The organism is Sulfurimonas sp. NW15 (assembly GCF_051132285.1).
GTDB classification, from domain to species: Bacteria; Campylobacterota; Campylobacteria; order Campylobacterales; family Sulfurimonadaceae; genus Sulfurimonas; species Sulfurimonas hydrogeniphila.
This window is the reverse complement of the sequence record NZ_CP093237.1, coordinates 1148097-1204329: the sequence shown is the minus strand read 5'-3', so window position 1 is coordinate 1204329 and position 56233 is coordinate 1148097. Positions and strand designations below refer to the sequence as shown.

General features: G+C 37.9%; 68 protein-coding genes (2 of these 68 only partly in view). 29 read left to right on the top strand and 39 right to left on the bottom strand.

Going from position 1 to position 56233, the window contains the following annotated elements; translation table 11 throughout:
• Positions 1 to 1572 carry the 3' portion of an AAA family ATPase gene (locus tag MLC52_RS06130; RefSeq protein ID WP_346388751.1) on the top strand. 1143 nt of this gene lie to the left of the window's left edge, so only the last 1572 of its 2715 coding nucleotides appear in the window; its start codon lies beyond the left edge, outside the window; its stop codon occupies positions 1570 to 1572.
• A gap of 2 nt (positions 1573 to 1574) precedes the next feature.
• On the opposite strand, the gene MLC52_RS06125 is transcribed toward MLC52_RS06130, so the two are convergent.
• Positions 1575 to 1976 (bottom strand): bacteriohemerythrin, encoded by a 402-nt coding sequence (locus MLC52_RS06125; protein WP_151900342.1) that lies wholly within the window; start codon positions 1974 to 1976, stop codon positions 1575 to 1577.
• A 5-nt stretch (positions 1977 to 1981) separates the two neighbouring features.
• Positions 1982 to 2356 (bottom strand): hypothetical protein, encoded by a 375-nt coding sequence (locus MLC52_RS06120; protein ID WP_151900343.1) that lies wholly within the window; start codon positions 2354 to 2356, stop codon positions 1982 to 1984.
• A 229-nt stretch (positions 2357 to 2585) separates the two neighbouring features.
• Here MLC52_RS06120 and MLC52_RS06115 point away from each other — a divergent pair, with 229 nt between their 5' ends.
• Positions 2586 to 2852: a hypothetical protein gene (locus MLC52_RS06115; protein WP_434581626.1), complete on the top strand. Its 267-nt coding sequence runs from the start codon at positions 2586 to 2588 to the stop codon at positions 2850 to 2852.
• Positions 2853 to 2855: 3 nt separating this feature from the next.
• Here MLC52_RS06115 and MLC52_RS06110 read toward each other — a convergent pair whose 3' ends face one another.
• Entirely contained in the window at positions 2856 to 3197 is a 342-nt protein-coding gene (locus MLC52_RS06110; RefSeq protein ID WP_151900344.1) for a group III truncated hemoglobin, read from the bottom strand.
• Between the two features lie 105 nt (positions 3198 to 3302).
• Positions 3303 to 4367, bottom strand: coding sequence for an ADP-ribosylglycohydrolase family protein (locus MLC52_RS06105; protein ID WP_434579622.1), 1065 nt, complete (start codon positions 4365 to 4367; stop codon positions 3303 to 3305).
• A 180-nt stretch (positions 4368 to 4547) separates the two neighbouring features.
• Here MLC52_RS06105 and amrS point away from each other — a divergent pair, with 180 nt between their 5' ends.
• Both amrS and amrB read left to right on the top strand, forming a co-directional pair.
• Positions 4548 to 5540, top strand: a complete 993-nt coding sequence (gene amrS / locus MLC52_RS06100; RefSeq protein ID WP_151900346.1) for an AmmeMemoRadiSam system radical SAM enzyme — start codon at positions 4548 to 4550, stop codon at positions 5538 to 5540.
• On the top strand, positions 5537 to 6337 hold the full coding sequence (gene amrB, locus MLC52_RS06095) for an AmmeMemoRadiSam system protein B (protein ID WP_151900347.1): 801 nt from the start codon (positions 5537 to 5539) through the stop codon (positions 6335 to 6337). The genes amrS and amrB overlap by 4 nt, the downstream gene beginning before the upstream one ends.
• A gap of 1 nt (position 6338) precedes the next feature.
• On the opposite strand, the gene MLC52_RS06090 is transcribed toward amrB, so the two are convergent.
• On the bottom strand, positions 6339 to 7379 hold the full coding sequence (locus tag MLC52_RS06090; protein WP_434579620.1) for a polysaccharide deacetylase family protein: 1041 nt from the start codon (positions 7377 to 7379) through the stop codon (positions 6339 to 6341).
• A 66-nt stretch (positions 7380 to 7445) separates the two neighbouring features.
• On the opposite strand from MLC52_RS06090, the gene MLC52_RS06085 reads away from it, so the two are divergent.
• Complete coding sequence (locus MLC52_RS06085) at positions 7446 to 8036, top strand: hypothetical protein (RefSeq protein WP_434579618.1); 591 nt, start codon at positions 7446 to 7448, stop codon at positions 8034 to 8036.
• Here MLC52_RS06085 and MLC52_RS06080 read toward each other — a convergent pair.
• Positions 8033 to 8887, bottom strand: a complete 855-nt coding sequence (locus tag MLC52_RS06080) for an NAD(+)/NADH kinase (RefSeq protein WP_346388747.1) — start codon at positions 8885 to 8887, stop codon at positions 8033 to 8035. The two genes, MLC52_RS06085 and MLC52_RS06080, sit on opposite strands and share 4 nt — an antisense overlap.
• Before the next feature lie 83 nt (positions 8888 to 8970).
• Here MLC52_RS06080 and aspS point away from each other — a divergent pair, with 83 nt between their 5' ends.
• The 3 genes from aspS to thiI are packed head-to-tail and all read left to right on the top strand — an operon-like array spanning position 8971 to position 12768.
• Positions 8971 to 10728 (top strand): aspartate--tRNA ligase, encoded by a 1758-nt coding sequence (gene aspS / locus MLC52_RS06075; protein ID WP_346388746.1) that lies wholly within the window; start codon positions 8971 to 8973, stop codon positions 10726 to 10728.
• 4 nt (positions 10729 to 10732) lie between these two features.
• Positions 10733 to 11311, top strand: a complete 579-nt coding sequence (locus MLC52_RS06070; protein ID WP_346388745.1) for an adenylate kinase — start codon at positions 10733 to 10735, stop codon at positions 11309 to 11311.
• Between the two features lie 11 nt (positions 11312 to 11322).
• Positions 11323 to 12768: a tRNA uracil 4-sulfurtransferase ThiI gene (thiI, locus tag MLC52_RS06065; RefSeq protein WP_434579615.1), complete on the top strand. Its 1446-nt coding sequence runs from the start codon at positions 11323 to 11325 to the stop codon at positions 12766 to 12768.
• 7 nt (positions 12769 to 12775) lie between these two features.
• Here the strand turns inward: thiI and adk are convergent, their stop codons facing one another.
• Complete coding sequence (adk, locus tag MLC52_RS06060; protein ID WP_151900354.1) at positions 12776 to 13426, bottom strand: adenylate kinase; 651 nt, start codon at positions 13424 to 13426, stop codon at positions 12776 to 12778.
• Entirely contained in the window at positions 13423 to 13722 is a 300-nt protein-coding gene (locus tag MLC52_RS06055; RefSeq protein ID WP_151900355.1) for a hypothetical protein, read from the bottom strand. The genes adk and MLC52_RS06055 overlap by 4 nt, the downstream gene beginning before the upstream one ends.
• A 59-nt stretch (positions 13723 to 13781) precedes the next feature.
• Here MLC52_RS06055 and MLC52_RS06050 point away from each other — a divergent pair, with 59 nt between their 5' ends.
• From MLC52_RS06050 to MLC52_RS06040, 3 genes are all read left to right on the top strand, one after another.
• Positions 13782 to 14513: a competence/damage-inducible protein A gene (locus tag MLC52_RS06050; RefSeq protein ID WP_434579613.1), complete on the top strand. Its 732-nt coding sequence runs from the start codon at positions 13782 to 13784 to the stop codon at positions 14511 to 14513.
• A 151-nt stretch (positions 14514 to 14664) separates the two neighbouring features.
• Positions 14665 to 15276, top strand: coding sequence for a DUF6166 domain-containing protein (locus MLC52_RS06045; RefSeq protein WP_434579611.1), 612 nt, complete (start codon positions 14665 to 14667; stop codon positions 15274 to 15276).
• An 11-nt stretch (positions 15277 to 15287) separates the two neighbouring features.
• Complete coding sequence (locus MLC52_RS06040) at positions 15288 to 15479, top strand: hypothetical protein (RefSeq protein WP_151900358.1); 192 nt, start codon at positions 15288 to 15290, stop codon at positions 15477 to 15479.
• Between the two features lies 1 nt (position 15480).
• Here MLC52_RS06040 and MLC52_RS06035 read toward each other — a convergent pair whose 3' ends face one another.
• Complete coding sequence (locus MLC52_RS06035) at positions 15481 to 15984, bottom strand: ankyrin repeat domain-containing protein (protein ID WP_434579609.1); 504 nt, start codon at positions 15982 to 15984, stop codon at positions 15481 to 15483.
• Between the two features lie 97 nt (positions 15985 to 16081).
• Here MLC52_RS06035 and MLC52_RS06030 point away from each other — a divergent pair, with 97 nt between their 5' ends.
• From MLC52_RS06030 to MLC52_RS06020, 3 genes are all read left to right on the top strand, one after another.
• Positions 16082 to 17281 (top strand): tetrahydrodipicolinate N-succinyltransferase N-terminal domain-containing protein, encoded by a 1200-nt coding sequence (locus tag MLC52_RS06030; RefSeq protein WP_434579607.1) that lies wholly within the window; start codon positions 16082 to 16084, stop codon positions 17279 to 17281.
• Positions 17282 to 17400: 119 nt separating this feature from the next.
• On the top strand, positions 17401 to 18063 hold the full coding sequence (locus MLC52_RS06025) for a hypothetical protein (RefSeq protein WP_434579606.1): 663 nt from the start codon (positions 17401 to 17403) through the stop codon (positions 18061 to 18063).
• Positions 18064 to 18101: 38 nt separating this feature from the next.
• On the top strand, positions 18102 to 18407 hold the full coding sequence (locus tag MLC52_RS06020; protein WP_346388738.1) for a flagellar basal body protein: 306 nt from the start codon (positions 18102 to 18104) through the stop codon (positions 18405 to 18407).
• Here the strand turns inward: MLC52_RS06020 and MLC52_RS06015 are convergent, their stop codons facing one another.
• From MLC52_RS06015 to MLC52_RS05965, 11 genes are all read right to left on the bottom strand, one after another.
• Positions 18408 to 19730 carry an SH3 domain-containing protein gene (locus MLC52_RS06015; RefSeq protein WP_434579604.1) on the bottom strand — a complete coding sequence of 441 codons (1323 nt, stop codon included), beginning with the start codon at positions 19728 to 19730 and terminating at the stop codon, positions 18408 to 18410.
• A gap of 9 nt (positions 19731 to 19739) precedes the next feature.
• Complete coding sequence (locus MLC52_RS06010; RefSeq protein WP_151900364.1) at positions 19740 to 20399, bottom strand: LexA family transcriptional regulator; 660 nt, start codon at positions 20397 to 20399, stop codon at positions 19740 to 19742.
• Positions 20400 to 20620: 221 nt separating this feature from the next.
• The gene (locus MLC52_RS06005; protein ID WP_269138909.1) at positions 20621 to 20743 is read right to left on the bottom strand and encodes a hypothetical protein; all 123 of its coding nucleotides are present in this window, start codon (positions 20741 to 20743) and stop codon (positions 20621 to 20623) included.
• Between the two features lie 3 nt (positions 20744 to 20746).
• A complete protein-coding gene (locus MLC52_RS06000) occupies positions 20747 to 21217 on the bottom strand; it encodes a tRNA (cytidine(34)-2'-O)-methyltransferase (protein WP_151900365.1) in 471 nt (156 codons plus the stop codon).
• Positions 21217 to 22053, bottom strand: a complete 837-nt coding sequence (purU, locus tag MLC52_RS05995) for a formyltetrahydrofolate deformylase (RefSeq protein ID WP_346388736.1) — start codon at positions 22051 to 22053, stop codon at positions 21217 to 21219. The genes MLC52_RS06000 and purU overlap by 1 nt, the downstream gene beginning before the upstream one ends.
• On the bottom strand, positions 22054 to 22380 hold the full coding sequence (locus tag MLC52_RS05990) for a CiaD-like domain-containing protein (protein WP_151900367.1): 327 nt from the start codon (positions 22378 to 22380) through the stop codon (positions 22054 to 22056).
• Positions 22371 to 22619, bottom strand: a complete 249-nt coding sequence (locus tag MLC52_RS05985) for a tetratricopeptide repeat protein (protein ID WP_151900368.1) — start codon at positions 22617 to 22619, stop codon at positions 22371 to 22373. The genes MLC52_RS05990 and MLC52_RS05985 overlap by 10 nt, the downstream gene beginning before the upstream one ends.
• Positions 22620 to 22630: 11 nt before the next feature.
• Positions 22631 to 23698: a 3-isopropylmalate dehydrogenase gene (gene leuB / locus MLC52_RS05980; protein ID WP_151900369.1), complete on the bottom strand. Its 1068-nt coding sequence runs from the start codon at positions 23696 to 23698 to the stop codon at positions 22631 to 22633.
• On the bottom strand, positions 23699 to 24205 hold the full coding sequence (locus tag MLC52_RS05975; protein WP_151900370.1) for a 3-isopropylmalate dehydratase small subunit: 507 nt from the start codon (positions 24203 to 24205) through the stop codon (positions 23699 to 23701). It lies immediately after the preceding gene.
• Positions 24206 to 24336: 131 nt separating this feature from the next.
• Positions 24337 to 25125, bottom strand: a complete 789-nt coding sequence (gene flgG, locus MLC52_RS05970) for a flagellar basal-body rod protein FlgG (protein WP_151900371.1) — start codon at positions 25123 to 25125, stop codon at positions 24337 to 24339.
• A 149-nt stretch (positions 25126 to 25274) separates the two neighbouring features.
• The gene (locus MLC52_RS05965) at positions 25275 to 26096 is read right to left on the bottom strand and encodes a flagellar hook-basal body protein (RefSeq protein ID WP_418641386.1); all 822 of its coding nucleotides are present in this window, start codon (positions 26094 to 26096) and stop codon (positions 25275 to 25277) included.
• 139 nt (positions 26097 to 26235) lie between these two features.
• On the opposite strand from MLC52_RS05965, the gene rpoD reads away from it, so the two are divergent.
• A complete protein-coding gene (rpoD, locus tag MLC52_RS05960; RefSeq protein WP_434581610.1) occupies positions 26236 to 28077 on the top strand; it encodes an RNA polymerase sigma factor RpoD in 1842 nt (613 codons plus the stop codon).
• Positions 28078 to 28085: 8 nt separating this feature from the next.
• Entirely contained in the window at positions 28086 to 28772 is a 687-nt protein-coding gene (locus MLC52_RS05955; RefSeq protein ID WP_151900374.1) for a hypothetical protein, read from the top strand.
• Positions 28773 to 28781: 9 nt separating this feature from the next.
• Here MLC52_RS05955 and MLC52_RS05950 read toward each other — a convergent pair whose 3' ends face one another.
• From MLC52_RS05950 to hemL, 3 genes are read right to left on the bottom strand one after another with little or no spacing between them, the layout of a single operon-like run.
• Positions 28782 to 29288, bottom strand: a complete 507-nt coding sequence (locus MLC52_RS05950) for a hypothetical protein (RefSeq protein WP_188109948.1) — start codon at positions 29286 to 29288, stop codon at positions 28782 to 28784.
• Positions 29272 to 29631: an AtpZ/AtpI family protein gene (locus MLC52_RS05945; protein ID WP_346388732.1), complete on the bottom strand. Its 360-nt coding sequence runs from the start codon at positions 29629 to 29631 to the stop codon at positions 29272 to 29274. The genes MLC52_RS05950 and MLC52_RS05945 overlap by 17 nt, the downstream gene beginning before the upstream one ends.
• The gene (gene hemL, locus MLC52_RS05940) at positions 29624 to 30916 is read right to left on the bottom strand and encodes a glutamate-1-semialdehyde 2,1-aminomutase (RefSeq protein ID WP_434581609.1); all 1293 of its coding nucleotides are present in this window, start codon (positions 30914 to 30916) and stop codon (positions 29624 to 29626) included. The genes MLC52_RS05945 and hemL overlap by 8 nt, the downstream gene beginning before the upstream one ends.
• Before the next feature lie 112 nt (positions 30917 to 31028).
• On the opposite strand from hemL, the gene MLC52_RS05935 reads away from it, so the two are divergent.
• Complete coding sequence (locus MLC52_RS05935) at positions 31029 to 31913, top strand: hypothetical protein (RefSeq protein ID WP_346388730.1); 885 nt, start codon at positions 31029 to 31031, stop codon at positions 31911 to 31913.
• Positions 31914 to 31922: 9 nt separating this feature from the next.
• On the opposite strand, the gene MLC52_RS05930 is transcribed toward MLC52_RS05935, so the two are convergent.
• Both MLC52_RS05930 and MLC52_RS05925 read right to left on the bottom strand, forming a co-directional pair.
• Positions 31923 to 32849 (bottom strand): HpcH/HpaI aldolase/citrate lyase family protein, encoded by a 927-nt coding sequence (locus MLC52_RS05930; RefSeq protein ID WP_434581608.1) that lies wholly within the window; start codon positions 32847 to 32849, stop codon positions 31923 to 31925.
• Entirely contained in the window at positions 32839 to 33186 is a 348-nt protein-coding gene (locus MLC52_RS05925) for a c-type cytochrome (protein ID WP_151900378.1), read from the bottom strand. Before MLC52_RS05925 ends, MLC52_RS05930 begins: the two co-directional genes overlap by 11 nt.
• A 60-nt stretch (positions 33187 to 33246) precedes the next feature.
• Here MLC52_RS05925 and folD point away from each other — a divergent pair, with 60 nt between their 5' ends.
• The 10 genes from folD to metE all read left to right on the top strand — a co-directional run bounded on the left by folD (position 33247) and on the right by metE (position 42200).
• A complete protein-coding gene (gene folD / locus MLC52_RS05920; protein WP_151900379.1) occupies positions 33247 to 34104 on the top strand; it encodes a bifunctional methylenetetrahydrofolate dehydrogenase/methenyltetrahydrofolate cyclohydrolase FolD in 858 nt (285 codons plus the stop codon).
• A 4-nt stretch (positions 34105 to 34108) separates the two neighbouring features.
• Positions 34109 to 34918: a signal peptidase I gene (lepB, locus tag MLC52_RS05915; protein WP_151900380.1), complete on the top strand. Its 810-nt coding sequence runs from the start codon at positions 34109 to 34111 to the stop codon at positions 34916 to 34918.
• Positions 34905 to 35582, top strand: a complete 678-nt coding sequence (locus tag MLC52_RS05910; protein ID WP_151900381.1) for a site-2 protease family protein — start codon at positions 34905 to 34907, stop codon at positions 35580 to 35582. Before lepB ends, MLC52_RS05910 begins: the two co-directional genes overlap by 14 nt.
• A gap of 10 nt (positions 35583 to 35592) precedes the next feature.
• Positions 35593 to 36024, top strand: a complete 432-nt coding sequence (rpiB, locus tag MLC52_RS05905; RefSeq protein ID WP_151900382.1) for a ribose 5-phosphate isomerase B — start codon at positions 35593 to 35595, stop codon at positions 36022 to 36024.
• 23 nt (positions 36025 to 36047) lie between these two features.
• Positions 36048 to 36380 carry a hypothetical protein gene (locus MLC52_RS05900; protein ID WP_151900383.1) on the top strand — a complete coding sequence of 111 codons (333 nt, stop codon included), beginning with the start codon at positions 36048 to 36050 and terminating at the stop codon, positions 36378 to 36380.
• A gap of 8 nt (positions 36381 to 36388) precedes the next feature.
• Positions 36389 to 36940: an adenine phosphoribosyltransferase gene (locus MLC52_RS05895; RefSeq protein ID WP_434581607.1), complete on the top strand. Its 552-nt coding sequence runs from the start codon at positions 36389 to 36391 to the stop codon at positions 36938 to 36940.
• A gap of 2 nt (positions 36941 to 36942) precedes the next feature.
• Positions 36943 to 38142 (top strand): tryptophan synthase subunit beta, encoded by a 1200-nt coding sequence (gene trpB / locus MLC52_RS05890; RefSeq protein ID WP_434581625.1) that lies wholly within the window; start codon positions 36943 to 36945, stop codon positions 38140 to 38142.
• 60 nt (positions 38143 to 38202) lie between these two features.
• Positions 38203 to 39609, top strand: coding sequence for a leucyl aminopeptidase (locus MLC52_RS05885; protein WP_434581606.1), 1407 nt, complete (start codon positions 38203 to 38205; stop codon positions 39607 to 39609).
• A gap of 40 nt (positions 39610 to 39649) precedes the next feature.
• Entirely contained in the window at positions 39650 to 39847 is a 198-nt protein-coding gene (locus MLC52_RS05880) for a hypothetical protein (protein ID WP_151900385.1), read from the top strand.
• Between the two features lie 73 nt (positions 39848 to 39920).
• On the top strand, positions 39921 to 42200 hold the full coding sequence (metE, locus tag MLC52_RS05875; protein WP_434581605.1) for a 5-methyltetrahydropteroyltriglutamate--homocysteine S-methyltransferase: 2280 nt from the start codon (positions 39921 to 39923) through the stop codon (positions 42198 to 42200).
• 13 nt (positions 42201 to 42213) lie between these two features.
• On the opposite strand, the gene MLC52_RS05870 is transcribed toward metE, so the two are convergent.
• Positions 42214 to 42537 carry an MTH1187 family thiamine-binding protein gene (locus MLC52_RS05870; protein ID WP_151900387.1) on the bottom strand — a complete coding sequence of 108 codons (324 nt, stop codon included), beginning with the start codon at positions 42535 to 42537 and terminating at the stop codon, positions 42214 to 42216.
• Between the two features lie 91 nt (positions 42538 to 42628).
• Between MLC52_RS05870 and ychF the strand changes: the two genes are divergently transcribed.
• Positions 42629 to 43729: a redox-regulated ATPase YchF gene (gene ychF / locus MLC52_RS05865; protein WP_346388723.1), complete on the top strand. Its 1101-nt coding sequence runs from the start codon at positions 42629 to 42631 to the stop codon at positions 43727 to 43729.
• A 176-nt stretch (positions 43730 to 43905) separates the two neighbouring features.
• Here the strand turns inward: ychF and MLC52_RS05860 are convergent, their stop codons facing one another.
• From MLC52_RS05860 to MLC52_RS05800, 13 genes are all read right to left on the bottom strand, one after another.
• Complete coding sequence (locus MLC52_RS05860; RefSeq protein ID WP_434581604.1) at positions 43906 to 45159, bottom strand: hypothetical protein; 1254 nt, start codon at positions 45157 to 45159, stop codon at positions 43906 to 43908.
• Between the two features lie 79 nt (positions 45160 to 45238).
• Complete coding sequence (locus MLC52_RS05855) at positions 45239 to 45541, bottom strand: hypothetical protein (RefSeq protein WP_151900390.1); 303 nt, start codon at positions 45539 to 45541, stop codon at positions 45239 to 45241.
• Positions 45541 to 45939, bottom strand: coding sequence for a chaperone NapD (locus MLC52_RS05850; RefSeq protein WP_151900391.1), 399 nt, complete (start codon positions 45937 to 45939; stop codon positions 45541 to 45543). The genes MLC52_RS05855 and MLC52_RS05850 overlap by 1 nt, the downstream gene beginning before the upstream one ends.
• A 142-nt stretch (positions 45940 to 46081) precedes the next feature.
• Positions 46082 to 46525 (bottom strand): PAS domain-containing protein, encoded by a 444-nt coding sequence (locus MLC52_RS05845; protein WP_151901521.1) that lies wholly within the window; start codon positions 46523 to 46525, stop codon positions 46082 to 46084.
• A gap of 13 nt (positions 46526 to 46538) precedes the next feature.
• Positions 46539 to 47492, bottom strand: coding sequence for a WD40 repeat domain-containing protein (locus MLC52_RS05840; RefSeq protein ID WP_346388721.1), 954 nt, complete (start codon positions 47490 to 47492; stop codon positions 46539 to 46541).
• Complete coding sequence (locus MLC52_RS05835; RefSeq protein ID WP_151900393.1) at positions 47489 to 47989, bottom strand: ferredoxin-type protein NapF; 501 nt, start codon at positions 47987 to 47989, stop codon at positions 47489 to 47491. Before MLC52_RS05835 ends, MLC52_RS05840 begins: the two co-directional genes overlap by 4 nt.
• Positions 47990 to 47997: 8 nt before the next feature.
• Positions 47998 to 48663 carry a nitrate reductase cytochrome c-type subunit gene (locus tag MLC52_RS05830; protein WP_151900394.1) on the bottom strand — a complete coding sequence of 222 codons (666 nt, stop codon included), beginning with the start codon at positions 48661 to 48663 and terminating at the stop codon, positions 47998 to 48000.
• A gap of 1 nt (position 48664) precedes the next feature.
• The gene (napH, locus tag MLC52_RS05825; RefSeq protein WP_151900395.1) at positions 48665 to 49495 is read right to left on the bottom strand and encodes a quinol dehydrogenase ferredoxin subunit NapH; all 831 of its coding nucleotides are present in this window, start codon (positions 49493 to 49495) and stop codon (positions 48665 to 48667) included.
• Positions 49488 to 50285, bottom strand: a complete 798-nt coding sequence (gene napG / locus MLC52_RS05820) for a ferredoxin-type protein NapG (protein WP_151900396.1) — start codon at positions 50283 to 50285, stop codon at positions 49488 to 49490. Before napG ends, napH begins: the two co-directional genes overlap by 8 nt.
• 17 nt (positions 50286 to 50302) lie before the next feature.
• Entirely contained in the window at positions 50303 to 53152 is a 2850-nt protein-coding gene (napA, locus tag MLC52_RS05815) for a nitrate reductase catalytic subunit NapA (protein WP_434581603.1), read from the bottom strand.
• A 176-nt stretch (positions 53153 to 53328) separates the two neighbouring features.
• Entirely contained in the window at positions 53329 to 54156 is an 828-nt protein-coding gene (locus tag MLC52_RS05810) for a phosphatidylserine decarboxylase (protein WP_151900398.1), read from the bottom strand.
• The gene (gene truD, locus MLC52_RS05805; RefSeq protein ID WP_418641372.1) at positions 54149 to 55225 is read right to left on the bottom strand and encodes a tRNA pseudouridine(13) synthase TruD; all 1077 of its coding nucleotides are present in this window, start codon (positions 55223 to 55225) and stop codon (positions 54149 to 54151) included. The genes MLC52_RS05810 and truD overlap by 8 nt, the downstream gene beginning before the upstream one ends.
• A 13-nt stretch (positions 55226 to 55238) precedes the next feature.
• Positions 55239 to 56057: a thiamine-phosphate kinase gene (locus MLC52_RS05800; protein ID WP_434581602.1), complete on the bottom strand. Its 819-nt coding sequence runs from the start codon at positions 56055 to 56057 to the stop codon at positions 55239 to 55241.
• Between the two features lie 84 nt (positions 56058 to 56141).
• Between MLC52_RS05800 and MLC52_RS05795 the strand changes: the two genes are divergently transcribed.
• A protein-coding gene (locus tag MLC52_RS05795; RefSeq protein ID WP_151900401.1) for a GGDEF domain-containing protein crosses the window boundary here: on the top strand, positions 56142 to 56233 show its 5' end (the start). Its footprint extends 1120 nt past the window's final position; only the first 92 of its 1212 coding nucleotides appear in the window; it begins with the start codon at positions 56142 to 56144; the stop codon falls past the right edge of the window.

Here is a 56233-nt window from a genome sequence, read left to right as displayed (position 1 = left end):
CAAACCGGTGAGTTTGTTAAAATTAAAGTCTCCCTCTCAAAAAGTTCCCTCAATTATCTCAACGAAACAGTCAATCCTCTTATAGAAGATGAAACACTGGTAAAAGAACTTTTCAGAAAAAACATTACACTTGATGTAGAAGACAGCATTACCAGCAAGCGGGGCGTTATAAGCTATAAGATTTTCAATATTAGATTTAAACAGGTGACAAAGATCAAAGACTTCAGTGAAGACGGATTGGTTTTTGACATACCGAATGTCTCTTTTGATGATATAGCAGGACATTATAAAGCAAAACAGAGACTGCAGGAGGTCATTAACTTTTTTAAAGAGCCCAGGCTTTTAGAGAGTTTTGATGTTGCACCGCCAAAAGGTATGCTTCTTTACGGACCGCCGGGAACAGGAAAGACAATGCTGGCAAAAGCTTTTGCCAAAGAAGCCGAGTTGCCTTTTATTGCTATAACCGGGCTTGAACTTCTTGACCCTGTAAAAACAAAACAGGTTTTCAGCAAAGCAAAAGAGTATGCACCTGCTATTGTCTTTATAGATGAAATAGATACCATTGGCAAACGCGGCGGAGAAAACGGAAAAGAGGTTCCAATAAACAAGCTTCTCTCCGAAATAGATGGTTTTTCTGATACAAAAGGTGAAAATATTTTTGTTATAGCGGCAACCAACTATAAAGAAAACATTGACAGTGCAATCATCAGACCCGGTCGTATTGAAATTCATATCGAAGTAAACAATCTTGACAAAGATGCCAGAGAGTATTTTTTAAATAAAATCATACAAAACAAACCTTCAAGCGGTTCTTTTGATATGAGCAGACTGCTTATGCACACTGCAGGATTCACCGGTTCACAACTTGAATTGTTAAGCAAAGAAGCCTCATTTTACTGCTTAAGACATGGCTTGCCTGCTATAACACAGGAAATTTTGGTTGAACAAATCAATGCTATAAAGTATGGCGAAAAACAGACCTATCTCTCTGCGGAACAGATATTTGAAGAGACAGCTATTTATGAAGCAGGACGCGCTGTTGCATCCAGGATACTGATGCCTCATATCCATATAGAACATATAAGCTTGACGCCTCGGGACAACAATGAGCATTTTATTTCTCATGATTATAATGAAATTCAGGACAATATGACCGTAAAAGATTTTAAAAACAGAATATTGGTCTCCCTGGCAGGCAGGACTTCACAGATTAAGCGTTTTGGCAGCAGTGACGGAATGAATTCCGGTGCGTTAAATGATTTGCAACAGGCTACACATGATGCCTATAAAGCAATAGCACATTATGGAATGGACAAAGAAGTCGGCTACATTAATATCAACGGAATTATGGATGCACAAAAAGGAAGCGGTGTCAGTAAAGATACAGAGCACTACCATACAAAAATCGACAAAGCACTTGAAAGATGGATGAATGAGGGTGAGGAAAATATTAAAAACTTTATTGATGAACACTGGAATGTTATCGAAAAGCTCGCATCTCTTCTTCTTGAAAAAGAGATTATTTATGAGGATGAGCTCGATACAATTATAGGTCTATCTCTGAAAAAATAAGACTACATTGCATGTCCCAAATGCAAGGCCATCTCCGAATCCCATTTGGATACATGTAAAACCAGCCACTTTTTGAAATCAGTTTCTAAAAAATCCTGCAGTTCAAGGGGGCTTTTCAAAACAAGCCATCTTTCAAAAAACTTTGCAATCTTTTCTCTCATTGTATCATGGTCATTCTTGTGAACTTGGTAATTGGTATAATTATTTTGTTTCATCATCTCTTCTTCTGTCTGAAAATGGTCTTCAACATCAAACAAAACAACTTTAAAAAGCTCATCAATTTTTTCTATATCTTTTGCCACGACTGCATCATAAAAACTGTTAATAATCTCAATTTCCTCGTCATGAAGCATATTAATCACTTCATTGCTTACCTGTTGTACCTCATGCGGTTTAATCAGCATATTTTTTATCTCCTTTTACTTGCCATAATACGCTCAAGCATCGAATCAAGCTTTCCGGTTGAGCGTATTTCGATGACTGATGTCACTACTCCGTGCAGGGCAACATAAATTAAATATTGTGCAAGCTCTTTTGCCCCGCTTTCTTGCGCTTTTTCCTCAAGTATCTCTTTTTGCAGTTTATTTACACTGAATCCAAGTTCAACTGCAGGCTCTTCTGTAGACAAGCCTGCATCCGAGATACTGAAAGTCTGTGCTCTGAGCGCTACAACTTTTAAATATGCACGAACATCATCAAAACCATTCTCCTGTGCTCTTAAATCTATCGTCTCTTTTTGCGCAGGTGTCACTTTAAAGTATATAGCAGTTTTTTCATCTGTCAAAATATATTTCCTTCTTCTTTTAAGGAAATATTATATAATTCTTTTCCTTAGCTGGCACAAAAAATAAGAAAGTAAATCCTGAGTACTGCCCTCTTTTTAGCCCTCTGCATGTAATATTATTCTATGAAACTTAATGATATGATTTTACAAACACCCTACCTTTTACTCGACAGTGATTTTTACAGCTTTATGATATAGCAATGAATCCTGTAGCCATAGACATAACTGGCTGAAACTTTATGATAAACGGCTTGAAAAAGAGAAACGTTCATCAGCGCAAAGAACCAAAGCAATGATCAAAGCCAACCCAAAATATGTTTTAAAAAACTATATGCTGCAAGAGGCGATACTCCTTGCCCAAAAAGGTGATTTTTCAATGGTACAGACACTTTTGCACATTGCAAGAAAACCTTATGATGAATTACCTGAATTTGAGCATTTTACACAGGAAACACCCGAAGAGTACAAGAACATCGGACTTTCATGTTCATCATAGATTCTAAATCTTGAGTTTATTATTTATAAACTGTTGCGAAAACAGAGTTCCTTTTTTCTTAAAAACTTCGGCAATCTCAGACACATAGACTTCATCAACACTTAAAGAGAAAAGTTCCAACCATCTGTCAAAACTTTCTCTGCTGATTTGGGGAAGTTTAATATGTGCACCTATGAAGTTTCCTTTATAGGTTTTTTGACCAAGCATCTTGGCCAACCAAAAATCAGCCAAAAGATCAATATGCTCAACCCACTCTTCACTTTGCATATCATCTCCGAGTTCATGGATAAAATAAGGTCCCAGTATTGTATCTTCTATGGCTTTTTCATAAAACAAAGTCATCATAACTGTAAGGTTTTTTCTGGTAATTTCGCTCTGAGGTTCTATTACTCATCCTTTTTCTGGAATTTTTAAGCGAAAGTATAGCAAAATTCATAATATAACTGAATTTTATACCTCTTTTAAAAGAGGCAGTGTCTCTAAAAGTTTTTCACAATATTCCCATTGATCAAGAGTCTCCCTCCATTGAGAATTAATTGCATCTACGCCAAAGTATGCACCAAGTACCATGCCTATGGCAATTGCCCGTGAAGCGTTGTCTCCGCCAACCATAGCATTCGCAGCCAGAGCCTCGTTAAGTCCGTTCTTGTTTTCAGCATATTTAAGTATAAAATAGACCGAACCCGGTAAAGTTCCCTGTGTGGGAGATGCTTTTCCTACTTTAATAGGCTCACTTCTTCCCACATCCCAGAGTTTTGCCATAGATGTCAGTGCCAGATCATCACAGAACTTCTCTTTTAAGAGTTCGCTGTTTTCATCTGTTGCTTCTTTGTGTTTTGCTATTGCCTGTGCCACCTTGCTTTCTATAAAGCCTCCCATCTGTACTGCCACTGTTTCAATGGCATCACGTGGACTTGAACCGTGAATGACACGATGTGTAACTCTGGCAAAAAATTCACCTCCCTCAAGTGCTTCGGGATGACGATGCGTAAACATAGCCTGGCGTGCAACACGGGCAAGTGTTTCTTCATTGTCATAATAGGCATGGGCTGCTACATGACGGATGGCTGTGGCGTTGGAGCCTCCACCCAAACGCTCAACAGGCACACCTTGTTTCACCTGCGCATAGGTCTCTTTTGTCATCGTACAAATCCATGAACCCCATCCGTTTTCCAAACGATTCATCCAGTGTGGCAGTAATGAAGCGACATCAAATTCTCTTGGCGGATTAGCCGTAGCTGCCAGATGTTCTAAAATGACTATATTGTAATCGCCATAGTCAGTAGTTCCGCCTGCTTTTTTTCCGGGGTGATAATTGCGTTCTCCCCACCCTATTCCATGTGTCTGTCCGCCCATCATTTCACCAGGACTCATAAATTTTTCTATCGATTTGTTTCCGTATGCTTTGTAGATTTTCTGTGCGTCATACTCATAATGCGAACCCAGACACAAAGCATCGCCCGCCAGTGCACCGAAAAAGGCACCTTTTATCGAAGATTTCTTGTTTTTTAACATATTTTTTCCTTTTACAACTATTATACCACTGCGACTTTGACCCAAAGAAGTTGAAATGCATACTCAAAAATAGTTCAAATATTCTTAAGAAAAAAATATTTGACTTTTTATAATTATTTTGCTAATATATCCACTAGTTGAGTCTTCCTGTATAAAGAAGATTAACTCAAGGAGACTAATATGAATTATTATGAAACAATACCGGAAAAAGAAAAAATTAAATGTATATTATGCCAACACTATTGCCAAATGAAAGAGGGGCAGGTGGGTGTGTGCGGCGTGAATAAAAATGAAAACGGAGCACTTAAAACACTTGTTTACGGGCATCCGAGTGCACTGAATGTTGATCCTGTCGAGAAAAAACCGCTCTACCATCTCTTGCCGGGGACTACAGCCCTCTCTTTTGGGACAGTCGGCTGTAATTTCAAATGCCCGTTCTGCCAGAACTGGCAGATTTCACAAGAGCATACAGTCGATGAAAGCGTCTATATTTCTCCCGAAAAGATGGTTGATCTGGCTTTGGAGAACGGTGCTTCTTCCATTGCCTACACCTACAATGAACCGACTATATTTTACCCGTATGCCAAAGATATCGGCGTCATTGCAAGGCAAAAAGGACTGAAAAATATTTTTGTCACAAACGGATTTGAAACCCCGGAAGTTGTCAAAGATATGGCCTCGTGGCTTGATGCTGCCAATGTAGACCTTAAAAGCTGGGACGATGCCTATTACAAAAAAGTATTAAAAGGCGGACTTGAAGCGGTCAAAGAGACACTCAAAGGTATGGTCAAAGAAGGTATCTGGGTGGAAGTGACGACACTTTTAATAGAAGGCGATAATGACAGTGATGAAGATTTAGAAGCAATGGCATCATTTATAGCCAATGATCTGGGCGTACATGTGCCCTGGCATTTGAGTGCTTTTCACCCTGATTACAAAATGCAGGATCACGAATATACAAAACTGCAAACCCTGCAGCGTGCCAGTGATATAGCAAAAAAAGCAGGTTTATTGTATGTTTATATGGGAAATGTTCCCGTCCACGGCGATACCTACTGTCCGGATTGCGGGACTTTGCTTATAGACAGAACAGGCTATGCAGTCACAAAAAATTCTCTCATTGAGGGACATTGTCCAAAATGCGGACGAGTTATAGAAGGAGTATGGAAATGAGTATAAGAAAAGATGCAGTTGCCGGGCAGTTCTATCCCGCAAGCAAAAAAGAGATACAAAAAATGTTCACTCATTACAATAAAATAATAGATGAGTCCATAAAAGACGAGTCAGTCCTTGAATTAAAGCCAAGAGCTGTTATTGTGCCGCATGCAGGCTATGTTTATTCTGCATTTACGGCAAATATCGCCTTTAGATTACTAAAAAATTCTCATGCAAAACGTGTGGTGGTGATTGGACCGAGTCACCGTGTCTATTTAAACGGTACAAGTGTTGCGGAATATGACAGTTATGAAACACCGCTTGGAAACCTGCCTATAGATAAAAAACTTGCAAATGAATTGATAGAGAAATTCGGCTTACATTTTCAGCCGGACGCCCATGCAGAACACTCAACAGAAGTACAGATGCCCTTTGTAAAAAACTATCTGCCGGAAGCTTCTGTTGTGGAACTTGTCTATGGAAATGAAAATCCGTCCAATTTGGCAAAAGTTATTGAATATTTGTTAGAGGATGAAGATACTGTTGTTGTTATTAGTACGGATCTGAGCCATTATTATGACATTGAAAAAGCAAAAACTCTTGATACCGTTTGCCTTGATGCCGTAGCCAATCTCAATCCTGCTGAGTTACATCAGGGCTGTGAAGCCTGCGGGATTATAGGCGTAGAAGCGATGCTGATAGCAGCAATACAAAACGGTCTGAAACCGACACTGCTTGATTACAGAACCAGTGCAGATGCAAGCGGAGACAAGTCACAGGTAGTCGGTTATATGAGTGCCGCATTTACAAAGTAGACTATTTTTCTTTTAAAATAACCCACAAATGACTGTACCAGTACCAGGCATCTCCTTTTGCATGGGCGGTACATGTATAATGATTTCTCGGATAGAGCAAAGGTTCTTTTGATTGTACTTTCACAGTTTTTTCATCAAGCCACTGCATGTGTAGTTTTTCCCCCTCAGCGGTAAAACACTGTAAGTCTTTTAAAGGCTTTTGCAGTGTTAAGGTTAATACAGGGGGATTGTTCGCCTGTGTCACCAGCGTTTCCTCACTTGAAACAGCTTCTAAAGGCAAAGGAAGCGTATTGATTTTCACTGCAAACTGCTTCATCTCTCCAAAACCTCCCGACATTGGAAACCGTGTCAAAGCCATAAAGTTGCTTTTGTCTGAAATCGGACCTGAATTTTGTGCCACACCAATGTAGCCTAGATTTTTGACCAACTGTATCAGTTGCATATCATATTCGCCAAAAGGATATGCCAGTATTTTCGGGTCAGTGCAGACTTTATCGCCAAGCTCTTTTTCTATTTTCACTTCACACATTTTTATCTCTTTTGTAACATGTTTTTTATAGTTTTTTGGATCTTTTATGCCATCGCGCACTAAAAACTGATGGGAATAGGTGTGGTTTGCATACTCTGCACCGTATTTTCCCATCTCACGCATTTCATCCCAGGTCAAATAATGAACAGACTCATGCACAACAGGAACAGAATTGACAAATACAGTAAAAGGAAATTTGTATTTTTTAAGCAAAGGATAGGCTTTTGTATAGACACTGCGATATCCGTCATCTATAGTAATTGAAACCGTTTTATCCGGAAGTTCTTTTTTTTCAATTAAATATTTTACTGTTTTAGAAAACGGCCAGACAGTATAGTTGTTGTCTGCCAGGTATTGCATCTGTTGTGTAAATAGTTCCATAGATATACTTGTAGAGGGGTATCTGTTTTCATCAAACCGATGGTACTGCAAAACAACAGCATGGTTTTGGTGTGCCAAAAGAGAGCTTTGCAAAAGAAATACAGCAAGTAAATAGTGTGTCAATGTTTTCATGCTCTTATTATATCTTTATTTGATTTAGATACAATTATCTTATCATTTAAAAGGCACATTTAGTATATGGATAATTACACAAAAAAACTCATCTACCTTCTTCTGACATTTATAACGCTGATTGCAGGCTATGCCTATCTGCGTTATGCATATAAAGTGACAGACAGCACTCCTTTTACTCAGGAGATTGTCCTCATCATTCTTGGTACCATTGCAACAGTTTTTATCACCGCGCTCCTGCTGAACAAGCAGACAGAAGTTGAAATAGAAAAAGAACAAAGCATCAAGTTTCTTGACTTGAAAGCGGCAACCTACGAAAGACTTTTGGACTTGATGGAGAGCATGTCAGAACAGTCTCTTCTGACGGACAAAGAGATAACAAAACTGCGATTTGTGACACACAGACTTGCTATTTTTGCCTCACCTGCCGTTTTGAACGAATACAATAACTTTCTCAAAGTCATTTCCATACTTTCCAAAGACGGGACACTCAGCAACGATGACCAACAGTTGGGAGAAGCACTCGGCAAACTTACCATACAAATAAGATTTGATCTGCTCAATGAAAATCCTCAGCAAAAAATTTATACAGCAGAACAGATAAAAAGAATGATTAAAAAGAATTCTGACAGTTCATCGAGTATCAATATAGACTAGTCACCCCAATGCAGCTTTTCTTTTAAAACATCAAAATAGTTGAATTCGTCTCTGTGAATGAGCTTGACTCTTTTTTTGGCCAGTTTTATATGGATGCTCTGCCCTATTTCGAGTTCATGCTTGTCCTGTCCGTCTATGATAAGCAATGCTTTGTCTTTTGGTGTTTTCATCTCTATGGAGAATTTCCCCGGTAAGACCACAGGTCTTTGTGTCAAAGAATGCGGACATATTGGAGTCAGGGCAAAAACATTTGTCAGAGGAAACAAAACGGGACCTCCTGCTGAAAGATTGTATGCGGTTGAGCCTGTCGGAGTAGCCACTATCACACCGTCACCATAATAGGTATTGAATGCTTTTGAATCAACCAGGGTCTCTACATGTATCATATTTGAAACGGAAGCCCGTGTGATAACAATGTCATTAAAAGCATAAAGGACAACTTCTTTGTTGTTTTGTATAAACTGGGCTTCCAAAATAGATCTTTCATCCACTCTGTAGTTGCCTGCAACCAGATTGGCAACAAACTCTTCTAATTCGTTGAGGTTGATATCCGCCAAAAATCCGAGAGAACCGGCATAAATGCCAAATATCGGCACATCATACCGAAAAGAGCGTCTGACAGTCGATATAAGTGTTCCGTCTCCTCCAAGCGTTACAAGAATATCGGAGTTTTCACACAGATATTCAAATTCCATCCCCATTACACCTATCATGCCCCCGCTGATACTGTCTATAATTACTTCTATGTTATGTTTGTTAAAAATTTTTTCAAGCTTAAAATAGCTCTCTTTGAGTTCAGGAGTGGACGGTCGTAAAACAACACCGACTTTTTTAATTGTATTTGTTTTCAAAATTGCTCATTTGTGTAATAATTTTGTTAATTATACTATATTTAGGTATAATCGCGAAAATTATTTATATAGGACTCTATATTTTGAGAACTCATTACTGTACAGATTTAAATGAAACAAATGTTGGAGAAGATGTCGTTCTTACCGGCTGGGCGAATAATTATCGTGACCATGGTGGAATTATTTTCATAGATTTGCGTGATAAAACAGGACTTATTCAGCTTACGTGTGACCCTGAAGACTCTAAAGAAGCGCATAAAGTTGCAAACAATGTCCGTGATGAATATGTTTTAATAGTCAAAGGAACCGTTCGTCTTCGCGGAGAAGGTTTGACAAATCCCCGTTTGAAAACCGGTGCTATTGAAATTATTGTAAAAGAACTGATTATAGAAAACAAATCTGCTCCTACTCCTTTTGTCATTGGCGATAAAAATGTCGGTGAAGAGACAAGATTGAAATATCGTTACCTGGAACTTCGTGATCCTGATATGTATGAAGTTTTTCGCCTGCGTTCAAAAGCAGCGATTGCGGCAAGAAACATTTTGGATAAAAACGGATTTTTGGAAGTTGAAACACCGATTTTGACAAAATCGACTCCCGAAGGCGCCAGAGATTATTTGGTACCGTCTCGTGTGCACAATGGTGAGTTTTATGCCCTGCCACAGTCACCACAGCTTTTCAAACAGCTCTTGATGGTTGGCGGATTTGACAGATACTTTCAAATCGCAAAATGTTTCCGTGATGAAGACTTGCGGGCCGACCGTCAGCCTGAGTTTACGCAGATAGATGTTGAGATGAGTTTTTGTAATCAAGAAGATGTTATGAAAATAGCCGAAGATCTGCTTGTGGCAATGTTTGATGCCTGTGGTGTTGAAATCAAGCCTCCTTTTAACCGTATTACATATAAAGACGCTATGGAATTATACGGCTCTGACAAACCGGATTTGCGTTATGACCTTAAAATGGTAGATGTCATTGACATTTTTGAACGATGTGATAATGAAATATTTACAAATATTGCAAAAAAACCACATGTTAACCGTATTAAAGCGCTCAAAGTTCCAGGTGCTGATCTGATATTTTCAAAACGTGAAATGAAATCTTTTGAAGAGTATGTACGTAAGTTTGGCGCACATGGTCTTGGATATTTCCAGATGAAAGAAGACGGGCTTAAAGGTCCTCTGACCAAATTTTTCTCTGAAGCAGACATAGCGCTTATCATTGAAAGAACCGAACTTGAAGTCGGTGATGTTGTTTTCTTTGGTGCAGGTGACAAAAAAACGGTATGGGATTACATGGGAAGATTCAGAAATTTCATTGCCGAGCATGAAAAAATGAATCTGATAGACGAAAATGCTTTTGAATTTGTATGGGTTGTCGATTTTCCGATGTTTGAAGTTGAAGACGGTCGCGTAAAAGCGCTGCACCATCCGTTTACCATGCCAAAAGACACAGACAAAGATGATGTAGAAGAGATAGAGTCTATCGCTTATGACATCGTTTTAAACGGTACAGAACTTGGTGGCGGATCTATTCGTATACACAAAGAAGAGATACAGGAAGAGGTCTTTAAACTGCTTGGAATCGAAGAAGAAGAGGCGCAGGAAAAATTCGGCTTCCTGCTTGATGCTCTTAAATTCGGTGCACCTCCACACGGTGGTTTTGCTTTAGGATTTGACAGACTCATTATGCTTTTAACGAAAAAAACAAGTATTCGTGATGTTATTGCATTCCCTAAAACACAAAAAGCGTCCTGTTTGTTAACTAAAGCACCAAGTCCTGTTGACAATGCACAACTGCGTGACTTACACATACGCCTGCGTGAACAAACAAAGGCATAATATTATGTCGCACACAAAAAAACTCTTTCTTATTATCGGAGCTCCAGGCTCCGGTAAAACTACAGATGCTGAGCTCATAGCACAACACAACCCTGATATCACACACTACTCTACCGGTGATATGCTGCGAGCCGAAGTTGCCAGCGGGAGTGAACGGGGCAAAGAGATACACAGATATATCTCAAAAGGCGAAATTGTTCCTATAAATATCGTTATAGAGACAATCATCAATGCTATAAAATCTTCTCCGACTGACATTATTATCATTGACGGCTATCCAAGAAGTGTGGAGCAGATGCTTGCACTTGATACCTACCTGCAAAAGCATAAAGATATTGAACTTTCCAGTGTTATTGAGGTAGAGGTAAGCGAGGAGACAGCCAGGCAAAGAGTGCTTGGACGCGCCAGAGGTGAAGATGATAACAACGAAGTCTTTAACAACCGTATGAAAATCTATATGGAACCTTTAGGGCAGATTAAAGATTTTTATACGCAAAAAGGCATTTTAAAAGTCATTTCCGGTGAGCGAAGTATTGAAGAGATAGTTCACGAAATGGAAAGCTTTATTCAATCAAAAATCTAAAGGCCTCAACGGTGCAAAAATTCATTTTAAAACTTTTCCCCGAAATTATGATCAAAGGACCCTCTGCAAAACGCCAGATGGTCGGTCAACTCTACAACAACCTGCTCACAATTTTACAGCGTATAGACACAAAAATCGAAGTCAAAAAATTCTCTGACAAAATGGAAGTTTTAACCCCCGAAGATGTTTTGCCCGAGGTAAGACAAAAACTTTTGGATACTCCCGGCATTGAGCAGATTCTTGAAGTGCTGCAGTTTGACGACATGGATACTATTGAGAAAATCAAAACAAAAGTATGCGAACTTGTTGCCGATTCTTTAAATGACAAGACATTTGTTGTCAGAGTAAAACGAACCGGAAAACATACTTTCAGTTCCATAGATATAGAAAGAACAGTAGGCGGGCATCTTTTGGCAAACTCAAATGCAAAAAGTGTTTCTTTAAAACATCCCGATGTGATTATACAAATGGAACTCATCCAAAATCAGCTCAATCTCATTACCACAAAGTACAAAGGACTCAGCGGATTTCCTATTGGCACACAGGGCGATATTCTCTCTTTGATGTCCGGTGGTTTTGACTCTACTGTGGCTTCGTATCTGACAATGAAACGGGGTATAAAAACGCATTTTATTTTCTTCAATCTTGGCGGTATGGCGCATGAAATAGGTGTGAAACAGGTTGCACTCTATCTTTGGAACAAATTCGGATCTTCTCACAAGGTCAAATTTGTCTCCGTTGCCTTTGATGATGTGCTTACAGAAATTTTCAGAGCAACACCGCCGACATACATGGGTGTTATGCTCAAACGTTTAATGCTCAGAGCATCTGAACAGGTAGCCGATGCTATGGAGATTGATGCCCTTGTGACCGGTGAGAGTGTTGCGCAGGTATCAAGTCAGACACTTCGTAACCTTGCGCTCATAGACCAGGTAACGAACAAGCTTATTTTGCGTCCTCTCGCAACAATGAACAAGCCCGAAATTATGAACATGGCCAATGAAATCGGCACACGCCATTTTGCTGAAAGTATGCCCGAATACTGTGGTGTTATTTCTCAAAATCCAATTACGCACGGTTCTTTCAAGCGTATGGAAAAAGTGGCAGAAAAATTTAACTATGATATACTTGATGCAGCAGTGCAAAATGCACAATATTTAAGTATTGATGAAATAATAGATGACATTACAAATCTGGCACCTGTTGAAGTTGTTCATACTTTGAAAAACGGTGATTTTACGGTGATAGATATTCGTCCGGAAGAAGAGTGTATTGCGCTTACATGTAACACGCTCAAGATACCTTTTCACAAACTAAAAACAGAGTTTGACAAGCTTCCACAGGACAAAGAGTATCTTCTGTACTGTGACAAAGGCATCATGAGTCAGCTACATGCACAGTACTTGCGGGATGCCAAAGGCTGTGAAAATATCCGGGTCTACCGACCCGAATCATAGCAGACGGTTATTCACCGAGTTGTGAAACAATCGCTTTTTCAACATCTGCAATATCAGCAGTGCCGTCAACTCTGATATATTTGATATTCGGATTTTTTTCAGCCTGTGCTTTGTAGTAGTCTATGAGCGGTTCTGTCTGCTCATGGTAGACTTTCAGTCTGTCCTGTACCACTTCTTCTTTGTCATCATCACGCTGTACCAAATCTTCACCCGTTTCATCATCCTTGCCTTCTACTTTTGGCGGATTGTAAACAACATGATAGGTTCTCCCACTTGCCAGATGCGCGCGTCTTCCTGACATACGTTTGACTATCTCTTCATCCGGTACATCTATCTCTATTACGGCATCAATCGCAATTCCTGCATTAGTTACTGCATCAGCCTGAGGCAGTGTACGAGGAAACCCGTCTAAAAGATAGCCGTTTTTACAGTCATCCTGCGCAATTCTGTCTTTGACAAGTCCTATAATAATCTCATCTGTCACGAGCTGTCCCGCATCCATAGCCGCTTTTGCCATTTTTCCCATCTCAGTTCCCGCTTTGATTGCGGCACGAAGCATATCGCCTGTAGAAATCTGCGGGATATTGTACTTCTTGGTTAAAAACTGCGCCTGTGTCCCTTTTCCTGCACCCGGAGCGCCTAAAAGAATTATTCTCATTTATTTTCCTCCTCTTCTTTAAATCCAAAATCTTCTTCATCTTCACACTCTTGAGCAGCCAATATGTCCGCTACAAGCTCTTTTGCCTCTTCTTCTTCCATATCACCGTTTTTAATGTCTTCTATAACATCTTCGAGGTCAGATTTGAATTCACGGAGTTCTTCTATTTCCTCTTTGGCATCCTGTGTTGCCTCTTTGTTTCCGGCTATCTCTTCAAAAATCTCATCGAGTCTTTCTGTAATATCGGGAATAACACTTTTTGTCAGCAGTTCTTCTAATTTTTCTATATGTGACATTTTCTGTCCTTATTAATTGTTTATGAAATAATACTATAATTATGTAAAAAAGTAATGCTATGAACTTTTATGCAGTTATTATTGGAACAGAAATTCTTAACGGAAGACGCGTTGACAAACATTTTGAATTTTTAAAAAATGAACTTGCAAAATACGGGCATGAACTTTGTGCCTCTTTTGTCATCAAAGACGATGTCGGACTGATGAAACGCACCTATAAAATGATACGCGACGACAAAGAAGCAGTGATGTTCTCTTTTGGCGGCATCGGTTCGACTCCCGATGATTTGACACGGGAGGTGGCCGCGGAAGTTTTCAGAAATTCCAAGCCCGTAACACATGAAAAATTCAAACAAGACATTATCAAAAAATTTGGTGACGAGGCATATCCTCATCGTATCCACATGGCGGAGATACCGCCAAATGCAGAACTTCTGCCAAATCCGGTAAACAACATGTCCGGTTTTACTTTAGACAGGAGGTTCTTTTTTATGCCGGGTTTCCCCTCGATGTCCCATCCAATGAGCAGTGAAATAATAAAAAAATATTTTTCACAGGCAAGAAAAAAATACAGATATACACTGCTGGCAGAAACAAGTGAAAATACACTCATTGATGTTATGCAAAAACTCCCAAAAAACATTGAGCTTTCTTCCCTGCCAATTTTTATACAGAACAAACCGAATGTGGAACTCTCTTTAAGCGGAGAAAACAATGAAGAAGTAAAAAAATATTTTGATATGTTTCAAGAGGAACTTTCACGCAAACATATACCATTTAAAAAATTATAAACCAAAGAATTTTATCATGTTAGTTTGATTATTGGTACTTTTATTGCTTTTATCTCTTATATATGTTGTTTATCTTAACACCTCATAAAAATGAGTTTAAAGAAAAAGAGGAACAGCACTACATTTTTAACATATAAGAGAAAATAAAACTATGGCATTAATAATGAACAACCATGTCTTCAAAGGGCATAAGACTTTACTGGGCAATAAATTTGTAACATATAAAGAACTGAACCTCCCGAGTCGTACCGATATATACCAATACGCCAAGAACGGTTTTGACTGGGGAAACACCTCAAAAGGTGCCTTGCAGCTTGCTTTTGCAATACTCTACCAACTCAGCAATAAAGAAACAGCACAGATGTATGCAAAAGAGTTTTGTGAAGATGTTGTCAAACAGCTTAATTCCCGCGACTGGGTTTTAGAAGCTTCAAATGTTCTTGCCTGGATGGATACGAATTGTACTACAGTTACTGAGATACAGCAAAAAAAAACAAAACAAAAAAGATTAAAACCTGCAAACAGAAAAATCAAAAAAGACAAATCAAATGTTGTCAAAGATATTTGCAAAGAGCTTCAAATCACACAAAAACAACTCGCCGAAGTCCTTGAAGTACCCGAAGGAACCGTCAGCAGCTGGGCTGTTAAAAATGAAATTCCCAGACTCGGCAAAAAAGCCATAGAATTTTATATACAAAATACAAAAAACCAAAAAATCGTTGACAGCTACAGAAGTTTTATAGAACTTCTGCAAGCATCATAACAAGGATACCATTGAAACCAAAAGACGAAGTGACAAGAAGTTTGTTAATTGACAAAAATACATGGGATGAAGCGATGAAATACTCACGCAGTCGCTACAAAATGAGCCTGAGCAAAGTTGTTGAATCTTTGCTTCAGGAATGGCTTGCCAAAGAGAAAAGGAAACCTCTCGACAACACAAAACAAAAGAAGTTTTTTGAATAAACTACCTTGCATATCCGGTATTTTTAGGCGTAGTTTCATCATAGTCAAAAAGTTCGAGTATGCTCTTTTTATTCATTTTTCTGGCAAAATCTACGGCACTGAAACCTTTTAAGTCCCGTACATTTTTGTCAGCACCATGTTTTAAAAGAAGTTTGGCAATTTCAACTCTTCCGTAACATGCTGCACCCATCAATGCGGTAAAACCGCTTTTCCTTGTCGTTTCATTTACTTTTTTACCCTGCTCTATCAGATGTTTGACTATTTCAATTTTATCATAGGTAATTGCCATATCAAAAATACTGACACCTTCATCATCGCAGTCAAAAATGTCTGCCCCGTTGCTTATGAGCAGCATTATTGTCTCATCTGAGCACTGTGCACGTAATGCACAGGCAAGTACAGACTCTCCCGCCTCATTCTTTTGGGAAAGTTTCCCGCCATTTTTTATATGTTTTTTTATACCAAGATAATCATCGTTTTTTAGTAGTTCAAGCCAAGTGTTCAAAATATTCTCTTTTTATTTTATTATTTAAATTATATACTAAACTTCGTTAGTAGTTTTTAAGTATAATTGCAAATCAAATTAATTAAGTGAGAATTCAATGGACGTTATTCAAACAGCAGATGCATTTAAAGCATTGGTAAACAATATTAAAACAAACACAACCGGATACAAAGATCCTTTGGCTTTTGGTATAGCACGAGTAGACTTGGGACAGTTAAATGTCAACAAGTCTCTTCAGGCGACCTACCCGGTAATTAACTGGGATGAAAATTTTGGCAGTGCCGCGATTTTCATCCAGGCGCTTGCAGACCAGGGAATTACAGTAGATTTTACACAAAATGAAGTCGTATGTGACATAAATTTACAGTTTTTAAAAGATTGTCTCAATGCTTTTACCCCTTATTCTGACGAAGCACACGGTGATGCACACAAAAACATTCAAGTAGTTTCAGCACTCTATTCTCAAATAGTAAACAACGGAAGTCTTGAAGGCGAATTCAAAGTATGCTTTATATTTGAAGATGCGCCTTGCGAAAGTGTAGAAGCAACCTATCTAAAACTGTATGCAATTTCTCTTGCAAAAGTAGGACTTCGCGAAATCAATCTTAACGGTGCCTTCGGTGCATTGCCGAATGTTGCATGGTCTAACGGACAACCGATAGAACTTGATTATTTACGAGAGTTTGAAATTGAACTCAAACTTGCAAATGAGTATCCGCATATTGATTTTGTAGACAAATTTCCAAGATTTTTACAGCACATTATTCCTGCAGACAATACACGCATACTTGACACTTCCAAAGTACGTTTCGGTGCACAGCTTGCAGCCGGGACAACTGTAATGCCGGGGGCTTCATACATCAACTTTAATGCAGGAACAACCGGTGTAAGCATGGTGGAAGGTCGTATTTCTTCTTCTGCGATTGTTGGTGACGGTTCTGATGTCGGAGGCGGCGCTTCAATTCTTGGTGTTCTTTCAGGGACAGATGGAAATCCGATCAGTATCGGCAAAAACTGTCTTTTGGGAGCCAACTCTGTTTGTGGTATTCCTTTGGGAGATGGCTGTATTATAGATGCCGGTCTGGCAATTCTTGAAGGAACAAAAGTAGGTATTTACCCAACTGAACTTGAAAAAATCAGAGAAGTAAACAAAGGCATAACTATTGAAGGGGAAATTTTCAAAGCAAAACAACTCTCTTTTTTCAATGGACTTCACTTCAGACAAAACTCTCTAACCGGAGAAATCACTGCATCACGATCTACTCGAGAAATTAAACTCAACGCTGACCTGCACTAGGTTTAGATAAATATTGAAGAACTGTTCTTCAATATTTATTATATTTTGGCACTTAGCTGCTTACACTCTGCTAACAGATTTTTTTTACAATACTGCAGATATCAACAAAAGGGGAAATCATGAAAAAAACTATTATCAGCCTGTCACTTATCACTACTGCCCTGCTTTTTGGAAATGACAATATCAATACGACACAGTTTTTAAACAGCGCGATTGAAGATGCGTATGACATACATGACACATTTAAGAACAAAACAGATACTCTGCTAAAAAGTGATGAAGCTTTACAGGCTTATGCCAAAGAAGTTGTAAATTTTGAATCAAAACTTGAAACATTTCCAAACAACAGCACAAAAGAATTTCAATCAACAAAAGATGCACTCAATGCCTTGGATGATGTAGAACAGTTAAGTACACAAATAACAGTATTGGCAAAAACAACAGCTTATCTTGCAGCACATCAGGCTGACAATACAAACGAGAGCTACAATAATACTATACAGACAATGTCAAAAACAATACTCAGACTTTCCGATGATATTGGCACTATGGCAGATAGAATTGGTGAAATGGCAGACAGAATTGTACAAACACAAGAAATTCAATCCAAAAACTACACTGCAACCCTGCAGTTATCTCAATATGCTATGAATCTGGCTTCCAACCAAGGCGAAGCTTCCCGTAATATGTCAATAAACAACTTAACAACTTCTATGTCAAATAATATGCAGATTCAAAATATGAATCAAAACAATCCCCAGGGCAGTATTCCTATGCGCTAAAACTTTATGCTATAATTAGAACATATGAGGAGGCGTTTATGAGTATTTCAAATAATATTGCATCCATTCAGGCAAATACAAATGTCCTGAATGTCACTGCAAATAATATTGCAAATGTCAATACAGAAGGATTTGTCCCAAAAGATGCAAAAATATCCACTCAGTCTAATTCTTTACATGTAAACATAAGAGAAGCAGACAACAACGGTTCAAAAAAGAGTCAAACGGATTTGGCAAAAGAGATTCCTGATGAAATTATTGCCCAAGAGAGTGTAGCAGTGAATGTCAATGTCATTAAAACCCAAAATGAGATGATGGGAACACTTTTGGATATAAAAACATAATTAACGGGTCACAATATTCATACTTTTGAGATTTTTTAAAAAAGAGGCACTCTCATCAAAGTCAGACAAGTTACTTCCCATTTGAAGAGTGCTAAAAACTGTTTTACCAATGATATATCTTCCCTCAACGCCATGCCTTAGTGTTTTTATGCCCCAGAGATTTTGAAAAACAACTATCTTGTTGTTTTTCGTTCCAACATACAAAGCTATATGCCCTTTTCTGTACAACAGAGTTTCAAAAGGGACTCCGTATCGTTGAATCATTTTTATTTTTTTCTCATCAGAGATATTTTCTAAAGATATGACTTTGCCTACTCTGCTTTGCTGATAAGAATTTCTTGGCAACCAGATACCAAACGGTGCAAAAAAATCTCTTAGCGTAGAAGAACAATCTCTCTGATTGTATATGCCACCCCATCCGTAGTTTACATGTAAGAGTTCGCCCATTACAAGATTGATGTTTTTTGCATTAAATTTCAGTATTCCCTTATGTCCGATTTTCCTATTGACTGAAGTGTTTACACAATAGGGTTCTTTCAACATGTATTCTGCTATAGTTAAAATGTGAAACTCTTTTTGATTTTGGCTGATGATTGGAAACATTGTTCCCAGAGTGGATTTAAATAAAAAATCTTTTTTGGGTGTATACAAAGGAACATTGTCCTGTAAAACAAATACCTGTTGTGCCTTTTGCCACATTTCTGCACATTTCCTGTCCATATAGACAATGTCTCGTACGTGTACCCATCCGTAAGCAAAACTGGACTTGACAAATACCCACTCTCTGTCTTTTGAATAGTGTGAAACAAAAAGCGGCTTATTTGCGGCAACGGTAGAGTTTTGCATGTAGTCAAAAGGAAAGCCCTCGCCTGCTTTATTCGGGTCTCTCAAAACCGGCCTGGTGGTAGGAAAAGCTCTGATACTCACCTTTCTCAGGGTAATTGCCTGTTTGTTTACACTGGAATAGGCTTCAAAATTAGAATTATTTTTTATTTGTTTAAAAAAACTATCATCAAGTGGCTGTAAATTTTCCCCATAACTGTTTGTTGCATCAAATAATTTATATGCCCACATCGCATTTTCTAACGGAATATCCATGCTGTCAATATTCCACGGCTGAAAATACATTGTGGCAAATTTTTCTAATGACGAAATATAGCCCTTGTTTATGGCATGTGCATACTCTGAAACATCTTGGGAAATTCCGCTCAAACCTTTGATATATTCTGCTTTTGGCAACTTCTTATGAGAAGCAGTCTGTGAGGTTGTCTGCGAACATCCACTTATCAGGACAAGCGCTAAAGAGAGATACAGATACTTCAAAAAAATCCTTTAATCTACATCACCAAATCGGCTGACAACCCTGCCAACAACTTCAACCTGATTTGCATCAAGTGTTTGTGTACTATAGACAGAATTGTCAGAGATTATATCAAGTTTTCCGTCAATTCTCTTTTGTACACGTTTTATAAAAAGTCCTGCTTCGGTTCTTATGGTAAAAATACCGCCGCGATTGATATCTGTCTTGCTTCTGTTAATAAATACAATATCATTATAACTAAAAGTAGGCTCCATTGAGTCACCCGAAACATTAATAGCTTCTATATTTTGCAGCTCTTTTTCCCCACCGAGCATAAATACAAACTGCTCAGGAATTTCAAGCTCTTCTATCTCTTCAGACTCTATGTCACTTCCTCCTCCTGCACTGGCATTGATGTCGGAAAAGTATTTGACCATATAGAATTTATTTGTTGCTTCAACCAAACTTTCAGGAGACTGTCCATACAAAAGCCAGTTTATAGAGATACTTCTTTTGGCACAAAAATCCAGTAATTCGTTAAATGGAATTTTGTTACGTCTTTTCATTGTTGCAAAATTCATCTGCGAAATACCCAATACCGCAGCAACATCTTTGTCAAAAACTTTTTTCGGAGCAACTTCATCAGAGATAATGCTTTTAATCTCTTCTACTATATCCAAGAAACTATTCATTTTGAACCCTTTTTATATTGATTTGCAATAGTATAGTCTAAAAATCAAAGAATGTCAAAAAATATTTGACAATTTGAAATATTTTTTATATTTTTTTTGAATTGTTGTACTATTAGTACATATTTATATAAAGGATGAAAAATGTCATTACTTATAAAAAATGCAGAGAGTTTGTTTGAAAAGTTTGAAAATCATTTAGAAAAATGGGCAGAAAAATTATTTTAGGATTTGAGATCTTTGTCTTTTTCACGTTCTTGCGATTTTGTTTTGTGATAGCCGGCAAATATAAAAACCATAAATAAGACAAACAAGAGTGTCATAACCGTATCAACCAAACTGTTCATTGCTTACTCCTCGGTAAAGGTAGAATAATTTTGACGGATTGCATCATAAAGAATTATTCCCGTGCTGATAGCAAGATTAAGACTGCGCCCGTCTTTTGTCATAGGAATAGTTATATTTTGTGCTTTATATTTGTTTAACAGATCTTCCGGTATTCCTTTTGTCTCACTGCCAAAAAAGATATAATCACCTTCTTTGAATTTGGCATCAAAATAGGGTTTGTCCGTTTTTGTTGTAGCAAAATAGGCATTATCAGTTATATCGTTACATGTAAAGAATTCATCAATACTTTCCCACACTTTCAAATCAAGCTTATTCCAATAATCAAGACCTGCCCGACGAACAGCTTTTTCATCTATATCAAAACCTATAGGTTTAATTAAGTGCAGCGAAGCCCCTGCATTGACACAGAGTCTGCCTATCGCTCCGGTATTGTTTGGTATTTGCGGATGTACCAATACTATGTTGAATGCCATTAAAAAATTACCGTTCTGTTTGCATAGGTAAAAATTCTGTCTTCGAGAGCCAGTTTCAATGCTTTGGAAAGAACTACTTTTTCAACATCTCTGCCGGCACGCTGCATATCTTTCCAGCTGTAGGCATGTGTTACATGGATTGTCTCCTGTGCGATAATAGGCCCTTCGTCAAGATTGTTGTTTACAAAGTGTGCTGTCGCTCCAATGATTTTCACCCCTCTGTCGTAGGCTTGTTTATAAGGATTTGCACCTATGAATGCCGGTAAAAACGAATGGTGTATATTTATGATTTTATTTTCAAATGTTTCAACAAATCTTGGTGTCAGGATTCGCATATATTTTGCCAGAACTATAAAATCAACTTCTTTGTAACTTTGAATAGCCTCAATAATTTTACTTTCATGTTCCTGACGCTCCAATCCCTGATGAGAAATCGTGATATAAGGAATATCAAACTTTTTTACAAATGATTCCAAATTATCATAATTGGAAATAACCGCTACAATATTTGCCTCAAGTTCACCCGCTTCATGACGGATCAGAATATCGCCAAGTGCATGAATCTCTTTTGTTGCCATTATTATGATGTTTTTTTTCTCAGGTTTTACAATTTTTATGCCGGAGTGTTCAGGCAATACTTCGTGTAAAGCTTTAAGCAGTTCTGTATTATCAACATTCCCGTCAACAACACTACGCATAAAAAACTTGTTGCTTTCCCTATCAACAAACTCACTGTTGGACAGAATATTCAGATCATAACTGTAAAATATACTTGAAACTTTATGTACAAGTCCTTTTTCATCATTTGCATCTATTAAAACTCTATATTGACTCATCTACAGATTTCCTTTTTCCAGCTTTTCAACACGGGCGTCTATTGTTGCCAAAGTATATTCTAAAAAGTTAAGTGTCATGTCTACTTTGGCTTCAATATTTGCATTATTTGGCGCTTGAAAACCTTCAAAAAGGACCAAAAGCCTCTCTCTTATGGAGTTCAAATAAATTAATTCACTTTCCATGGATGTATGCGCATCATCTTTTTGCTGCAGGCGTTCTTCGGTTTCCTCAGCAAAAGTTTCCTGTTGCACTTCTTTTACACTCTCTTGCGGCAGTTCATCTTCCATTTCAGCCAGTGTTGACAATATGACATCTTTTAGTTCCATGCTTTTAATAACCACCTTTCAAACTCTTTGAACTCAACTTCGGAATCCATCTTTAAAAAATACTCTTTCATTTGAACATTTACATGTAAAAACTTTTTTCTCATACCGGAGAGTCTTCGTATAGCAATTTTGGCATCACTGTTATTTGGGTCTTTTTTTAAGACTTCCTTATAAATTTCCAATGCCTCTTCTTTTAAACCTTGCAGTTCATAAATATTTGCCAAAGTCAGAGTCTGCATATGAAATCAGCCTACTTTTCTATGTAGTTTGCAATAATTGAGCCCATTTCACTTGTTGAGCAGACTTCTTTTGCATCAAACTGAGCCAAGTCACCTGTTCTGTAGCCTTCGCTTAATGTTTTTTTGATGGCATTGTCAATTTTGTTGGCAGCCTCTTCTTCATTAAGTGCATATCGAAGCATCATTGATGCAGAAGAAATAGTTGCTATAGGATTTGCAATCCCCTGTCCTGCAATATCAGGAGCTGAACCGTGAATAGGTTCATATACACCGATTTTAGCACCGATGGAAGCGGATGGCAGCAGTCCTATGGAACCCGAGAGCATACTTGCCTCATCACTTAATATGTCGCCAAATATATTTCCTGTAAGCATTACATCAAACTGTTTTGGATCGCGGATAAGCTGCATAGCGGCATTGTCCACATACATGTGAGAAAGTTCTACTTCCGGATACTCTTTTGCCACTTCTTCAACAGTTTCTCTCCATAACTGGGAAACATCCAAAACATTTGCTTTGTCGATGGAACATACACGTTTGCTGCGAGTCATTGCAATTTTAAATGCCTGATGGGCAATACGCACGATTTCATCGCGTGTATACACCATAGTGTTCCAGCCTTTGGTTGCATCGCGTCCTTTTGGCTCACCAAAATAAATACCGCCGATAAGTTCGCGAACCACCATTAAGTCAACACCGCGGACGACTTCCGGTTTTAATGAAGAAGCATTTACGAGTTCATCATATACAACTGCCGGACGCAAATTGGCATACACACCAAGCTCTTTTCTAAAACGCAAAAGACCGCTTTCAGGACGCTTTTCACGTGGAAGAGTGTCCCATTTTTCACCGCCGATAGCACCAAAAAGAACAGCATCGGAATTCAATGCTCCGGAAATTGTCTCTTGAGGAAGCGGATCACCTGTAATGTCATACGCACATCCACCCATTAATAAATCTTCATATTTCAGAATAAACCCGCTGTATGATGCAACTGCATCCAAAACTTTTACAGCCTCGTCAATAATTTCAGGACCAATTCCATCACCTTTTATCAGTGCTATTTTGTATGATTTCATCTATTTTTTTCCTTCTACTTCATTTTTTGCAAAGTTCATTAAACCGCCTGCATCTATCAGCTCCTGCATAAAAGCAGGGATCGGAGTAAATTTATATGTTTTATCTGTACTTTGGTTTGTGATTGTGCCTGCATTCATATCAATACTGATTGCATCACCCTCCTGAATCTCATCTGCTTCTTTGAGTTCAAATATAGGCAGCCCCATATTAAATGCATTTCTGTAAAAAATTCTGGCAAATGTAGGTGCAATGATGGCAGCAACACCGGCAGCTTTTAATGCAATCGGTGCATGTTCACGAGAACTTCCGCATCCAAAATTTTCGCCTGCGACGATAACATCCCCGGGAGACATTTTATTTACAAATTCAGGATCAGCATCTTCCATTACATGTTTTGCCAGTTCTTCTGGTACTGAAGTATTTAAATATCTTGCAGCAATAATCAAATCGGTATCTATATCTTTTCCAAATTTCCAAACTTTTCCATTTATGTTTGCTTTTTGCATCTAAAATCCTATTGTTTTTACTAAATAATTTTGCGATTATATCTAAAATGTTATATGAAGTTAATTAAAAAATAATTTTACAAAAGAACTGCATTAATATTAACAAATATCAATGCAGTTGCACAGCTATGTTATCGCTTGAGATTGTTTGTAGTTTGAAGCATTTCGTCACTGGTGGTAATGATTTTTGAATTTGCATCATAGGCACGTTGACCGGTAATCAAATCTGTCAGTTCAACTACCAGTTCAACATTACTGAGTTCCACAAACCCCTGTCTCAGTGTCCCGAGCCCATCAATACCGGGAATCCCTTCAACCGGTTGTCCCGAACTGTCTGTTTCAAGATAGAGATTGTCACCCATGGCATGCAAACCGGCCGGATTTATAAAATTTGTTGTTTGAATCTGTCCTATCTGTGTTGCCTGCGTCTGCCCGGGCTGAATCACTGTCACTGTTCCGTCGGTACCGATATTGATATTTGTCGCATCAGGAGGAATTACAATCTGTGGTACCAGTGTGTATCCGTCACTGTTGACAATCGTTCCGTTTTGATCTATTTTGAAAGAACCGTTTTTAGAGTAAACCTGTGTCCCGTCAGGCAGTTCCATTTTAAAAAAACCTCTGCCCGTAATAGCCAGATCCAGATTGTTGTCTGTCTGTTTTAAAGATCCTTCGGAGAATATTTTATTTATTGCCGTCGGACGGACACCTAAACCAACTTCAATTCCGGTAGGACTTTTGGTTGTATCACTGGTTGATGTTCCTGCATATTCCATCACATGATACATCAAGTCAGCAAATTCTGCACGGGATTTCTTAAACCCAATAGTGTTCACATTGGCAATATTATTGGCCGTCGTATCAATTTGTGTCTGCATCCCCAACATTCCTGTTGAAGCTGTATAGAGTGATTGCATCATTTTGTTCTATCCTTAATTTTATTTCATAAAATGAAGGGAACCGTTTGTCCCTTTCAGTACGCCAAAAGAAGTAATTCTTTTAGCTGCGTTAACACTGGGCTTCCTTCGGCAGGAAACCCACGCAACTGGTTGCTCTTAAAAAAGTCATGTTATGCTTTTTTCGCAAGTTTTTCTATTGCGTCTCTGTTCATGTCATTCATTTGAGCGTCCATTACCTTTTGATACATTCCTACGAGTCTGTTTGTTTCTATGAGCTGTGTCATCATTTTTACTGCATTTACATTGCTTTTTTCCACAAAACCCTGTCTGACTGCACCACTTTGTTCAATACTTGTTAAAGAGTCTGTATTTGGAAGTTTATAAAGATTGTCTCCCTCTTTGATAAGATCTTTGATATTTTCAGGCTGGGCAATAAATAATTTTTTATTTTCCACCAGAGAGAGACTGTTTGGAACATTGGTAAAAATCTGCCCATTTTTATCTACTTCTATAACACTGTCCATTGTCGCAAAACTGATTCCCTCTTTTGACTTCTGATAATCACTTGGAAGTACCTCATACCCCTGTTTGGTAATGAGCTTTCCTTCATCATTGAGGGTAAAAGCACCGTCACGGGTAAGGCGTATGCCCTCGGGGGTTTTTACTGCAAAGAACAATCCCTCTCTAGAAAGTGCAAAATCCAAAGAGTTTGAACTTTTTTGCATATTTCCAACAGAATAGTCAGTATAAGAGTCTACTATCTGCGGTGCCCGTGTCATTGTTCTGTTGAGAAATGCCGCACCCTCTTTGGAATTGTCACTATTTGGAAGCTCATCTCTGGCCTCTTTATACAGCCGCATAAAATCACCGACAATAAGCTGATCTTCTTTAAAACCGTTTGTATTCACATTTGCCAAATTATTTGCAATGGTATCAAGTCTGTTAAACTGCGTTACCATCCCGGCAGCAGAACTGTAATAGCCTGTTTGCATTTATTGCCCCTGTATTGATTTACATGTAATAAGCAATGTCCGTTCCAACAAAATTTTATTCAGAAAAAAGCATCTGTTAAGAATATTTCGGTATAATCCACCTTTTAAAAACCTTAACTCAATTGGAGCACCCTCCCATATGACAGCAAAAGAACTCAACAAAGCTTTAGAGACCTTTTTTGAAGAGCACAAGTCCAAAGATTGTGTCACTTATGAATCTTTAATCGAATTTTTTGACAAACAGCCTACAGCTGCTCAGGCAAAAAATATTTATAAACTTCTCCAAAAACACAAAAAATGTATTTATACATCCAGCGAACATGCTAAAAAACTAAATGACCAGGAAGCAGAAGCACGCAGAAGCGCCCAGCGAAAAATGCTCGAAGACAATGAGACAGACAAATTTGATATTTTAAAAGAGCATGAACTTCTTGAATGGTCCCGCTCAGATTCTCCTGTTCGTATGTATCTTCGGGAAATGGGACAAATTCCACTTCTGACAAAAGAAGAAGAGATTGAAATCTCCAAGAAAATAGAAGCCGGAGAAAGCATCATTATAGATGCCATATGTTCTGTTCCCTATTTGATAGATTTCATTCTAGACTACAAAGAACCTCTTATCAACCGGGAAAGACGCGTCAAAGAACTCTTTAAAAGTTTTGAAGACGAAAAAGATGACGGAGATGATGATACAGATGATGACTCTGCAGAAAAAACATTGTCTGTAAAAGACAAAAGCAGAGTTGAAAAAGTATCTACAAGTTTCAAAGCTTTGGAAAAAGCGAAAAAAGACTGGGTAAAAGCCACAGAAAAAGCACCTGAAAATCTTGACGGAGAACTTACAGAAGAAATTGTGCATTACTACTTGACTGTAACATATAAAAAATCTGTACTCAAAGAAAAACTTCTTGACCTCGGACCTACTTCAAAGCTTATAAATGAATTGGTAAAAGCAATGGAAACAACACTCAAAAGTGATGAAGGGTACGATAAAGAGTTGAAACGTTTAGAGTACAAACTGCCTCTTTTTAATGCCACATTAAAAGCAAATCATAAAATTTTAGTGGAAAAGATTCAGGATCTGACAAAAGAAGATATTGCCAATATGGTTCCTGAAGCAACAATGGTTTCAACCTATATGGAAATTAAAAAACTGGTACAGACAAAAGAGGCTTCAAAAAACAGCTTTGATATGGAACCGGAAAAACTTGCTGATATTTTAGAGCAGATCAAACGCGGTAAAAATATCTCGGAAATTTCCAAAACAAAAATGGCAAAATCAAACCTGCGTCTTGTAGTTTCCATTGCCAAGCGCTATACCAATCGCGGTTTGCCTTTCCTCGACCTTATCCAGGAAGGAAATATCGGTCTTATGAAAGCAGTTGACAAATTTGAATATCAAAAAGGATACAAATTTTCAACCTACGCAACATGGTGGATTCGTCAGGCTATTTCCCGTGCTATTGCCCATCAGGCCAGAACAATCCGTATCCCTATTCATATGATTGAAACGATTAACCGTATCAATAAAATTATGCGTAAACACCTGCAGGAAAACGGAAAAGAGCCGGATGTTGATACAATTGCACAGGAAGTCGGCTTATCAGTTGAAAAAGTCAAAAATGTCATCAAAATCACCAAAGAGCCTATCTCTCTTGAAGCTCCTATCGGCAGCGAGGATGACGGCCGTTTTGGAGACTTTATAGAAGATAAAACATCTCTTTCTCCTTCTGATGCAATTTTAAAAGATGACTTGAGAATTCAGATTGAACAGGTTCTTGAGCAGTTAAACGAAAGAGAAAAAGCCGTTATCAAACTCCGTTTCGGAATTATGGATGATGAGAGTGACAGAACACTCGAAGAGATTGGGAAAGAACTCAGTGTAACCCGTGAGCGTGTTCGTCAAATTGAATCAAGTGCCATCAAAAAACTCAAACATCCTAAAGTTGGACGAAAACTCAAAAACTATATCGAAGAATAATGATGAATATGACATTGGAACAAAAATGGATAGAAAACGATTATAATCCATTTATTTTATTCCGTTCTAATGGAAAAATAATTTCTCTCAATACAGAAGCTCAGTTTCTACTGGGATCTGTCCAGCCCAGTGAACTTTTTAATCTTGCCCAAACCTATGCCAACATAACCTTTGGCTTCAAAACAACCTTTTTGGAACTGGAATACGGCAGATATAAATTTTTTGCCATTACGGTCGGCTATGAAGACGAAGAGTGTATAGGTATCAAACTCTACCAGGCACCAACCTACAAAATAAATACAAAAAAACCTGACGGTGAACTCACAAATATATTTACGATTACGGATTTGTGCATTGCTTCAAATTCCATCAGTTCCGAAATAAATTTTATTAAAAACTATGACCCGACTATTCCTGATGTTGTTGTCAATGCCAACAATTTAATCAAATTATTAAATTTTATATACAAAGCATCTCAAAAAAGCAGAGTTATTGAAACAAAAATTTCCTATATTGTTGGAGAATATATCAAGTTTCATGATAAAAAATATGGTCTTTTTTCTATCTCCGTTATAGCGGACAACATTGACAGTGAAATGTTGCCAGACATCAAAATGCTCGCTGATAAATATGATTTTTATGTAGAAATTACTAAAAAATCAATATCCATACATCTTCCAATCATAACACACTGATCTTTGCCCTTAAGCTAAAACTTCTTTAGAGACCAAAGCACCGGTTACAATTCCGATCAAAAGAGACGGAAGGTAATATGCCAACTCCAGTACTTCATTGTTCTTCAAAGCTATAAATCCTAATATAAGCAGTATATAGGGTATGATTCGTATAATGGAAACACTTCCTCTGAAGCCATGTTTTGCATTTTTCAGACTTAAAGTCTTTATTTTTGCTTTTTCTTCTTTGACAATCTGCTTTAAATCAAGCTCTTCTGCCGGAGTATTATTTATACTGTCGTCTTCGTAAAGTCCATGCGGATCATCTATTGTGTCAAGCAGATCTTTTTCGTCTTCATATTCTTTAGTATCAACCTTGTTCTGCACCATTTTTCTATAAGAAAAAGAGGAACCGAGTATAATCAAAAAAGCACTTAAGAATGCAATTTCGATATTGAGAAATATTTTTTGAGAATAAAAATATGTGATAAAAATCAGAATCTGTACCACAAAAAAAATACTAATAGTTTTTTTCACCGTAATCCTCATCCTCATCATCTTCAAGCTGTTTTTTTATCGCATATCTGTCTTCTTTTGCCAGTTTTTCAAATTCTTTGTATTGTTTTGAATATGCTTTGTAGATATTTAATATTGCTGCTGCAACTCCAATGAAAACACCTACCCAAAAAAGCCACTCGATACCTGTCCATCTTTTTAACAGCCAGCCAATACCGACACCCAACAGTACCGCCACAACCATGGAGATACCCAAAGAGAGACTGTCTGCTGCCTCTACAATAGGCTTTATTCTTGGTTTGCGTTGCCCCGGGGCATTCTCTCTGGCTTCGCTATTCACCTTATCCTGCGTGTCATCAGACATTTGTTATTTCCTTAAATACTTCGGCACTCGCCTGTATTGTATTTTCTATCATTTCATCAGTAATTGCCGTGGAAATAAATCCTGTTTCATACAAAGAACAGGCAAAGTAGTGTCCGCGCTCAAGCATGCCGGTATGAAACTTTGCAAAAAGTTCTGCATCACTCTTTGCTGCATCACTAAAGTTTTTTACAGGTTTGTCATTAAAGAAAAAACCGAACATTGAACCTCTTGTATCTACCTGCATAGGTATATTGTACTTTGCAGCGGCCCTTTGCATCCCTTCAACCAGTCTTTTGGCTCTTTCGTTTAAAACATCAATCACTCTTGCATTGTTTTTGAGTTTCATCAGAGCAGTATATCCTGCTGCCATTGCCACAGGATTGCCGCTTAAAGTTCCGGCCTGGTACACAGGACCTTCAGGTGAGAGCATTGCCATTATCTCTGCGCGCGTACCAAAGGCACCGACCGGCATACCGCCGCCTATCACCTTTCCGAGTGTTACTATGTCAGGTTTTACCCCTGTTATGGACTCGGCACCGTGAACACTTGCGCGAAATCCGCTCATCACTTCATCAAACAAAAGCAGAGTACCGTGTTCGTCACAAAGCTTTCTGAGTGCATGCAAAAACTCTTTGTCAGCCGGGACAAGTCCCATATTGCCTGCAATTGGTTCTATAATCACACAGGCAATATTGTCGGAGTCCGCAAAACATTTTTTGACACTCTCTATATTGTTGTATTCCGCCAAAAGAGTATGCTTTGTAAAATCAGCCGGAACACCGGGACTTGAAGGATTCCCAAAAGTCGCCGCACCGCTTCCCGCTTCGACCAAAAGAGCATCACTGTGTCCGTGATAGCATCCTGTAAACTTCACAATATCATCACGCCCTGTAAAGCCGCGTGCCAAACGAATAGCACTCATAACAGCTTCTGTTCCGCTGCTTACAAAACGTACTTTGTCAATTGAGTCAAAAAAGCCGACAACAAGCTTTGCAAGTTCTGTCTCTGCCAATGTCGGTGCGCCAAAGCTCAAACCATGCTTTACGGCATCAATAACAGCAGCTTCTATAGCTTCATCACGATGTCCAAAAAGTAAAGGTCCCCAACTTTGGACATAATCAATATACTCATTCCCGTCTACATCTTTCAAGTAGGCGCCTTTGCCCTCAGTGATAAACAGAGGTGTTGTACCCACACTCTTAAATGCTCTTACCGGTGAATCAACCCCACCCGGGATTAAACGCTGTGCCTCTTCAAATGCTTTTTGTGATGCCTCTGTATTCATTTGCAACCTTGTATCTCTATTTTTTTATAATTATATCTAAGTATTGCTAAACGACAGCAACACTATTAATATTGATTTGATATAATCTCACAAATTAAATAATGGATTATTTTTGAACAGATCTTCTTTTGCCTTTTTCGTTGCTTTACTGATACATCTGCTTCTGTTTTTGCTTTTGTGGATAGTGTGGACTTTTACACCGGATACAGAAAAAAAAGCAGTTCCCAAAGAAAAAAGAATTAAAATATCTCTCAAAGAGATGCCAAAGAAGCATAAAAAATCAGGAATAACAAAACAAAAGCCCAAACCTTCGCCCATTGTTCCGCCAATGCCAAAAGGTTCCCAGCTTAAAAAAATAGTAAAACAAAAAACTGTAAAATATGAACCAAAGAAAACACCCAGAAAACCAAAATTAAACAAGCCGAAAAAAACAAAAAAAATCATCAAAAAAACAGTGAAACAGCCAAAGGTCAAACCTCTTCCGACAAAAAAATCCTATATTCCTTTAGAAAAAAAAGCCCAACCAAAAAAAATAAAAAAGCCAGAGGAAAAGCCAAAAAAACTCTCCTGGCTTTATGAAGACAAATCTGCCCAGGAAACAAAAAGTGTCAGGAAAAAAGCCACACACAACAACAGTAATATTTCTCAAAATATCAAAAAACTCTACGGCGATGAATTTGGCAAACTTACACCAGGACAACAGCAGTATATTTTAGATAATCAGGAGATTATGCGTAGAATTACCCAACAGGTCCTTAATCGTGTTGCAAGAGTCAATATCCCACGGGGTTTACATGTAAACAGAAGTAATGTAATAGAATTCTACCTGCATCCAAACGGAGATATGACAGGTTTTCGCTTTATTTCCAAGAGTGGCTACTATATTCTTGATGATACAACCAAAGAGACTATAGAGTATGCCTACAGCAGATACCCAAGACCAAAAGAGACAACACTGATACGATACAATGTATTTTATAATCTAGCAGGATATTAAGCCAGGCACTTAAGCTGTTTGTGCGGCCAACAGTTTCAAGGCACCTTTATATATCGGCTCATCAATAAACCCATACTCTTCATCTACAAAACCGGTAATACCCTCATCACGATGCATCTCAAAGAGTTTCACAATGATTTTTGCCCTTTTTAGCTCTTCTTCTGTATCTACAAATATTTTATGTACAAGTTTCACCTGTCCCGGTGAGATACAGGCTTTTGCATCATATCCCATCTCTTTTTCAAGCAGTAACCATTGTTCAAAAGTTTTTAAATCTTCAAATTCCTGAAACACAAAGGAAACAGGTTTTACTTTCATAGCTCTGGCTGTAATTAAAAAATGTGCAAGCATATATTTCACAGTCGGATTCTGCAGATTAATCAAACTCTGTGAAAGCCCCATATCGGCAAACAAATCTAAAATCCCAAGATAAAACACTCCTACCCTTTTGTTTATTTTCAAAGAAGAAAGATTATGCCAGGCCTGGGCTGTTTCTATAGAAAGATGCAAGTCTATGTCATCATGCAAAAGAGCCAGTACATTTTTTACTTCTTCTTTGTTTTTAATTTTTGGTACACGGACAGCATCAGGCATAAACTGATTAAGATAGGCAATTTCATCATAGCCACCCTTATCCAAAGCATTCACTCGAACAACCAGTTTCTTGTCACTCTTTTTAAGTTGAGAGAGAAAAACAGCTGCCAAAGCGAGAGCAAAAGGTTTGTCTTCTTTGCTTACACCATCTTCCAGATTTAACATAATGCACTCTGCTTCAAGACTTTCTATTTTAGAAAGATGTTTAATATTATGACAAGAAAGCATCAATACTGATTTAAAACTGTTTTTTTTGTTGATGTGGCGAAATGTTGGCACAGCCAAAGCATCAAGTGCAGCCAAGTCCCTGTTTTCGTACGCTTGTGTAATTTTACTTAACATCTTTTTTCTTCTTATCGTTTTTGTGCAGATACAGATACAATGCCTGAATTTCTTCTGTCGTTAAAAAATATCTCGGCATGCCTCTTTTCCTTTGGTTTAAAACTCTATAAAAACTATCGAACTCAATGTTGTTAATTCTTGGGCCGACAAAACTTTTTTTCTTTTTTTTATGCACATAGTCAGCTATGACTTTCCCTTCCCCGTTCTCTCCGTGACAATTTTGACAGCCTATGCCTCTTGGGTTTTTATAAAGTTGTGAAGCATATTCCATCGGTGTTATAAAAGTGCTTGAAGCGTATACAAACAGGGGAATCATTAAAAAAAAGATATGTTTCATCATTAGCCTAATATTATTTTAAAAGGGTATAATATCAAAAAATTTATTTAAGAGGTTTAAATGCAGATTCTTGATGGGAAAGCACTTGCAAAAAAAATTGAAAACAATGTGGCAGATGAAGTTGCCAAATTAAAAGCACAAACAGACAGAACTCCAGGACTTGCCGTAATACTTGTAGGGCAGGATCCTGCAAGCCAGGCATATGTCAGCATGAAGAAAAAAGCCTGTGACAGAGTCGGTTTTTACTCAGTCAGCCATGAAATGCCAGAAGACATTTCTCAAGATGCGATAGAAAATACCATCAAAATGATGAATCAAAACCCAAATATTGACGGAATACTTGTGCAGCTTCCTCTGCCTCCGCAAATAGATACAACAAAAATTCTTGAACTTGTTGATCCTGCAAAAGATGTTGACGGTTTTCATCCCTACAATGTAGGACGCCTTGTCACAAATCTGGACGGTTTTGTACCCTGCACACCACTTGGTGTAATGGAACTTTTACAAGAGTATGACATTGATGTAAAAGGAAAGAACTGTTGTGTTGTCGGTGCTTCGAATATTGTCGGAAAACCTATGGCTGCTCTTTTGCTCAACGCAGATGCTACTGTTGAAGTATGTCATATATTTACAGATGACTTAAAAAAACATACATTAAATGCAGATATTATTCTTGTCGGTGTCGGCGTTATTAATCTTATCAAAGAAGATATGGTAAAAGACGGTGCCATCATCATAGATATAGGGATCAACAGAGCAGACAACGGCAAACTTGTCGGTGATGTGGATTTTGAAAATGTAAGTAAAAAATGCTCATACATCACACCTGTTCCCGGCGGTGTCGGACCGATGACTATTGCAATGCTTTTGAGCAATACTCTCAAAGCCGCAAAACTCAATGCACAAGACAAAGATTAATTCAATGAAAAAAATCTTACATAAAGCATATAAATGGTCAAACTCCTGGACAGGGACTGTTGTCATTGTTCTTTTTACTATCTTTTTTGTTGCCCAGGCTTTTCGTATTCCAAGCGGCAGCATGAAAGACTCCCTTCTGATCGGAGACCACCTTTTTGCCAAAAAATTTGCGTACGGTATTCCTATGCCCTATATTCCGTTTTTGGAAATTCCCATTATTCCATGGAGCAAAGAGTTGAAAATTGTTGATGGAGACACCCCAAAGCACGGTGATATCGTCATTTTCAGATACCCAGGAAATATTAAACAGCATTTTGTAAAACGCTGTGTTGCTCTTCCCGGAGACGAATTGTTTGTTGCTGATAAAAACCTGTTTCTACACTTTAAAGAAGGTGACGAATGGATTAAAAAGAATTATAAAGATTATGAAATAGCAATTTTTGACGGCAAACTGTGGGTAAAAAATCCTTATATGAAAAAACATCCCGGTATTCATCATGACCCGAAAATCGTAAATAACGGGCGTTTTCCGATACAGATTTTTTATGTAAACCCGCTCAAAGTCGAAAAAAATCATTATTTTATGATGGGTGACAATCGTGACCACTCCAATGACAGCCGTTTCTGGGGAAGTGTTCCTTATGAAAACATTGAAGGAACCCCCTGGTTTATCTATTTCTCAATTGACAAAGATTATAAAATTCGATGGGACAGAATAGGAAAAACACCTGCCGACCTGGAAAAACCGGAGCACTTAAAAAAAGCAATACAAGAAAGAGAAAAAGAAGACAAAGAATATTATGGACTCACTTGATTTATTAAAAATAGCAGCTGCCGTTTTAGCACTTGCTGTTGCAATTATCGGACACGAAATTATGCATGGTTGGGTTGCTTACATGTACGGTGACATGACAGCCAAAAATGCAGGGCGTTTAACAGTAAACCCAATTTCGCACATAGATCTTGTCGGAACTATCATAGTGCCTGCTACTATGTACTTTTTACCAATGCTGTTAGGCTCGGACGGCGGTATTTTGTTCGGTTGGGCAAAGCCTGTTCCGATCAATACCTTTACTGTCATAAACAGAGGTGGATATAATGCCGCTATGCAGGTGGACTTGGCAGGTATTGTCTATAATTTCACTATGGGTGCAGTCGCAGCAATTACTCTGACTGCTATGAGTACACCGACAACTGCCGACTCTCTGTTTTATATATTTTTCTATATATTTATATACCAACTGCTTATTATCAATATAGTTTTAGGCGTATTTAACCTGCTGCCTATTCCCCAGTTTGACGGTGGGCATTTTTTAATGCATCTTGCGTTAAAATATAAAATAAATTCTATTGCAGAGTTTTATTACAAATATGACAGATACGGGATTGTTATTGTACTTATTATTTTAATGACCCCGTTAAATCAATATGTACTTTTTATGCCGGTGCAGGCAATTATACATTTGTTACTATCTTAGAGGAGAGAAAATGAAATTTTATATAGGTACCGACCATGCAGGTTTAGAACTGAAGAACTGGACAGTAGAGCTTTTACAATCCAAAGGACATGAAGTAATTGATTTTGGACCATATAGTGCAGACAGAGTGGACTACCCTGATTATGCGCACAAGGTTGCAACGGCGGTTTTGGAAGATGAAAACTCCCAAGGTATTTTAATCTGCGGGAGCGGAATCGGTATGAGTATGGCAGCCAACAGGCATCACGGTATTCGTGCTGCACTGTGCCATGATGCTTATACTGCAACCGTAGCACGCGGACACAATGATGCAAATATCTTATGTTTTGGTGAGAGAATTGTCGGAAAAGGTGTTGCTGAATCTATCATTGATGCATGGATAGCTGGAAGCTTTGAAGGTGGCCGTCACATTGCCAGAGTAGCAAAAATAGAAACACTCTAACAAATAACATTCAAGGAAAAGCTATGTTTGGAGAATGGTCACTTTTAACAATACTCTCTATTGTCTCTATCTATTTATTTGTAAAAATGTTTTATTTCAAAAGCATTACAAATAAGGAACAAAGAAGCAATGACTTAATGAAATTAACGCTTCAGGAGGCAGAAATTTTAATTCGAAAGTACCAGATTCAACTCCAGCGTGCTCTTGGAAATGTCGATATATTAAGCGAAGAACTGACAAAACTCAGAAATGAGTTAAAGGTTTTAAAACAAAGAAATGCAAAACACAGACAGGAAGTAGACAGACTCAATGCAAAGATTAAAGCACTGGAAAGTCGTATTGACGCACTTTTATAAGGATGAAAATGATAACACTAAGTAAAACTGAAAAAAAAATCCTGGAAAACTCAATCAGAGATATACAAGATTTTCCAAAACCGGGGATTGTGTTCAAAGATATCACTACTTTACTCAACAACAAAGAGGCATATGCTGTTTTGATGAATCATCTTTACCAAAGATATAAAGAGTATAATCTTGAATATATTGCCGGTATTGATGCCAGAGGTTTTATATTCGGAGCGGCTTTAGCGCAAATGCTCGGAATTGGATTTGTGCCTATTCGCAAAAAAGGAAAACTTCCCTACACAACCATTAGCGAAAAGTATGCGCTCGAATACGGAGTGGATGAAATCGAAGTTCATATAGATGCTTTTGGAAATGAAAAGGGTGCAAGAGTCCTCGTAATAGATGATTTAATAGCTACAGGCGGTACAGCAAATGCGGCTGCCACACTTGTCAACCAGACAGGTGCCATATGTATCGAATGTTGTTTTATTATAGGACTTGCCTTCCTTGACGGTATAAAAAAACTACAAGAAAAAACTGATGTATATTCAGTGATAGAGGTTAACTAATGATGTATATTCCCAGCCCTTCAAAATATGATCCTGACGAAAACGGACATTTTGGAATTTTCGGTGGTCGCTATGTTCCTGAAACACTTATGCCAGCACTGCTTCAACTCAAAGTTGAATATGAAGCTATTCGTTTTGATGAAGAGTTCTGGAAAGAGGTCGACTACTATCTAAAAGATTATGTAGGGCGCCCGAGTCCTCTTTTTTATGCCGAAAATATTTCTAAAGAAATCGGTGCAAAGGTTTATCTCAAACGTGAAGACTTAAATCATACAGGTGCTCATAAGGTCAACAATGTTATTGCACAGGGTTTGATGGCAAAACGCTTAGGTTATAAAAAAGTCATTGCTGAGACCGGTGCGGGACAGCATGGTGTGGCAACAGCAACCATTGCAGCACTGCTTGATTTGGAGTGTGAAATATTTATGGGTGCAAAGGATGTAGAGCGCCAAGAACTGAATGTTTTTCGTATGAAACTTCTTGGTGCAAAGGTCAATGCTGTTGAGAGTGGCAGCAGAACACTTAAAGATGCAATGAATGATGCCATCCGTCACTGGGTCACCAATGCAAGAGATACCTTTTACATCATAGGAACAGTCGCCGGTCCACACCCCTACCCTATGATGGTACGCGACTTTCAGGCAATTATCGGCTGGGAGGCAAGAGCACAGATTTTACAAAAAGAGAACAGACTGCCCGATTATGTGCTTGCCTGCATAGGAGGAGGCAGCAATGCTATCGGTATGTTTCAACACTTTTTAGAGGACAAAGAGGTGCAATGTATCGGCATTGAAGCCGGTGGACTTGGCTTAGATACAAACAAACACGGCTGTTCTTTGGAAAAAGGGCGTCCAGGTATTTTGCATGGTCAGATGAGCTATCTGCTCCAAGATGAAGACGGACAGGTTCTTGAAGCGCATTCAATCAGTGCGGGACTTGACTACCCGGGCATTGGACCTGAACATGCTTTTCACAAAGACAACAAATCAGTTTCATATGACAATGTCACAGACCAGGAAGCCCTGGATGCTTTTGTATGGCTTTCTCAAAAAGAGGGAATCATTCCGGCATTTGAAAGTTCCCATGCAGTCGCCTATTTGAAAAAGATGCCTGATATAAAAGACAAACTCATCATCGTCAACCTCTCAGGCCGCGGAGACAAAGATATGATTCAGGCAAAAGATATTTTACATTTTGACTAAAAGATCTTTTGTCAGAATCAAGCACTGACAAAAAATAAATTTATTATACGAGGAAATACTATGAATATCAAATTGACGACGGGTGAAACATCCAATGTAAAGAGCAATGTCTGTTTAGAATTCATTACTAATGAAAACTTAGGCGTACACAAATATTATAAACTCCTGCACAAGTCAGGTTTTAAGGCCAAGCAGGACACCTTGTGTACTTTATACGAAAAAAATATAATTGTGTGCGGTATTGAGGATACCGGCAATGATAATATTCGCAGTGCGGCAGCTACAGCAATAAAATCTTTAAAAACATCAAACTATAAATCTGCGAGCATTGCAGTAGAAAAAAACAATATAAAAGCTGTTGTAGAAGGTTTGGTTCTTGGCGGATATGAGTTTAACAAATACAAAACAAAAAATGAGAAACAAAAACTTAAAAATATTTACCTTACATGTAAAGATATAGCAGAGCTAAAAGATGCTTTTGAAGAAGCTGTAATAATTGCTGATGCAACCTGTTATACGCGTGATATAGTAAATATTGCTCCTGATGATTTGAATCCGCCTACTTTTGCAAAACTGGCAAAGAAACTGGCACGTGAAAATTCTCTTGAATGCACTGTTTTAGGACATAAAGAACTCAAAAAAGAAAGATGTGAGGCAATGCTTGCAGTCGGTCGCGCTTCGTGTCATGATACAAAACTGATTCACCTGGCATACAAACCAAAAAATCCGAAGAAAATTATATCTCTTGTCGGAAAGGGTCTGACCTATGACAGTGGCGGACTCAGTCTGAAACCTGCAACCTCAATGGTAACAATGAAAATGGACAAAGCCGGAGCCTGTGCAGTGCTGGGTATCATTAAGGCAGTCAGTGAATTAAAACTCAATATTGAAGTACACGCTTTTGTCGGTGCCGTTGAAAATATGATAGGCGGAAATGCCTACAAACCTGATGATGTTTTAACTTCTCGCAAAGGCGATACGATAGAAGTGAGAAACACAGATGCAGAGGGTCGCCTGGTGCTTGCGGATGTGCTTGATTACGCACAGGAAAAAGTTCAAGCAGATTATCTGTTTGATTTTGCAACGCTTACGGGTGCCTGTATGGTAGCTCTTGGACAGTATACAACAGGTGTTATGGGGCATTCCAACAGACTCAGACATGACATTTCCAAAGCTTCAGGCAGAGCCGGAGAGTTGACAGCTTCCCTGCCGTTTAACAAGTATTTGAAAAAACAGCTCAAAAGTGAAATAGCCGATATCTGTAATATTTCAAACAAGCCTTATGGCGGAGCTATTACAGCCGGACTTTTTTTAGACAACTTCATCAAAGAAGAAAACAAAGATAAATGGCTGCACTTTGACATAGCCGGAAGCGCTTATACTGAAAGTCCCTGGGATGTCAATGTATATGGCGGAACCGGTGCAGGTGTCCGTTTTATGAGTGAGTTTTTAAAAAGTATAAAATAAATATGCTATAATTCCGGTATACTTTAAAAAAGGAGAGAGAATGTCACTAAAAGAACTGTTTCTTGCAACTGCATTAGCATTGTTTCACAGCTCAAAACCGTGTCATTGCCATCTCTTCTTTACCATTAAATCAAAATTGATGGTTTTACTCAACCACTATATTCCGAGATGCCCGTTTTATACGGTATGTTTCGCATTTCGCCGCAGCGGTATTCACCCTCCCCTTTCAATATCCTAATCATTTAATCAAAAAACTTTATAAAAACAAATACAAATATTGTCAGAAATGACTTAAATCAAAGGATATTGTTATGTCAAAAAATACGTATGTAGTAGGATTTCCAAGAATCGGAGAACAAAGAGAACTGAAATTTGCCCTTGAGAGCTATTGGGCAAAAAAAAGCAGCTTTAGTGAAGTTGAAAAAGTAGCAAAAACATTGAAGCAAAGACACTGGAACTATCAAAATAATGCAGGTATAGAATATATCAGCACAAATGATTTTTCCTTTTATGACAACATGCTTGATATGGCAGTCACATTAAATGCTGTGCCAAAGCGCTTTACACATCTGCAGGGGGAAGAACGCTATTTTGCAATGGCAAGAGGCAACAAAGATGCCCTAGCGATGGAGATGACAAAATGGTTTAATACAAACTACCACTACATCGTTCCTGAATTATCACTTGAAGATGAGTACGAATTAAATGCCGATAAAATCATATCAGAATATAAAGAAGCAAAAAAACAGGGGTTTACATGTAAAATTAACATCATAGGACCATTGACATTTTTAGGGCTTTCAAAAAGAGCAGACGGTGGTGATACTTATGAATTGTATTCTAAAATTTTGGCTGTATATGAAGATCTTCTTCAAGAAATAGCCAAACTTGATGAGAGTGTTACTTTGCAAATTGATGAACCTATATTTGTAAAAGATCTTGAGACAACAGTGCTGAGCCTTATAAAACCGACCTATGACAAACTTGCCAATGTTTCTAAAAATATAAAAATTGCAGTTGTAACATATTTTGAACACTCATGCGAAGCAACAAAAATTCTTTTGCATACTCCTGTTTGGGCTCTTGGACTTGATTTTTTATATGGCAAAGAAAACTTTGATTCACTTGAACTCATTGCCAAATCTGACAAAATGCTTATTGCAGGCGTAGTTGACGGAAGAAACATTTGGAAAAACGATATTGAGAAGAGTGTCAATCTGCTTAATAGCATCGCTTTACATGTAAACAAAAATAATATCCTGGTTTCTTCTTCCTGTTCTTTGCTGCATGTACCCTTTAGCCTGAAATATGAAGAGAAAATGAATCCTGAAATAAAAAATTGGCTAAGTTACGGTATTGAAAAACTTGATGAAATTGCGCTTATCAGTAAAATATTTTTTCACTCTCAAGAAGCATTAGATGCAAATGAGCTTCAGTTTTTAAAAGAAAACCAAGAAGCAAACATTTCCAGAAGAACTTCAAAACTGATTCATGATGAAAACGTACAAGAGAGAATCAACAATATTGATAAATATGAACGTGAAGGAAAATATGAACAGAGAATAAAGCTTCAAAAAGAAAAACTGCAATATTTGCCACTTGCTACAACAACTATCGGTTCATTTCCGCAAACACCTGAAATAAGACATGCCAGACGGGAATATAAAAATGGCAATTTGGATGAAAAAAGCTATGAAAATGAGATGAAAAAATATATAGATGACTGTGTAGCTTTCCAAGAAGAGTGCGGACTTGAAATTTTGGTCCATGGTGAACCAGAGCGCAATGATATGGTTGAATACTTTGGAGAACAGCTTCAGGGTTATGGCTTTTCCCAAAACGGCTGGGTACAGAGCTATGGAAGCCGCTGTGTGAAACCGCCTTTCATTTACGGTGATATTTCTCGTCCAAAACCAATGACAGTAGAGTGGATTACCTATGCACAGAGCAAAACAAAAAAAATAATGAAAGGTATGCTCACAGGCCCTGTCACGATTTTAAACTGGTCATTTGTGCGGGATGATATGGAGCGTAGTGAAGTCAGCAAACAAATTGCACTTGGAATCAGTGACGAAGTAGATGATTTGCAAAAAGCCGGTATACAAATAATTCAGGTTGACGAAGCTGCTTTTAAAGAGGGATATCCTTTGCGAAAAGCAAAAGTGCAAGAGTATGAAGATTGGGCTGTAAGAGACTTCAAGCTTTCGGTAAGCTGTGCAAAACAAGAGACACAGATTCATACACATATGTGCTACAGTGAATTTAATGACATTATTGCAACCATAGAAGCTATGGATGCGGACGTTATCTCAATAGAAACGGCGAGAAGCGGAAATGAATTGTTGAAAATTTTTGCAAAAGTCGGCTATAAACAGGAAGTAGGTCCAGGTGTTTATGATATTCATTCGCCAAGAATTCCATCTGTAGAAGAGATTGTCACACAGATTCATTCTCTCTTAGAGGTACTTCCAAAAGAGCAGTTATGGATAAATCCTGACTGTGGACTTAAAACACGTAAATGGGAAGAAGTGAAGCCCTCTTTGAAAAATATGGTAGAAGCTGTAAAAATTGTCAGAGAAACATTAGGTTAAAGCTGGAAGTCCATTATTTTTGGACTTCTCTCTTTAGTTGTGTTTCTATGGACTTAATCTTTGAAGTCAGTCTGTTTTTCGTGTTTTTACGTATATCAAATTTTAGTGAAGAATAGACTCTGTCACAACCGCTTACCTGCTCATACGCAAGTTCAATGATGTCTAAAGCCTCACGCATTGTCTTTGTTTCTACAACTGTTCCCATCGGGGTGAGTTGGTATGCTACGCCGCTTTTATCTATAGCGTCTACTATCTTAGCCACCTGTTTTGATACGGAACTGCCATCTCGACAGTTATCAGATGTCGGAAACATTGAAAATTCTAAAAGTACACTCATTTATTCATCCTTTAACTTTTAACCTATTGTACCACTCTTAATTTTAAATTTACTTAGATATAATTTCAAAAAATATTTCTAAAGGGTTATCATGGGATTAGCAATAGGCTTAGTCGGACTTCCAAACGTCGGTAAATCAACAACTTTTAATGCACTAACAAAGGCACAAAACGCGGAGGCAGCCAACTACCCATTTTGTACAATAGAGCCAAACAAGGCTGTTGTGCCTGTTCCTGACAAAAGACTGCATGAACTTGCAAAAATAGTCAATCCTGAAAGAATTCAATATTCTACTATTGATTTTGTTGACATCGCAGGGCTTGTAAAAGGTGCCAGCAAAGGCGAAGGTCTTGGAAACAAATTTCTTTCAAACATACGCGAGACAGAAGTGATTTTACAGATTGTAAGATGTTTTGAAGATGAAAATATTGTACATAATGAAGGAAGCATTGATCCTCTGCGTGATGTTGAAATCATCGAAGGTGAATTGATTTTGGCTGATATTGAAGTGCTTGCAAATCGAATCGAGAGACTTAAAAAACAGGCAAAAGCTGATAAAAGTGCAAAAACTGTTTTAGAAATGGCGGAAGAGCTTTTAGAGTTTCTGGGTGAAGGGAATTTAGCACGCAACTTTGAAAAAGCCGACTCTGATGAGTATCGCCAGCTTAACCGTGAAGTGCGTTTTTTAACCGACAAAGAGATTATGTACGGTGCAAATACAGACGAAGACGGATTGCTAGAAGACAACGAATACGTAAAAGCGCTTCGTGAACATGCGCAAAAGAACAATTGTGAACTCATTAAACTGTGTGCAAAAGTTGAAGAAGAGCTTATAGGTCTTGAAGATGAGGAAGCACAGGAATTTTTAACAGATTTGGGTGTAGAAGAATCTGGACTTGAACAAATCATACATAAAGGCTTTGACAAACTCGGTCTTATGAGCTACTTTACAGCAGGAGTCAAAGAGGTACGTTCCTGGACAATCAGAAAAAATTCAACTGCTCCAAAAGCAGCTGCAGCCATCCATAACGACTTTGAAAAAGGTTTCATCCGTGCCGAAGTGATTGCCTATGAAGATTTTATAGCCTGCGGCGGTGAAGCAAAAGCCAAAGAAGCCGGAAAAATGAGATTGGAAGGAAAAGAGTATATTGTTCAAGACGGTGATATTATGCACTTCAGATTTAATGTGTGATGTAAGGAATATATAAACTTTTAAACAAATCAGCCTAGACTAAAGTCTAGGTTCCGAAAAACCTAATCAGTTTTTTCGGAACCCGTACTTTAGTGCGGGCTTTGTGCCTATAAAGACTAGACTGAAACCTGGTTTCTAAAAAACTTAACGCTTAGAGTTAATATGAAATTTACTTTTTATTTTGTAGCAAATTTATAGTCTAAACCAACCCAGATTTTTTGAATGTCGTTTGTGTATCCTGCAACTGTACCTTTTGAATAGTCAGCATACTTTAAAAGACCTGTTAAGTTATTTACTCCAGGAATTTTATTTGTATATACTGCATCAAACTCAGAACCTAAGTCATCGAGCCCACCCATCGTTTTATCCGCTGTAAATGTGTGATAGACTGCAAGCAACTTGCCAAGACCTTTTGCAGTATAGCCTAAACGGACATTAAAGTCTTTTAAACCACCGAGTGGTCCGCTGTTTCCTACATAAAAAACATCCGCCCAACCGTTAAATTTATGATTTGTTCCCAGCATAGGGTTAAAGTTTGTTTTTCCGTCTGTTCCGGTAGTACCACTTAAAAACTCATAATTAACACCGGCTAGAATACCGTTTACATTTGCACCCAAATCCAAATTATAGTAAGAAGCATCTGCTTTTCCGTTACTGTTATGGATTTCCATAGTAGAATCTTTTTGTAAAGCATATTCAGCACGGTAGCTGAGTTTTGCCATACCTGTCTTTACTTTTCCTGTCAATGCAATACCGTAAGTATCATGTGCACCGGCTATCATATAGTCATATGCAGTTACTTTCAGTTCTGGCATTACTTTATATGCAGCATGTACGAGCACACTGTTCGTATCAGTAGTCGGTCCGGCGATTACACCCTGAAAACCATAAACCCACGCAACTAATACTGAAAGATTCTTAATAGAATTATTTGCAACAAAAACTGTATCATAAGAACGTTCGAACTGTCTCCAGCCGACTGTGCCGATAAATCTTTGGTTGTCAAGATTTATTTGACTGCGCCCTACATGTACTGTTGTTTTATCAACACTGTAATTAATTTCAGCATTTGAAATCATTGCCTGTTGAGGGTCCATCACCACTGAATATGGTTTTGTTCCGTCTGTATAAGATGTTCCATTCCAGTTATACTCATGCGAGCCTAAATTATTTACAGAAATCATACCAATACTTGCAGAAAGACCATCTACACCAAGGAGATTCGCTGTTGCTGTTAATTTTGTACGTACAGTATATGCACTCGCATTTGTCGTTGTTGCTTTTCCGTCATCAACACTCTCATAACGAGGGCGAATCTCACCTTTTAGTTTAATATTGTCTAAAATATTAATCCCGTCTGCACTTGCACTTACACTCAATCCACCGATTACTAATGGCAATGCTGCCATTGAAAGTAGTAATTTTTTCATTTCTCTTCCTTTTTTAAATTCACATAAATTATAACTTATATAACTTATGTAATTCTTGATATAAATCAAGTTTTTAGATTTACTCCTTGTTTTCCTGCGCAACAGGTGTAATCGGTTCCCCTCTCTCTTCTTCTATCTTTGCACGGTGTTCTGCCATAAGAACTCTGATTTCATCCATAACAAAAGGAGGCACATTGTCATCTTTTTGCCATTTCACTTCATCAATGTATCCACCATAGTCATCACCGAGTTTTTCAATGTTTTTTTCAAACTCATCCATATCAAAGCAAATTTCACTTCTACCGTCTGCTTCATCTTTAAGTTCTATAAACCATTTTCCGGCATCATCCAGTTTGATAGTAGCTGTAAAAATAACTGCCATTACTCAACTCCGTCAGGATTACTCAGGCTTTTTGCAAACTCTTGCAACTGAGAATCTTTTTTCTTTAAATCCCCATGGTACACGACTCTGTCAATCTCAACATTTTCATCTTTGAGTAGATTTGGCACGGCATCTGATTCGTTAATCACTTTTATATTTGCATCGAGTTCATCTTCTGAATATGCCATCTGCATATCAGCCGCAATCACATGAGGAATGGCCTCTATCACTTTCAGTTTTCCAAGCTCTTCACTGACATCTTTACCTTCTATTGTAATGATAATACGGCCTTTTTCATCATGTAAATGATAATCACAAACCTCACACTCTTTTAAACTCTGCACCACTTCATCTAAAAACTTCGGTACTGTCTGTACCACTATACTTGAAACATTCATATTATCTTTTCCTTAATTTTATTTTATAAAATGAAGGAAACCTCCTTCATTCTTTTATTACGATGCCAGAAGTAATTCTGTCATCTACGCTAACGCTATGTTTCCTTCAGCAGGAAGCTCATTGCACTAGTGCAACTACAATTTAACTGTAAATTATTTTTCTTATTCTTTCGTTCTTTTCACTTCTCATTTTATCATATAATCTTTGATATTTTAACTTTGTTGCATAAGAAACGGGACTTCTGAGTGATTTGTATTCAACCAGCTCGCCTTTTTTATAGACACCCGAAACAAGAGCCTCAACCCAGTAAAAACCTCTATCTTTTCTGAGATTTTTTACTACGCCTTTCCACTGTTTTCCGGCTTTTATAGTATTCCACAAATCTTCAAATGTTGCATCCGGCATATCAGGATGCCTCACGATACTGTGGGGTTTACCGATGATTTCATTTTGAGAATATCCGCTTATTTCACAAAATGTTTCATTTGCATAGGTGATTCTCCCTGATAAATCTGTTCTTGAAATTATTAATTCATCTTGGGGAACTTCAGTTTCAACTAAAAATTCACTTTGTGTAAACTCCATCATCTATTACTCCTTATTTGATTTTATAATACCCTACTCTAGGCGAACTGCTGTTTATAAAAAACTCTTTTTCGTTGATAAAATAGATACTGTTGACAATCATTTTATCAGCTTTGTATTTTCCCAAAACCTCTCTTGTCGTTGTATCAAAAAGTTCTACATCGTTGTTTATATCACTGCTGTATGCAGCTGTTTTCCCGCTTGGGCTGAGTCCTACTCCATATACAAAAAAGTGTGACATTTTATAGTAGGCATCGCCGTTTTTCAGATTATACACTCCTACACGTCTGTCCTGTCCTCCTGTTAAAACCACTTCACCTTTAAAATCAATGCTGAAAATATTGTCGACATTGTCTCCATGAAGTGTTTTTACATGCTTGCCCTCCTTGGTGGAAATAAGATGCACATCTCCACTTTCATCCGCAATAGCCACTAATGTTTTGTCATTATTAAGTGCAAAATTGGAAAACTTGGACATAGAAGCCTGTGTTGTCCAGTTTTTCTTTTTTGATTTAATATTATAAGAGATAATGTCATTACTAATTAATGCAATCAATATATTCTCTTTGTCTATAAATTTTGCTTTGATAATGTTGAGTCTGTCATCTCCTGAAATGATTACATGTAAAGCTGAAGAATTGTAAATATGAACTCTGCTGTATCCTCCGTTATCTTGAGAAAGTATCAACAAAGAGCCATTAATCAGATCAATAGAAAATATTTTAGAATCTATTGCATCTCCCATAAAATCTTTAATTTTGTCTAACTTGATTGCCTGTATATTTTTTTTGCTTTTTGTATTAAAAATTTCTATTTTTCCGTCATCAGTAGCACAATAGAGTTTTTGTTTCTTATATAAAACATCTGTTACAAGTCCTGATGAAACCTTATAAATATACTCCGGCTGTATTAAACCTTTTGCATGTATGCCTGAAATGACCATTAGTAGAAAAACAAGATATTTCATTCACTTACCTTCTCAATATCAATAGCATCCGCCGGGCATCTGCTGATACAAAAACCGCAACTTGTGCATTTGCCATTGATTTCAGGCATAAACATTGCCTTAAAATCTATGGCATCTTCCAGACAGGGGTCTTTACATGAAAAACACATAACACCCTGCCAACTCAAACATTTATCCTGATTTATCACAATATCAGCAAAAATTTTCCTTTTGTTTTCAACCAGAAGAACATCACTGGGACAGGCTGTTGCACACTCATCACAATATGTACAGCCTCTTTTGCTAAAATCCAAGTAAGGTGTTCTGTCTTCTCCGATAATAATAATCTGCTCTTGACACAAAGTAGCGCACTGCGCTTCACAGTTTTGACACTCTGTAACAAAAGCATCAGCATCATTAAAATACGGTGGACGTATAATGACTGTTTCATTTTTATTTTTCTCTGCTGCCTCTTTTACAGAGGAAGAGAGAAAGCTAAAAAGCTCTCTTCTTTCCATTTGTTTATTTACTTTGCAGTATCAATATTTTTCATCCACTTGGATTGATCCCAAGATGATTTGGAAGCACCGTTTGGATCTGTATAAACAGGTCTAAAACTGTTTTGGTCAACCAGCATGTTTGTTGCTTGAGGTGCATGACACTGTGTACAGTTAAATCTTCCTGCATACAGATGTTTTTCATCTTTATCCACTTTTATAGAGACATTTTCCTGTGTTTCAGAAGAAGTATTTTTAACCACTTTTCCGTTTTTCAAAATTTTATCACCTTTGACAGAGGTATGCGGTCTAAAATTTGTAAAGTGTGAAACAGGAATTGGTGTAGCACCCATAGATGGCGCCATATCCGGCATATGACACATCAAACACTGATTGTTGTCTTTTGTAATCGGCAACATTCCAGTTGTATCATGTGGAATCATCGGCGGAGCATCCTGATAAGCTCGCTTAAACTTCTTTGAAGTTCCCGGTGCAGCCGAATGATATTCTACTTTAGGCGGAACAACATCTTCTTTTAAAAGATCAGTTGTCCCTCTGTATCCTAACTGACTTTCATCTATTATAGGTTTTACCTGTGTTTTTTCCTGAGGTTTTACCTGTGCATTGTTATTACATCCAACGAGTAATAAAGCTGCAGTTGCAAAACCGATCGTAATCTTTGTTAAAATTTTCATTTTACTCTCCCATTTTTTTATTTTGAATAAAATCTCTTATTGAGAACCTTAAAGCATCATCATCACATACTTCTATACATCTGGCACAATTTGTACACTCTCCTGAGAGTACAGGAAGTGATTCTTTGCCTATCATATGAAGTACTTGTTTTTCAGGACAAACTACTTTACATTTCATACAAAGTGTACAGTTTTCTTCCAGATGATGCACTCTAATAAAACTAAACTTTCCTAAAAGTGAATAAAATCCACCGAGTGGACATATATGACCACACCAACCATTTTTAAGGACAAACAAATCAAAAAGAAATATCATACCGATAGCTGCCCAGCCAAAGCCCATACCAAAGACAAGACCTCTGTGCATCATTGATATTGGCGATACAAATTCAAAAGCTGCTATACCCATAAAGGCCGAAACTATTAAACTAATACCCAAAATCCAATATCTTACATTTCTTGTAATTGGTTGTTTTGTTATTTGCGCTCTATCAATATCAAATACTCTTCTTAAATAATTAGCACTGTCTGTCACCATATTAATAGGACAAACCCAAGAACAGAACGCTCTTCCGCCTATTAAAAAATAAAACAGTGCAACAACTGCCACTCCTATAAGTAAATCACTTGCGACAACGGCACCTGCTGCCACCATCTGCAACACTGCATAAGGATCACTCATCGGAACAATTCCAAATAGTTCGGATGAACTGAGGTTTCCTTCAAGTATCTTCCATCCCCAGGCATTTGCACCGAAAAATAGAATTAATATTCCAATTTGTGTAAATCTTCTTAAAATAAGATATCTATAGTTATTCCATAGTTTACTCATCCAACAAACCTTCCAAACCACTGTTAAGCTTGTCAACCGCTTTTCTTTTACTTACATTTGTTGTAGTATGAATCGCATGAGCATCTTTTAGTCTTGACTCATCTTTTTTATCCCAGCCTTTGATGTAGTGACTGCCGGCTTTCCCCATTGCCACTTCACGAGGCAGTATAAAGATAGCCGGTTTTTCTGTCACACAGGCATGTTCACACATTCCGCAGCCTGTACAGGCATCTGCATGCACCACAGGTTTTAAAAATGCGTGTTTGCCGGTTCTTTCATTTTTAGAATATTCTACCGTTATGGCTTGTCCTAAGATAGGACAAGCTCGATAACATGCATCACATTGAATTCCCCAAAAAGCGATACAGCTGTTTTCATCAATGACTGCCAATCCCATATCTGCTGTATTAATATCAAGATGACCGTTTACAGTTACACTCGACTCATCCAGCGCACCGCTCGGACAAACAGGAACACAAGGAATATCTTCACACATATAGCAGGGAATATCCCTTGGAATAAAGTATGGTGTCCCTATAGGTCTGTGATCACCGGGTTTAGCCAGCATCAATGTATCATACGGGCATGCTTCAACACATAATCCGCATTTGATACAGGTTTTGAGAAAATCTTCTTCCTTTATAGCCGCAGGCGGACGCAGTATCAGCGGCGAAGCTTTTGCATCATCAAGATACGCGCTCCATAAAAATCCGCCAATCGCAGCATAGCCAACACCTCTGGCCATATTTAAGATAAATTTTCTTCTGTCGCTGAGTGCTTCTTTTTTCATTGTAAATTCTTTATTGTCTATGCTTTATAAATTTTTACAGCACATTTTTTAAAGTCTGTCTGTTTTGACATAGGACAGGTTTGATCCAATGTTACTTTATTGATAAACACACGCTCATCAAACCATGGAACAAATACCAAAGGTTTTGGCGGTCTGTTACGTCCACGCGTCTCAACACGAGCTCTTACTCTACCACGACGAGATTCAACCCAGCATAAATCATTGTCTTTGAGTCCTCTTTCCTCAGCAGCTTTAGGATTCATATAGACAAGCGCTTCAGGAACAGCACGGTACAACTCAGGCACACGCATCGTCATTGTTCCAGAGTGCCAGTGCTCAAGCACACGTCCTGTACACAACCATAAATCATAATTTTCATCCGGCATTTCCGGCGGATCCATATACGGACGGGCAAAGATTTTTGCTTTGTCTGTTAACGGTTTTTTCTTTTTGTCTTGTACACCTGTTAAATTACCGTGTGGTAATGCTTTGGCAAGTGGACCGTAGAATGCAAATTCACTGCCTCTTCCGTTTTCTTTTGCATGTTTTGCCGCATACGGATCAAATTTTACATTAAATCTCCATGCAGTCTCTTTGCCATTAACAACTGGCCATTTAAGACCACGAACTTTATGGTAGGTAACAAAGTCTGCCAAGTCATGCCCGTGACCTCTACCAAATGATGCATACTCTTCCCAAAGGTACTGGTGAATCATAAAGCCGTAGCCTTTGAAAACTTTACCGTCACTTCCGACAACATTTCTTGCATCACCGAGACATTCTGAGTTGTCATACCCTTTTTGTGGAAACTGATCCAATGCCAACGGATAGTTTTTCTTCGCTCTTTCATTTCCAAAAAGAATTTCATACATAGTTGTATCTGGTTTATACCCCATTGCATAGGCTTTTTCTCTTACATCAGCAAGTTTTTTACCGTTTCTCAGTGTATAAGGCCCCCACAGATCATCTACCGTAAATCTTTTTGAAAGCTCTACCCACTGCCAGGTGTCACTCATCGCATCACCTACAGGAAGAACCTGTTGTCTCCAGTGCTGTGAACGGCGTTCTGCATTTCCGTATGCACCCCATTTTTCATAAATCATAGCAGACGGCAAAATCAAATCAGATACCATTGCAGATATACCCGGATACCCGTCTGATGTTACGATGAAGTTATCCATTTCACGAGCCGCTTTAATCCAGTGTTTTGCATTGGCACTGTCTTGATATGCATTACACACATTCACCCATGCAAATTTTACAACACCGTCTTCAATATCTCTGTGAATTTTCATAATATGCTGATTTCCGACAGGATTCAGTGTTCCAGCAGGAATATGCCAGCCTTTCTCTGTAATAGCTCTGTGCTTTGGATTTTTTACCATCATATCTGCAGGCAGTCTGTGTGCAAACGTACCGACTTCACGAGCAGTACCACAAGCCGAAGGCTGTCCAGTTAATGAAAATGCTCCAGAGCCAGGACGTGCCTGTTTGTTTAACATAAAGTGAACATTGTATGAAAGTGTATTGTCCCATGTTCCACGTGTATGTTGATTCATACCCATTGTCCAGAAACTGACAACTTTTCTGTCTTTTTCAATGTAAAGCGCTGCCAAATCCTGCAACTTTTTCTTAAAGCTGTCAAGTGATTCTTCAGGATCACCTTTACAAAGTTTTGCCGTATACTCCAATGTATATGGTTCTAAAGATTTTTTATACTCTTCAAAAGAAATTTCCCAGTGTTTTAAAGTACCGGCAGTGTTTTTCATAGTATCACCGGCTTTATAACCATATGGTTCTAACGCAGGACCTTCTAATTCTGAGACAACCTTACTCATCTCTTTATTGTAAATTTCCATCTCTTTTGCATCATATTTTCCGGCACTGCCGTCAGGTCTTACCGGAGTAACAGATTTTTCACCTGCACGTCTGAAACCGTATCCGATATTTACAGGACCTGCTGCAAAGATAATATTTTTCTTGATGAAATCCCAGTCAATGGCTTCTGGATGGTTGTACACAATCTCACGAGCAAGATAGTTCCATAATGCAAGGTCAGTGTTTGGTCTAAAAATAATGTTAAAGTCACCCAAATCGCAGGTACGGTGTGTATAGGTCTGAATATTGACCACTTTTACACGTTCAGGGTCTGAAAGTTTTCTGTCTGTTACACGAGACCATAAAATCGGGTGCATTTCCGCCATGTTTGAACCCCAGGTTACGATTGTATCTGTCAATTCAATATCATCATAACAACCTGATGGCTCATCTATACCGAATGTCTGGTAAAAACCGACAACAGCAGATGCCATACAGTGACGGGCATTCGGGTCAATCGCATTGGATCTGAATCCGCCTTTCATCATTTTTTGGGCAGCATATCCTTCCATAATTGTATACTGTCCAGAAGCAAATACAGCTACCCCTTCAGGACCTTTTTCTTTGAGTGCTTTTCTGATGTTTTTTTCCATCTCATCATACGCTCGTTTCCATGAAACCGGTGCGAATTTCCCTTTTTTGTCAAATTCGCCTTTGTCATTTACACGAAGAAGCGGCTGTGTCAGTCTGTCCGCACCATACATGATTTTCGCATTAAAGTAACCTTTAATACAGTTAAGACCACGATTAACCGGCGCAGCAGGATCCCCTTTGACCGCAACAATTTTTCTATCTTTACCATCTCCCGTAGTTGCGAGCATAATCCCGCAACCGGTACCACAGAAACGACAAGCTGCCTTGTCCCATCTCCAATTATTTTCAGCTTTCGCTGCTGCTGCATTCAGTTCTGCTGGTACAGTCATACCAATAGCTGCTGCTGCAGAAGCTGCCGCTGAACTTTTAAGAAATTCTCTTCTTGAAAGTGACATATTTTCTCCTCACTATTTTTAAAAGTAGTTAAACACTTTACAATGTTCTCAACATATTTACTAACGTTTTTATAATAGCATTGAAAAAATTATAAATGATTGATTTAAATCAAGAATTTAAGAAAAGCAAAAGACATTGATATACATGAGTATATTTGTAACATAAATAAAAAATATTATTTGGAGTTATATTTTGCTATTGTATCTCCAAACTTTACTTTGTCATTTTCTTTGACTAAAAGTTTTAGCATATCTTCTTCGGCCAATATGACAATGGTAGAGCCCATTTCAAAACAGCCAAAATCTTCACCTTTGTCAAGATAAAGGTTTTCAAACTCATACACCTGTTCCTCTTGTACATCTGCATTTGTCTGTATACGCGTCTCAAAACTTATTTTCATAACGCCGACATTCAATGCACTCACAAGGATAATGTAAAAATATTTTCCTTCTTGTGTCTTACACAGCAGCACAACTCTCTCATTTTCTATAAAAAGATTCAAACGTTTTTTCAACGAAGGGATATTAACAGGATAAAATTTTCCCGGAATGTGTACAGCTTTAAGTACCTGCAGATTCATCGGAATATGATACCGATGATAGTCTTTTGGAGAAAGATAAAAATTTACAAATTCTCCGTTATGCACATAATCTTTTTCTGCCTGTGTAAAATTTTTTCCAAGCAAATTATCAGTTTTATAGCGCATGCCTTTGATTTGTAAAGCATAATCGTCAATAAGTCTGCCGCACTCCGTAATCAAAGAATCACAGGGTGCAATAAAATCTTCTGCATTCAAAGAAAATTTTCTTGGCTCTTTGAGTCTTCTTGTAAAGAGCGCGTTCAGACTCTTATAGGTACCCGGGTCATGGAATTCACTCATATCGAGTCCCATCAGTTTTACATAGGAATAGTTTACAATTTTTTGAAACCAGTGCGGAAATTCTTTATTTGCAAATTTACCGAACAGCTGGGATACGGCTGATGTGATATGTCTCTTATTCATTTATTTTCCTTTTGGCAATTTCTTCTATTAAAACTGTGGCATACGAACCTTTAGGGAGTGTGAAGTTCATTTCATACTGTGCTTCGTGTTTGTTGAAACGCCCTTCTATCTCCGTTGGAAAGACCCAGGCATAGCGCCTGGCTCCGTCAGCATTGATTTCATCATCATAGTCTTTTTCAATGTCTCCTGCAATTTCTGTGGCATGGCGTACTTTTTTCCCGCACAAAAGTCCTGTAACAGAGATGTCGCGTGCATTAAATCTTTCTAAATCTTCTTTTGCGCCTTCAAAGTCAAAAAGTCTTCCATGCGGATAGTGTTCCATAACATCACCGCTGATAAGTTTAAAAGGATGCTTCTGATCTTTCATCTTTTTGACTTCTTCGTTTGGCATGTTTAACAAACTCTCGATCTCTTCAGCCTTAAAACTGTTCACAAGCGTATTGATCTCAAGTCTTCTTGAGAGCCAAAGATTAAACAGATGACTCTGATAGGCATTGATAAGGAGACGTTTGACTCTGGGATTACGCTCTCTTGCCTCTCCTTTTGCCAACTTTTCTCCCAGAATATGATTGTCTCCGTCATTTCCGAATCTTTGATACCCGAAAAAATTCGGCAACCCGAATTTTTCTATATTTTTTAATGCTTCATCAATTTTTTCAGCACTTGTAGGATTGACCTTTTTCAGTTTTATATAAAAACGATTGCCTTTTAGATGCCCTATTCTCAACTTGTTGTTATGATAGGTTTTTGAAAGAATTTTTATTCCGTCAAAATTAAAATTTTCCAGCGCTTCTTCATATTTTTTATGCAAAGAGATATACTGCACTGTCATCGCATTTTTATCCTTAAGCCCAGCATAGCCTATTTCTTTGTTTTTTATACCCAGATAACGGGCAATTTGTCCTATCATTTCATTTGTAGAGAGGTTCTTCTTTCTTACCTGCAGTATTAAATGCTCCCCTTCTCCAGAAAATTCATATAAAGGTATCTCCTCAACTACAAAATCACGGGGAGTCTGTTTAAAGTGAAAATCAATACTTGCATGTGCAAGTGAATAAAATCTGTCCATATTTCTCTGTTCCTTAAAAATGATGTGCTTTACATCTGTTTGTATATTTGTTTCTTACAGCTTTTGCAAAAACTGTCAGTTTTGTTCTGGTTTGTCTGGCATACATTTTGACTTTTTTGAGATCCCTTGCATCAAAAGCAATCAGCATTTCATACTCTTCCCCGCTACATGCAATATGCTTAGGTATTTTTTTTATAAACTGCACGCCTGTTTTGTTCAGTGATGCAATTTTACCCAAATCACTGCATAAACCATCCGATATATCCATACCCGCTTTTAAAACATTTATACTTTTGGTGACAAAATCATTTCTTAATCTGATATGAACAAATTTTGATTTTCTGTGGATTTTCCCCAGGTTTTGCAGTTTTTTCAAATCTTTTGCCGAGCGCCCAAGCTCCCCGGTAAAAGCAAAAAGATAATTTTCTCTGACTCTGGTGCGCAAGAGTGGCTTTTTTGTTTTGGAAATAACGGTTACAGTGATATCAAGCTTTGTATTACTGATTGTATCACCGCCGATAATTTCTATATTGTACTGCTTTGCGACTGATTTAAATCCGTCAGCCAAATCTTTCATTTCTGCTTTTGTCATATTCTTTGGCATTGCAACACTTAAAAGTACATATTTCGGCACAGCATTCATTGCAACCGCATCAGAAATATTTACAAGCATTGCTTTTTGGGCAATTTGGAAACAACTCATCCAGCTGCGTTTAAAATGCACGTTTTCAAAAAATGCATCTTTGGAATAGACAATATTGTCAATCAATGCACCGTCGTCACCAATGTGTTTACTGTTAAATTGTGATATAAAATAATTTTCTAAATTCAATAAGACTTCTTTTTATTAAGCATATATTAATTACTGCCGATATAGAATATAACGCCATTATAACATTATTAGGAAAAACATACTATGAAATATTCTATTAAAAGAATTTTTGAACACTTAAAATTTTATCTGCTTTTTATCTTCTTTTTGGCGTCTTTGGCTGTTTTACTTACATT

Excerpts from the sequence above, each read along its gene's own strand:
- MLC52_RS05855 (WP_151900390.1), bottom strand. The coding sequence starts at position 45,541 with ATGGCAGTTATTTTTACAGCTACTATCAAACTGGATGATGCCGGAAAA.
- MLC52_RS05880 (WP_151900385.1), top strand. The coding sequence starts at position 39,650 with ATGTCACTAAAAGAACTGTTTCTTGCAACTGCATTAGCATTGTTTCAC.
- MLC52_RS06125 (WP_151900342.1), bottom strand. The coding sequence starts at position 1,976 with ATGCTGATTAAACCGCATGAGGTACAACAGGTAAGCAATGAAGTGATT.
- MLC52_RS06005 (WP_269138909.1), bottom strand. The coding sequence starts at position 20,743 with ATGAACAGTTTGGTTGATACGGTTATGACACTCTTGTTTGTCTTATTT.
- MLC52_RS06110 (WP_151900344.1), bottom strand. The coding sequence starts at position 3,197 with ATGATGACTTTGTTTTATGAAAAAGCCATAGAAGATACAATACTGGGA.
- MLC52_RS05885 (WP_434581606.1), top strand. The coding sequence starts at position 38,203 with ATGAATATCAAATTGACGACGGGTGAAACATCCAATGTAAAGAGCAAT.
- flgG (WP_151900371.1), bottom strand. The coding sequence starts at position 25,125 with ATGATGCAATCACTCTATACAGCTTCAACAGGAATGTTGGGGATGCAG.
- MLC52_RS05810 (WP_151900398.1), bottom strand. The coding sequence starts at position 54,156 with ATGAATAAGAGACATATCACATCAGCCGTATCCCAGCTGTTCGGTAAA.
- MLC52_RS06090 (WP_434579620.1), bottom strand. The coding sequence starts at position 7,379 with ATGAAAACATTGACACACTATTTACTTGCTGTATTTCTTTTGCAAAGC.
- truD (WP_418641372.1), bottom strand. The coding sequence starts at position 55,225 with ATGGACAGATTTTATTCACTTGCACATGCAAGTATTGATTTTCACTTT.
- MLC52_RS05945 (WP_346388732.1), bottom strand. The coding sequence starts at position 29,631 with ATGTCTGATGACACGCAGGATAAGGTGAATAGCGAAGCCAGAGAGAAT.
- adk (WP_151900354.1), bottom strand. The coding sequence starts at position 13,426 with ATGAGAATAATTCTTTTAGGCGCTCCGGGTGCAGGAAAAGGGACACAG.
- MLC52_RS06050 (WP_434579613.1), top strand. The coding sequence starts at position 13,782 with ATGAACTTTTATGCAGTTATTATTGGAACAGAAATTCTTAACGGAAGA.
- MLC52_RS05830 (WP_151900394.1), bottom strand. The coding sequence starts at position 48,663 with ATGAAAATTTTAACAAAGATTACGATCGGTTTTGCAACTGCAGCTTTA.
- MLC52_RS06000 (WP_151900365.1), bottom strand. The coding sequence starts at position 21,217 with ATGGCATTCAACATAGTATTGGTACATCCGCAAATACCAAACAATACC.
- MLC52_RS05870 (WP_151900387.1), bottom strand. The coding sequence starts at position 42,537 with ATGAGTGTACTTTTAGAATTTTCAATGTTTCCGACATCTGATAACTGT.
- MLC52_RS05955 (WP_151900374.1), top strand. The coding sequence starts at position 28,086 with ATGACATTGGAACAAAAATGGATAGAAAACGATTATAATCCATTTATT.
- napA (WP_434581603.1), bottom strand. The coding sequence starts at position 53,152 with ATGTCACTTTCAAGAAGAGAATTTCTTAAAAGTTCAGCGGCAGCTTCT.
- MLC52_RS05930 (WP_434581608.1), bottom strand. The coding sequence starts at position 32,849 with ATGTTAAGTAAAATTACACAAGCGTACGAAAACAGGGACTTGGCTGCA.
- trpB (WP_434581625.1), top strand. The coding sequence starts at position 36,943 with ATGTATATTCCCAGCCCTTCAAAATATGATCCTGACGAAAACGGACAT.
- ychF (WP_346388723.1), top strand. The coding sequence starts at position 42,629 with ATGGGATTAGCAATAGGCTTAGTCGGACTTCCAAACGTCGGTAAATCA.
- MLC52_RS05840 (WP_346388721.1), bottom strand. The coding sequence starts at position 47,492 with ATGAAATATCTTGTTTTTCTACTAATGGTCATTTCAGGCATACATGCA.
- amrS (WP_151900346.1), top strand. The coding sequence starts at position 4,548 with ATGAATTATTATGAAACAATACCGGAAAAAGAAAAAATTAAATGTATA.
- leuB (WP_151900369.1), bottom strand. The coding sequence starts at position 23,698 with ATGAAATCATACAAAATAGCACTGATAAAAGGTGATGGAATTGGTCCT.
- purU (WP_346388736.1), bottom strand. The coding sequence starts at position 22,053 with ATGAGTCAATATAGAGTTTTAATAGATGCAAATGATGAAAAAGGACTT.
- MLC52_RS06085 (WP_434579618.1), top strand. The coding sequence starts at position 7,446 with ATGGATAATTACACAAAAAAACTCATCTACCTTCTTCTGACATTTATA.
- MLC52_RS06020 (WP_346388738.1), top strand. The coding sequence starts at position 18,102 with ATGAGTATTTCAAATAATATTGCATCCATTCAGGCAAATACAAATGTC.
- MLC52_RS06025 (WP_434579606.1), top strand. The coding sequence starts at position 17,401 with ATGAAAAAAACTATTATCAGCCTGTCACTTATCACTACTGCCCTGCTT.
- MLC52_RS06010 (WP_151900364.1), bottom strand. The coding sequence starts at position 20,399 with ATGAATAGTTTCTTGGATATAGTAGAAGAGATTAAAAGCATTATCTCT.
- MLC52_RS05895 (WP_434581607.1), top strand. The coding sequence starts at position 36,389 with ATGATAACACTAAGTAAAACTGAAAAAAAAATCCTGGAAAACTCAATC.
- MLC52_RS06055 (WP_151900355.1), bottom strand. The coding sequence starts at position 13,722 with ATGTCACATATAGAAAAATTAGAAGAACTGCTGACAAAAAGTGTTATT.
- MLC52_RS06105 (WP_434579622.1), bottom strand. The coding sequence starts at position 4,367 with ATGTTAAAAAACAAGAAATCTTCGATAAAAGGTGCCTTTTTCGGTGCA.
- folD (WP_151900379.1), top strand. The coding sequence starts at position 33,247 with ATGCAGATTCTTGATGGGAAAGCACTTGCAAAAAAAATTGAAAACAAT.
- napH (WP_151900395.1), bottom strand. The coding sequence starts at position 49,495 with ATGAGTAAACTATGGAATAACTATAGATATCTTATTTTAAGAAGATTT.
- MLC52_RS05860 (WP_434581604.1), bottom strand. The coding sequence starts at position 45,159 with ATGAAAAAATTACTACTTTCAATGGCAGCATTGCCATTAGTAATCGGT.
- MLC52_RS05900 (WP_151900383.1), top strand. The coding sequence starts at position 36,048 with ATGTTTGGAGAATGGTCACTTTTAACAATACTCTCTATTGTCTCTATC.
- MLC52_RS06030 (WP_434579607.1), top strand. The coding sequence starts at position 16,082 with ATGGACGTTATTCAAACAGCAGATGCATTTAAAGCATTGGTAAACAAT.
- MLC52_RS05965 (WP_418641386.1), bottom strand. The coding sequence starts at position 26,096 with ATGCAAACAGGCTATTACAGTTCTGCTGCCGGGATGGTAACGCAGTTT.
- napG (WP_151900396.1), bottom strand. The coding sequence starts at position 50,285 with ATGAAAAAAGAAGCACTCAGCGACAGAAGAAAATTTATCTTAAATATG.
- amrB (WP_151900347.1), top strand. The coding sequence starts at position 5,537 with ATGAGTATAAGAAAAGATGCAGTTGCCGGGCAGTTCTATCCCGCAAGC.
- MLC52_RS05990 (WP_151900367.1), bottom strand. The coding sequence starts at position 22,380 with ATGGAACTAAAAGATGTCATATTGTCAACACTGGCTGAAATGGAAGAT.
- MLC52_RS05985 (WP_151900368.1), bottom strand. The coding sequence starts at position 22,619 with ATGCAGACTCTGACTTTGGCAAATATTTATGAACTGCAAGGTTTAAAA.
- MLC52_RS06070 (WP_346388745.1), top strand. The coding sequence starts at position 10,733 with ATGTCGCACACAAAAAAACTCTTTCTTATTATCGGAGCTCCAGGCTCC.
- MLC52_RS05835 (WP_151900393.1), bottom strand. The coding sequence starts at position 47,989 with ATGGAAAGAAGAGAGCTTTTTAGCTTTCTCTCTTCCTCTGTAAAAGAG.
- hemL (WP_434581609.1), bottom strand. The coding sequence starts at position 30,916 with ATGAATACAGAGGCATCACAAAAAGCATTTGAAGAGGCACAGCGTTTA.
- metE (WP_434581605.1), top strand. The coding sequence starts at position 39,921 with ATGTCAAAAAATACGTATGTAGTAGGATTTCCAAGAATCGGAGAACAA.
- MLC52_RS05910 (WP_151900381.1), top strand. The coding sequence starts at position 34,905 with ATGGACTCACTTGATTTATTAAAAATAGCAGCTGCCGTTTTAGCACTT.
- MLC52_RS05975 (WP_151900370.1), bottom strand. The coding sequence starts at position 24,205 with ATGCAAAAAGCAAACATAAATGGAAAAGTTTGGAAATTTGGAAAAGAT.
- MLC52_RS05845 (WP_151901521.1), bottom strand. The coding sequence starts at position 46,525 with ATGGAGTTTACACAAAGTGAATTTTTAGTTGAAACTGAAGTTCCCCAA.
- MLC52_RS05850 (WP_151900391.1), bottom strand. The coding sequence starts at position 45,939 with ATGAATGTTTCAAGTATAGTGGTACAGACAGTACCGAAGTTTTTAGAT.
- MLC52_RS05925 (WP_151900378.1), bottom strand. The coding sequence starts at position 33,186 with ATGAAACATATCTTTTTTTTAATGATTCCCCTGTTTGTATACGCTTCA.
- lepB (WP_151900380.1), top strand. The coding sequence starts at position 34,109 with ATGAAAAAAATCTTACATAAAGCATATAAATGGTCAAACTCCTGGACA.
- rpiB (WP_151900382.1), top strand. The coding sequence starts at position 35,593 with ATGAAATTTTATATAGGTACCGACCATGCAGGTTTAGAACTGAAGAAC.
- MLC52_RS06045 (WP_434579611.1), top strand. The coding sequence starts at position 14,665 with ATGGCATTAATAATGAACAACCATGTCTTCAAAGGGCATAAGACTTTA.
- rpoD (WP_434581610.1), top strand. The coding sequence starts at position 26,236 with ATGACAGCAAAAGAACTCAACAAAGCTTTAGAGACCTTTTTTGAAGAG.